The 57,671-nt window shown below is 45.5% G+C and carries 36 protein-coding genes (1 of these 36 running past the window's edge); 25 read left to right on the top strand and 11 right to left on the bottom strand.

The window, feature by feature from the left end; translation table 11 throughout:
* The 10 genes from AB4Z29_RS16825 to AB4Z29_RS16780 all read left to right on the top strand — a co-directional run.
* On the top strand, positions 1–2,873 hold the 3' portion of the coding sequence (locus tag AB4Z29_RS16825) for an S-layer homology domain-containing protein (protein ID WP_441944197.1). Its footprint begins 886 nt before the window's first position; the window shows 2,873 of its 3,759 coding nt (coding positions 887–3,759); the start codon falls outside the window, past its left edge; it ends in the stop codon at positions 2,871–2,873.
* Positions 2,874–3,421: 548 nt separating this feature from the next.
* Complete coding sequence (locus tag AB4Z29_RS16820) at positions 3,422–4,402, top strand: hypothetical protein (protein WP_441944196.1); 981 nt, start codon at positions 3,422–3,424, stop codon at positions 4,400–4,402.
* A 589-nt stretch (positions 4,403–4,991) separates the two neighbouring features.
* Complete coding sequence (locus AB4Z29_RS16815) at positions 4,992–6,596, top strand: response regulator transcription factor (RefSeq protein ID WP_441944195.1); 1,605 nt, start codon at positions 4,992–4,994, stop codon at positions 6,594–6,596.
* Positions 6,593–8,380, top strand: a complete 1,788-nt coding sequence (locus AB4Z29_RS16810; protein WP_441944194.1) for a cache domain-containing sensor histidine kinase — start codon at positions 6,593–6,595, stop codon at positions 8,378–8,380. The genes AB4Z29_RS16815 and AB4Z29_RS16810 overlap by 4 nt, the downstream gene beginning before the upstream one ends.
* Positions 8,381–8,586: 206 nt before the next feature.
* Positions 8,587–9,453, top strand: coding sequence for an ABC transporter permease (locus tag AB4Z29_RS16805; RefSeq protein WP_441944347.1), 867 nt, complete (start codon positions 8,587–8,589; stop codon positions 9,451–9,453).
* A 33-nt stretch (positions 9,454–9,486) separates the two neighbouring features.
* A complete protein-coding gene (locus AB4Z29_RS16800) occupies positions 9,487–10,371 on the top strand; it encodes a carbohydrate ABC transporter permease (RefSeq protein WP_441944193.1) in 885 nt (294 codons plus the stop codon).
* Between the two features lie 88 nt (positions 10,372–10,459).
* Positions 10,460–12,055 carry an ABC transporter substrate-binding protein gene (locus AB4Z29_RS16795; RefSeq protein WP_441944192.1) on the top strand — a complete coding sequence of 532 codons (1,596 nt, stop codon included), beginning with the start codon at positions 10,460–10,462 and terminating at the stop codon, positions 12,053–12,055.
* Between the two features lie 293 nt (positions 12,056–12,348).
* On the top strand, positions 12,349–12,831 hold the full coding sequence (locus AB4Z29_RS16790; protein WP_441944191.1) for a DUF2975 domain-containing protein: 483 nt from the start codon (positions 12,349–12,351) through the stop codon (positions 12,829–12,831).
* Between the two features lie 10 nt (positions 12,832–12,841).
* A complete protein-coding gene (locus tag AB4Z29_RS16785) occupies positions 12,842–13,066 on the top strand; it encodes a helix-turn-helix domain-containing protein (RefSeq protein ID WP_441944190.1) in 225 nt (74 codons plus the stop codon).
* Positions 13,067–13,132: 66 nt separating this feature from the next.
* The gene (locus tag AB4Z29_RS16780) at positions 13,133–14,380 is read left to right on the top strand and encodes a DUF4153 domain-containing protein (RefSeq protein WP_441944189.1); all 1,248 of its coding nucleotides are present in this window, start codon (positions 13,133–13,135) and stop codon (positions 14,378–14,380) included.
* 166 nt (positions 14,381–14,546) lie between these two features.
* On the opposite strand, the gene AB4Z29_RS16775 is transcribed toward AB4Z29_RS16780, so the two are convergent.
* The gene (locus tag AB4Z29_RS16775) at positions 14,547–19,400 is read right to left on the bottom strand and encodes an S-layer homology domain-containing protein (RefSeq protein WP_441944188.1); all 4,854 of its coding nucleotides are present in this window, start codon (positions 19,398–19,400) and stop codon (positions 14,547–14,549) included.
* A 288-nt stretch (positions 19,401–19,688) separates the two neighbouring features.
* On the opposite strand from AB4Z29_RS16775, the gene AB4Z29_RS16770 reads away from it, so the two are divergent.
* Together AB4Z29_RS16770 and AB4Z29_RS16765 are read left to right on the top strand one after the other, a co-directional pair.
* Positions 19,689–20,219 (top strand): acyltransferase, encoded by a 531-nt coding sequence (locus AB4Z29_RS16770; protein ID WP_441944187.1) that lies wholly within the window; start codon positions 19,689–19,691, stop codon positions 20,217–20,219.
* Between the two features lie 207 nt (positions 20,220–20,426).
* Positions 20,427–27,716, top strand: coding sequence for an S-layer homology domain-containing protein (locus AB4Z29_RS16765; protein WP_441944186.1), 7,290 nt, complete (start codon positions 20,427–20,429; stop codon positions 27,714–27,716).
* Between the two features lie 463 nt (positions 27,717–28,179).
* Here the strand turns inward: AB4Z29_RS16765 and AB4Z29_RS16760 are convergent, their stop codons facing one another.
* Positions 28,180–29,100, bottom strand: a complete 921-nt coding sequence (locus AB4Z29_RS16760) for an AraC family transcriptional regulator (RefSeq protein ID WP_441944185.1) — start codon at positions 29,098–29,100, stop codon at positions 28,180–28,182.
* Positions 29,101–29,267: 167 nt separating this feature from the next.
* On the opposite strand from AB4Z29_RS16760, the gene AB4Z29_RS16755 reads away from it, so the two are divergent.
* The 4 genes from AB4Z29_RS16755 to AB4Z29_RS16740 all read left to right on the top strand — a co-directional run bounded on the left by AB4Z29_RS16755 (position 29,268) and on the right by AB4Z29_RS16740 (position 34,062).
* Positions 29,268–30,125 (top strand): sugar phosphate isomerase/epimerase family protein, encoded by an 858-nt coding sequence (locus AB4Z29_RS16755; RefSeq protein WP_441944184.1) that lies wholly within the window; start codon positions 29,268–29,270, stop codon positions 30,123–30,125.
* Positions 30,122–31,126 (top strand): hydroxyacid dehydrogenase, encoded by a 1,005-nt coding sequence (locus AB4Z29_RS16750; protein ID WP_441944183.1) that lies wholly within the window; start codon positions 30,122–30,124, stop codon positions 31,124–31,126. Before AB4Z29_RS16755 ends, AB4Z29_RS16750 begins: the two co-directional genes overlap by 4 nt.
* 33 nt (positions 31,127–31,159) lie before the next feature.
* The gene (locus AB4Z29_RS16745; RefSeq protein WP_441944182.1) at positions 31,160–32,830 is read left to right on the top strand and encodes a DUF4091 domain-containing protein; all 1,671 of its coding nucleotides are present in this window, start codon (positions 31,160–31,162) and stop codon (positions 32,828–32,830) included.
* A gap of 218 nt (positions 32,831–33,048) precedes the next feature.
* Positions 33,049–34,062, top strand: a complete 1,014-nt coding sequence (locus AB4Z29_RS16740) for a M14 family zinc carboxypeptidase (RefSeq protein WP_441944181.1) — start codon at positions 33,049–33,051, stop codon at positions 34,060–34,062.
* A gap of 115 nt (positions 34,063–34,177) precedes the next feature.
* On the opposite strand, the gene AB4Z29_RS16735 is transcribed toward AB4Z29_RS16740, so the two are convergent.
* The gene (locus tag AB4Z29_RS16735) at positions 34,178–36,832 is read right to left on the bottom strand and encodes a family 78 glycoside hydrolase catalytic domain (RefSeq protein ID WP_441944180.1); all 2,655 of its coding nucleotides are present in this window, start codon (positions 36,830–36,832) and stop codon (positions 34,178–34,180) included.
* A gap of 151 nt (positions 36,833–36,983) precedes the next feature.
* On the opposite strand from AB4Z29_RS16735, the gene AB4Z29_RS16730 reads away from it, so the two are divergent.
* The 4 genes from AB4Z29_RS16730 (at position 36,984) to AB4Z29_RS16715 (ending at position 43,282) form a co-directional block, all read left to right on the top strand.
* Positions 36,984–37,853 carry a helix-turn-helix domain-containing protein gene (locus AB4Z29_RS16730; protein ID WP_441944179.1) on the top strand — a complete coding sequence of 290 codons (870 nt, stop codon included), beginning with the start codon at positions 36,984–36,986 and terminating at the stop codon, positions 37,851–37,853.
* A 346-nt stretch (positions 37,854–38,199) separates the two neighbouring features.
* Positions 38,200–40,218 carry a family 20 glycosylhydrolase gene (locus AB4Z29_RS16725; RefSeq protein WP_441944178.1) on the top strand — a complete coding sequence of 673 codons (2,019 nt, stop codon included), beginning with the start codon at positions 38,200–38,202 and terminating at the stop codon, positions 40,216–40,218.
* 346 nt (positions 40,219–40,564) lie between these two features.
* Positions 40,565–42,778: a helix-turn-helix domain-containing protein gene (locus AB4Z29_RS16720; RefSeq protein ID WP_441944177.1), complete on the top strand. Its 2,214-nt coding sequence runs from the start codon at positions 40,565–40,567 to the stop codon at positions 42,776–42,778.
* A 258-nt stretch (positions 42,779–43,036) separates the two neighbouring features.
* Positions 43,037–43,282 carry a hypothetical protein gene (locus AB4Z29_RS16715; RefSeq protein WP_441944176.1) on the top strand — a complete coding sequence of 82 codons (246 nt, stop codon included), beginning with the start codon at positions 43,037–43,039 and terminating at the stop codon, positions 43,280–43,282.
* Positions 43,283–43,680: 398 nt separating this feature from the next.
* Here the strand turns inward: AB4Z29_RS16715 and AB4Z29_RS16710 are convergent, their stop codons facing one another.
* The 6 genes from AB4Z29_RS16710 to AB4Z29_RS16685 form a co-directional block, all read right to left on the bottom strand.
* A complete protein-coding gene (locus tag AB4Z29_RS16710; protein WP_441944175.1) occupies positions 43,681–44,895 on the bottom strand; it encodes a Ger(x)C family spore germination protein in 1,215 nt (404 codons plus the stop codon).
* Positions 44,895–46,526, bottom strand: coding sequence for a spore germination protein (locus AB4Z29_RS16705; RefSeq protein ID WP_441944174.1), 1,632 nt, complete (start codon positions 46,524–46,526; stop codon positions 44,895–44,897). The genes AB4Z29_RS16710 and AB4Z29_RS16705 overlap by 1 nt, the downstream gene beginning before the upstream one ends.
* A gap of 35 nt (positions 46,527–46,561) precedes the next feature.
* Positions 46,562–47,668 (bottom strand): GerAB/ArcD/ProY family transporter, encoded by a 1,107-nt coding sequence (locus AB4Z29_RS16700; RefSeq protein WP_441944173.1) that lies wholly within the window; start codon positions 47,666–47,668, stop codon positions 46,562–46,564.
* Between the two features lie 281 nt (positions 47,669–47,949).
* On the bottom strand, positions 47,950–49,629 hold the full coding sequence (locus tag AB4Z29_RS16695) for a ribonuclease J (protein WP_441944172.1): 1,680 nt from the start codon (positions 49,627–49,629) through the stop codon (positions 47,950–47,952).
* Positions 49,630–49,734: 105 nt separating this feature from the next.
* Positions 49,735–50,589, bottom strand: a complete 855-nt coding sequence (locus AB4Z29_RS16690) for a manganese catalase family protein (protein ID WP_441944171.1) — start codon at positions 50,587–50,589, stop codon at positions 49,735–49,737.
* A 23-nt stretch (positions 50,590–50,612) separates the two neighbouring features.
* Entirely contained in the window at positions 50,613–50,957 is a 345-nt protein-coding gene (locus AB4Z29_RS16685) for an AMP-dependent synthetase and ligase (protein ID WP_441944170.1), read from the bottom strand.
* Between the two features lie 300 nt (positions 50,958–51,257).
* Between AB4Z29_RS16685 and AB4Z29_RS16680 the strand changes: the two genes are divergently transcribed.
* Positions 51,258–51,881 carry a LysE family translocator gene (locus AB4Z29_RS16680; protein ID WP_441944169.1) on the top strand — a complete coding sequence of 208 codons (624 nt, stop codon included), beginning with the start codon at positions 51,258–51,260 and terminating at the stop codon, positions 51,879–51,881.
* Here the strand turns inward: AB4Z29_RS16680 and AB4Z29_RS16675 are convergent.
* Positions 51,878–53,215 (bottom strand): GerAB/ArcD/ProY family transporter, encoded by a 1,338-nt coding sequence (locus AB4Z29_RS16675; RefSeq protein WP_441944168.1) that lies wholly within the window; start codon positions 53,213–53,215, stop codon positions 51,878–51,880. The genes AB4Z29_RS16680 and AB4Z29_RS16675 overlap by 4 nt on opposite strands.
* A gap of 299 nt (positions 53,216–53,514) precedes the next feature.
* Between AB4Z29_RS16675 and AB4Z29_RS16670 the strand changes: the two genes are divergently transcribed.
* A complete protein-coding gene (locus AB4Z29_RS16670; RefSeq protein WP_441944167.1) occupies positions 53,515–53,676 on the top strand; it encodes a hypothetical protein in 162 nt (53 codons plus the stop codon).
* A gap of 119 nt (positions 53,677–53,795) precedes the next feature.
* Here the strand turns inward: AB4Z29_RS16670 and AB4Z29_RS16665 are convergent, their stop codons facing one another.
* The gene (locus AB4Z29_RS16665) at positions 53,796–54,038 is read right to left on the bottom strand and encodes a WGxxGxxG family protein (RefSeq protein ID WP_441944166.1); all 243 of its coding nucleotides are present in this window, start codon (positions 54,036–54,038) and stop codon (positions 53,796–53,798) included.
* A gap of 267 nt (positions 54,039–54,305) precedes the next feature.
* Here AB4Z29_RS16665 and AB4Z29_RS16660 point away from each other — a divergent pair, with 267 nt between their 5' ends.
* The 3 genes from AB4Z29_RS16660 (at position 54,306) to AB4Z29_RS16650 (ending at position 56,912) form a co-directional block, all read left to right on the top strand.
* Positions 54,306–55,445, top strand: a complete 1,140-nt coding sequence (locus AB4Z29_RS16660) for a zinc-dependent alcohol dehydrogenase (protein WP_441944165.1) — start codon at positions 54,306–54,308, stop codon at positions 55,443–55,445.
* 224 nt (positions 55,446–55,669) lie between these two features.
* Complete coding sequence (locus AB4Z29_RS16655; protein WP_441944164.1) at positions 55,670–56,281, top strand: TetR/AcrR family transcriptional regulator; 612 nt, start codon at positions 55,670–55,672, stop codon at positions 56,279–56,281.
* Positions 56,282–56,288: 7 nt separating this feature from the next.
* Complete coding sequence (locus AB4Z29_RS16650) at positions 56,289–56,912, top strand: GNAT family N-acetyltransferase (protein ID WP_441944163.1); 624 nt, start codon at positions 56,289–56,291, stop codon at positions 56,910–56,912.
* The last annotated feature ends 759 nt before the right edge of the window (positions 56,913–57,671 follow it).

Raw genomic sequence — 57,671 nt, 5'->3', positions numbered from 1 at the left:
ACCCTGCAGGGAAAACATTTACATTCACTGTGAATGCAGGAGAACGTTTGTTTATGACTGCTGACAAAGAGGCTGTTAGTAATGAAATTTACGCTGTTCAAGTAGGTATTAAGGATTACTTGAATGCAGAACAGGCTGAGTTTGCATTAAATTATGATGCGAGTACTCTTCAAGTTGAAAGCATTACTAAGGCGACTGGAGTTGTTCTAGCCTCAGATGTTGATAATGAGCACGGTATTGTTCAGGTATCCCTTCATAACATAGTAGCAGCAGCCCATGAAGTCGTTACAGTTAACTTCAGAGTGAGCCCTCATGCTGCATTAGTGCGCGGTGAAAATTACAAATCCATCACAATGAGCAATACAAAGCTTACAGCTGGCGATGTTCAGACGAGCTCACCTATAGCCGCTCCTATTCATTATACAATTGCATTTCCGTATCAGCTGGAAATGACCGGAGTTGGTTTAGGCACGCCCTCTACATTTACAGTATTAGACCGTGATGGCAAACAGTATGAAGGTGCGGATCTTGTTTTCATTGGTTTATTAAAGCAAAGCTCGGTAGTTACGGTTAACACCGTAACGTCTAATGTATACGAGGATGACGATACTTCTTCTGATGTATTAATCGTTGCAAATGCTGGTGAACGTTATTATGCTTCAGCAGAAGCAGAAGATGGTCTATTCGAGATTATTCTCGCAGATGGTCAAACTACAGGCTATATATCTGAATCTGATGTTAGCAGTCAGCTATTAAACGGTAGCCTTGGTAAAACAAATGCAAAAGGACAATTAACGACAGACCTAACAACATTGGCACTTGGAACCTATCAGGTACAAGCTGTCAACGGCGATCAGAACAGTAAGGTTGTCAATTATGAAGTCGTTGAGCAGTATGGTACAGACCGTCCTCAATATGTTCAAACCTATGTGGCAGAAGATATGTCAACGCAGTTGAGTGCTGCTTGGCAAACCAAGCCAGACCAAACCCTTACTTTCCTTCAATATATTGAAGCTAGTGAATGGGGTACAGGCGAAGACCCAGATATCGATCATGTAAAGCAGCATCAAGCTGAGAGTGAACTTCAAGTGCTTAGTATGAAGGAAAATGGAACGAAGGGTGAAATCCGGTTTCATAATGCTTTAATAGAAGGCTTGAAAGCAAATACCACATACAAATATCGTGTAGGCTATGAGAGCAATTGGTCGGAGTGGTATGAATATTCTACTATTGATCAGAATAAATCAACGCCTACCTCATTCTTGTACATTACAGATTCTCATACGAATGAATCACATGGAATACAAATTTATCAAGAACTAATGACTAACGCATTGAAACAATATCCATCGACAGAGTTCATTATGCATGGTGGAGATATGGTTGACGTAGGCGGCGCGTTTGAAGAATGGCAAAAGTTCTGGCAAGCCTCTTCAGTCTATGCCACACAAATTCCAACAGCTCTAACATTGGGCAATCATGATGTGAAGAGTGAAGGAAAAGAAGTATTCACCAAAGGCGCGAATTTCCCAACGAACGGGCCAGAATCCCAACTGCAATACGCTTACTCATATGAGGTTGATGATACTCATTTTGTCGTATTGAACTCTGAAGGCACAGAGGAACAAATGATTGAGCAAGCCGCATGGTTGGAAGATGATTTGGATCGGAATGATAAAAAATGGACGATCGCTATGTTCCACCGTCCTGCTTATCATACAGAAAACGGTCGTGAATCCCTTGTTGAATATACACAAACGTATTTTGCACCGATATTAGAAGAAAAGAAAGTTGATTTAGTTCTAGTTGGCCATGATCATGTGTATGCACGTACCTATCCGATGCAGGATGGAAAGCCAAATAAAGCTACAAATGAAGGTACAGTATATCTTGATGGCGGTGCTGCAGGCTGGAAATTTTATGATGGTACGCAATATAATTATTTGAATTATATTTTTGATGAAGACGTGCCTGTATATTCCGCTATTGAAATTACTGAAGATGGGATTCATGTGGAAGCACGCACGAGTGCGGGGAATAAAATCGATGAATTTACTGTCGTGAAAACAACAGGAAATGAGACAACACCAACGCCGACAACACCAACGCCGACACCAACGCCAACAACGCCGATAGCGACACCGGCGACAACACCAACGCCGACAACGCCGACAACAACGCCGACAACGCCGACAACAACGCCGACAACGCCGACAACAACGCCGACAACGCCGACAGCGACACCGGCGCCGGCAACAACACCGACGCTTTCGAAGCCTGTTTTCAACGACAAGGTAGATGTGGACGTAGTTAAGGCAATTGTGGAAAAAGAAAAATCTGCTCCTGCCATAAGCTTTAAGGATGTTCCAGCGTCTTCATGGAGTGCTTCAGTAGTGGAACGCGCTGCTAAGATGGGGATTGTAAAGGGTTATAGTGATGGCTCTTACCATCCCAATGAACAGGTAACTCGCGCTGAGTTCGCTACAATGCTTGCAAAAGCGTTTGGTCTAAAGGGTTCAAGCAGTTCCACTTTCTCTGATGCAAATGAGCATTGGGCCTCGGAATCGATTGCAGCATTACAGGCTAATGGGATAATCACAGGTTATAGTGATGGTACTTTCCATCCTAATCAAGATATTTCCCGTGCTGAGATCGTTGCTATGCTTGCTCGGCTGACGAACTATGTTCCTAGCACATCCAACCTCTTCTCGGATGTAGTTACGAGCTGGGCTTCTGAACAAATCAACGCTTTCGCAAATGCAGGTATCGTAAGTGGCAAAGGCAACGGATCGTTCAAACCAAATGAATCTGCTTCCCGTGCTGAGTCAGTTGCGATGATTATTCGCTTGATGGATAAATTGCTTGAGCAATAATTGGGTTTAAAAAAGAAGTATAATAGGCGAGCAGTCAACTATAGCCCGAAAGTTAGACATTGAAAAGAAGAAGTTTATAGCTGATTTCGTAAATATTAAAAGAGGGTATCCCTGAAGCATATGGCTTTAAGGATACCCTTTTAATTAACTATTCCATCAGAACCCCGTTAACGAACGACATTGTTATCTTTAAATTCAATAATAAAGGTATTTGGCGCTCCGCTTCATCATTCAAGTGAGTGACTATGATAACCTCATTTCCTACAGGAAAACTAACATAGCGTTAAACCAATACGCCTCCTACAACAAAAACCGGATCCTAGGAACCGATTTTTGTTGTAGGACAATATGGAGCATTCTCGAATAACAAAATGACAAGACGGCGAGGCGCATTCTCGAACGTTTTTTTGTGCAACAGCATAATGGTGGAACAGTGAAATCCCTACTTGTTTCTCACACTTGCATTATTGTATGACCGGTTCCAATCCTTTCGTTTTCAGGTATAATTTGAAATATACGTATCATGCTTTGGAACAGGAGAAATATAGATGAGCCATTCAGCTAGCCAACAGGTGGAGCGTCAAGTGAATACGCAAGCGATTAACGCGAAAGCGACGGAAGCCGTAAAACCCTCCGAACTACAAGGATACGAAACAAGCGTCTCACCTTCGATGCAGCAGATGATGATGCTTCAGCGAAAAGTTGGAAACCAGGCCGTTATGCAAATGGTCCGGCAACAAAATTCCAAACATCCGGCTCAAAGTCTAGTCATTCAACGAGCTTTAAAAGATGCAGACAAAGTCGTATGGAATAATGATAAGCTTTCCAAGCTGTGGGTGAAAATGAAGGATCGAAGTGAAGGAAAGGACGGCATCCCGGGCTACGCAGATGTAAAAGCAGGCTTAGCTGGTTATATCGGTCAATCCCATACGGAAAGGGAGCTTGCGGAGATTATTATCAATACCGCTCCATTCAAGGCGATGTTTCAGGCGCCGCGGCAGCACCAAGAGGATGATGTATTTGTAAATCCCGGAGGCTCTATCGATGATTCAATTAAAGCCATTCTAAGAGCAACGATCTTCTATCATGTTACTTATACCAAGCATGTTGATGCGATTTATACAGGCGGTATTAAAGCGAGCAAAGGCGGAAAAGGCGAAGGCATCAGTACGCATGGCAGAGAGGATGCCGACGCTAATGCAACCTACAATAAGTGGAGCAGGGGCCATACTTTTATTTCGAAGAGTAAATCTGAGGCAGATGGATATTATGCAAAAATGAATACGGCGGAGAATCCGGCTAAAATCATACACGTCTTCTCAATGCCCCATTTTATAAAGAGTGAAATGAAAGTAGATATCGACAGTAAAGCGGGATTGAAATACGAAGGCGATTTGAACATGATCGGGGATGGCTCCAAGCTGAACGCCCATGCTATGCGCGTCATCCGGCAAGGATTAACACTAATGAAAGTGGAAGCGTCAGATGCAGAAATCTTGGGGGTTTATACGGCTGTTTATGGCGGTTAATTGATCAAGGATGCTCTCGGCTAAAGGTCTGATGAGCAGCATTGCATGCAGAACGATTTTTTGTGCTTCGAGAGCTTTGTTTATTTAAAACCCGATATACTTGCCGAAAAAAACAGTAGCCCAAGGTCAAAATAACCTTGGGCTGCTGTTTTTTTTTGAACATGTTCTGATCCAGATCGTTGAACGAGTTATTGGCATAAACCCTTGCCAGATATCATCTGCACTATTCCGAAACTCTTTTGGAAGTCCATTATAGGCGGTATTGCCCTTTATAGCAAAGAAATCAGCCTAAGATATTGAAGACAATCGTAATTTGCTTCCTTTTCATGGCATCTTGAGCTCACTATAGGGACTGGAAAATCATATGAAGTTAGAGAGCGCATGAGTTCGCCTCTTTGAAACACTATCGGATCGCTGTATTCGACCTTTCCATACATGTCAATAAGAGTATAGTCCATGTCGAGCAGGGGATTGTCCATTGTTCCTAGATGCATGCCCCTGTAATCTTGAGATATAAAGCGTATGTCAGCCTATTTAACCGAGTAGTGGAAAGCTTATGAATCATCTAGTGAAAAGGGGGGAACCGCGAATGGGCTTAAAACTTCTCATCATTGATGATGAGGCTCGGACGAGAGAATTTTTACATCAACGGATAGCATGGGACTCATTAGGAATTACGGAGGTCGAATCGGTCAAAAACGGGATTTTGGCATTGGATTTGGCGACTGGTTGGTTACCGGATATCATTCTATGCGACATCCGTATGCCTAAGATGGATGGCATCGAATTCGCCAAACGTCTCCGTATGTTGGATTCAGATGCCAAGCTGATCTTTCTTAGCGGATTCTCGGACAAAGAATATTTATTGTCAGCCATTCAATTGCAGGCTTTTCAATTCATTGAGAAACCGATTAACCCGGAGCGCATCAAGGAGGTAGTTGGAGAGGCAGTCCGTGCTCGCCAAGCAGATGTAGACAAGAAAAAGGAAGGTCTGCGGCTTCAAGCAAGCTTTGACGAACATTTGCCCATCTTGCGGCGGGAAATGGTTCGGAAGCTTGTATCGGAGCCGAATTCCCCGCATGTGCTTCCCGCATTGCTTGATCGCGATACGTTCCTTATCCCTTCGGAAGGCAGCTTTACGATAGTGGTAGCTCCCTTGTTCTGGCGATACTCGGATATTCCGAAGGAAGTGCGGATCGTGCAAGAAGAAATTTTAAGCGCCTTATCTAAAAGTGATGAAATGCTTGAATGGAGCTCCATCGCCGGGTTTGATACGCAAAACTGGCTCGTGATCATTATGCCGGGAACGTTTGGATCCGCTTACATGACGGGCAGATCGAGGTTGGAGCAGCTAAAAGGTGTGCTTAGGCGCATTTTAGGAGCCGAAATCCAGTTTCATATGGGTGTCGGCCAAACGGCCATGCAATTGTTGGACATTCCAACCGCTTACCATTCTGCCGTCAATGCGGGTAATTTGCAATTTTATAAGGAATATGGCGAAATTGCTTTTCCTTCTGAAAAGCGGATGAATGAGCCATTGGAGACGGATTGGGAGGAACTGAGTCGGTTTCGTGAGACGATTCGCAGGGGAGACATCGAGCAGGCTGATCGGATTATACAAGGGCTGACCCGCAGGGCTGGTCAGCGCAAGGATTTGGACATTATGCGAGTAAAGGACGTTTATTTTCAATACCTCCTTATTTTACTTGAAATTTCGCTTCAGCAAGGCTTGACCGATACGGATGAAGGCGGAGAGAATCGTTATATTTGGAAAGAAATAGACGTTATTCCGGATTTGCAGCGGCTGCATCGATACGTTCAATCCTTCTTTGCGTTGTTTGACAGGGAAGAAGGCAAGGTTGGTGGCGGTAAAATGCGGGAGATTATCCGATTTATCCATTCCCACTTTCATGAGAAAGGCTTTGGCATCCAGATTATTGCCGAGCATGTCAGCTTGAGTGAAACGTACCTTTGCTCCTTTTTCAAAAAGCAAAGCGGGCAGACGATTAAAGAATATATGACGGGCGTTCGCTTGGAGAAGGCGAAGGATTTGCTTGCGAATGGAAATCTCAAGCTTTATGCGATTGCACAGGAGGTAGGGATTGCCGATTCTAATTATTTTACGACCTTCTTTAAGAAATACGTAGGCTGCACGCCAACTGAATATCGGGAAAGGCAGGGGAACATGCGATGAAACGCTTGATTCTTTTATGGTCAAACCTTGGCATTCATTACAAGTTGTTTGCGGCCGTTTTGTTCGCTGTTGCCTTGCCTTTTGCCGTGCTGCTGTACATTCACCTCAATATGAGTGCAAGCGATAGCAAGCAGCAAGCGAATCAGTCTGCACACAAGGTGATGGAGGAAACGAAATCCTATCTCGAATACAAGGCTGATTCCATTCATGAGGTGCTGAACTTTATCTCCTTTAATGACATCGTACAGCAAGAGGCATCTCGCACTAACGGATACGAAGACGTAAATGAATGGTTACTCCATGCGAATAGAATTGACAAAGCGTTACGCCAGTTTCCATATAATGAGGAAATCAAAATGATTAGGCTGTATTTGAAGGCTGGTCTCGCCGGCGAAGCCGGGAACAGAGACTATTTGTTGATCGATCATATAGCGGATAGAGGCTGGCTCAAACATTTCAAGGAATCAAGAGAATATTTTTATTGGCTCCCTTCTACCGAATTGGACCAAAACGCACCTAAAGGCGAGATATCCATTCTCCGTAAAATCCCCGAAGAGCATAGTATTATCCAGTTTTCAGGGCTGTCAGGCGCGGCAATTTCGGCTTCCTCTCTCCAGAGCGTCTTGGACCATGCGAAGCTCACGACCAACTCCTCGGCATTCCTCTTCAATAAACGCGGCGACTTGCTGAGCACCAGTACATCAGTCTCTTTGCCTGAGGCTGATGTATTGCATTTGGCTGACAGCATTCCAGAGAGCAATGGGCTTGAATCCCGCTGGCAGGAGCATGTTACCTACAAAGGAAGGGATTACTTGGTAGGCCAATCCTTTGTGCAGAATATGACGATGAAGCTGGTCATCATTATTCCCGAATCCGATATTATGGCTGCTGTCTATCAAACGCGCAACCAATTAATTTCTATTTTTTTGATCATTGTACCCTTTGTTTTGCCGCTGTCTTATTTTGTTGCGGGTTCGTCAACAAAGCGATTGCGTCAGCTAAGTAGGCATATGCGCAGGGTGAAGGATGGTGATTTCAGTCTCACCCAGCTAGTTGCGAATAAGGATGAGATTGGACAACTTATCTATACCTATAACGCAATGGTCGTCAATATTGGGAAACTGCTGGATGAGACCTATCAACTAGGACGTGAGGTGAAGAATAAAGAGCTTAAGGCGCTGCAAGCACAGATTAACCCTCATTTTCTTTATAATACACTCGATTTAATCAACATCATGGCGATCGAGACGGATGAGAAGGACACCTCGACCGTTGTCGAGGAGTTGGCGGTATTCTACAAGCTAAGTCTCTCCAATGGCCAAGAGAAAATATCGCTCTGCAACGAGCTGAAGCATGTAGAGGCTTACGTACGAATTCAAAATATGCGTTTTGGTGGAAGCATTGATCTCAGGCTTGAGATCGCCGAGGAAGCCATGGATATCGAAGTCCCGAAAATTATATTGCAGCCGCTCGTAGAGAACTCCATACTTCATGGCATCCGTGAGAAGGATAACGAGGAAGGCACGATTCATATCTCAGCGGTAGTCAGCGATGAAGGGCTTTTATTGCGTATTCAAGACGATGGGGTGGGCATGGACGCGAAGCAATTGGCCGGGGCGGTTACGGGGAGGAGCAGTAAGCGGACGGGCGGTTTTGGCGTGCGAAATATTCAGGAAAGAATTGTGCTGCTGTTCGGAGCGGAGTACGGGCTGGACTACGAGAGCACTCCTGGCGTCGGTACGCGGGTCACTATTAAATTGCCCTCGAAAGTGAAGAAAGACTGAGAACATAGGTTTTCAAAGAACATCGTAACTTTGTCTGGTAGGTTACCAATTCCGTTGCCGTTACAATAAAGTCATATCAGAATACGGATGGTGATGAAATGAAGCAAGAAACGGCCCTGAAGGCAGCGAACAAGCCAGGTAGGAATGTTAGGATCGGGAAGACATCGGTGTTCGGGGAGCTGCGCAGGCACTGGCCGCTATATACCATGTTTATTCCCATCGCGATTTATTTTTTGATTTTTGCTTACGCGCCTATGGTGGGCATCGTGATGGCATTCAAAGAATTTAATTATCGGGACGGCATTTTTGGCAGCCCATGGAATGGTTTTGAGAACTTTGAATATTTTTTCGTTTCGGGCAAGGCATGGATCGTAACTAGAAATACGATTTTGTACAATATCGCTTTTCTTGGAATGTATACCATTTTCTCAATAGTCACCGCTATTTTGCTCTCGGAAATTATAAAAAAGTGGTTCAAAAGAATTACGCAAACATTTCTATTCCTGCCCTATTTCATCTCGTGGGTTACGGTCTCGGCATTTGTGTACAATTTCCTTAATTACGAATTTGGCATTGTCAATGTGATTTTTAGACAGTTAGGCATGGACGCGATTGATATTTATTCAACAACCTGGTATTGGTTCATCCTGCTGCCTTTGTTGTACGTGTGGAAATGGGTGGGCTACGGAAGCATCCTTTATTTGGCAGCCATCGTCGGTATCGACCAGGAGGTTTATGAAGCTGCAACGATCGATGGTGCGAATCGATGGCAGAAAATCACGAAAATTACGCTGCCGCTACTGCAGCCAACGATGATTATTCTTGTCTTGCTTGGTTTGGGGCGAATCATGCGCGGCGAATTCGATATGTTCTATCAATTGATTGGGAATAACGGTTCCCTGATGGATGCGACTGACATTATCGATACGCTCGTATTCCGCTCTCTTGTGAATACGCAAGACTTCGGAATGGCTTCCTCCGTTGGCTTCTATCAATCGATTCTGACACTCATTATTATTCTGACGGCGAACTGGCTCGTCAGACGTTACGACAGAGATCAGGCACTGTTCTAATCATGCGATTCTAAGACAAGCAGGTGATACAGGTTGAATACTAACAAATTGAATTCATCGCCGGTGTTTTCCATTCTATCCTACAGCCTCATCGGCATCATTTCATTCATTACCTTTATTCCATTTATCGTGCTAATCTCAGGCTCTTTCTCCTCGGAGAGCTCCGTACTACAGTCAGGGTACTGGTTCTGGCCTCGCGAGATCTCGTTCGATGCGTATGCGTTTATATTCCGCTATCCGGCAGAGGTGCTGTCGGCTTACCGCGTATCGATCTTGATTACAGTTATCGGCACGCTCATAGGTTTGCTATTCTCGACGATGGCTGCCTACGTGCTATACCGCAAGGAAATAAAGTATCGCAACGCACTTTCGTTCTTCTTGTTTTTCACGACGCTGTTTAATGGTGGTCTTGCACCGTTCTATATTCTGGTCACCCGCTATTTGGAGTTGAAAAATACGCTCGGCGTCCTTATTCTTCTTCCGATGTTCAACGTTATGTTTATTCTCATTCTGCGTAGCTTTATCCGCGGCTCGATACCTGAACCACTCATTGAGTCTGCCAAAATTGACGGAGCTGGGGAGTATCGGATTTTCTTCCAGATGGTGCTGCCGCTATCCAAGCCAGCACTTGCTTCTATTGGCTTATTTACAGCCCTTGCTTACTGGAATGATTGGTGGACAGCCATGATGTTCGTCGATAAGGATCATCTGGTACCGCTGCAGTATATGCTCTACAAAATGCTGTCATCGGTCAACATGTCTTCCGCTATGGCTCAATATGCAGGAGCTCTGGACCAGCCGAAAGAAACATTCAAATTGGCAATGACGGTAATTGCTACGGGGCCGGTTCTGCTGGTGTTCCCATTTGTCCAGAAGTATTTCGTAAAGGGCGTTACGATCGGTGCTGTCAAAGGCTAACCGTACTACTCATGCGCAAAGTATCTTCAACGATATGAATCTGCTTGCCGGATTTATATAGCATTATCATTTATAAGGGGGATATAAAGTGAAAAAGAAAGTAAATGTGGCGATTATGACTTTGATGATGTCGATGCTCGTCCTGTCTGCCTGCTCCGGAGGCAGCAATGGCAACAAGCCTTCCGAAACTGGGAATGCCTCCGGTACGCCTTCGAATGCTGTAGACAACAGCGTCATTGACAACTCGAAGGAAGTTAAACTTAAAATGTATCTTCTCGGCGATGCGCCAAAAGGCATGCCGGATGTTATCGCAGAGATTAACAAAAAAATGAAGGAAGACATCAATGCAACGCTTGACCTGAACTATATCGGTTGGGGCGAAGTACAGTCCAAGTATCCGCTGGTATTGGCTTCGGGCGAAGACGTAGACATTATTTTCACGGCCGACTGGAATTTCTACGTGCAAGAAGCGATGAAAGGCGCGTTCCATGAATTAGACGCGGATATGTTAAACAAATATATGCCAAAGCATATGGCTAAGCTGGACCCGGCCGGTTTGAAGTCGGCCGAAATTAACGGCATTCCATACATGGTCCCAACATCCACACCTGACCGTAAAGCAAGCGTGGCTTTGATACGTCGCGATTTGCGCGAAAAATATAATATACCAGCAGTTGAAAAGTTTTCGGAACTGGGCCCATACCTTGAAGCGATCAAAAAGAACGAGAAGGATATGATACCGCTTAATCTGGACAGTCAGTTCGATTTGCCGAGTCCGTTTCTTTACTTAACGAATGAAAAAATTGCGTATACTCAGCCGCTTGATTCGGGCAATCCGATGGCGCAAGGCATCGGATACGATTTCGAGGATACTTCAGGCAAATTATTTACAACTGTGGAGGAACCTTTCCTGACAGCAGGCAAGTTTGCAGCCAACACGATGAAGGAATGGTATGACAAAGGTTACGTAAACAAAAACCCTTATGCCAACAAAACGCGTTCCAAGGACAACTTCTGTGAAGGTAAATCAGGTGTTGCATTCGGTAATACCCTAGACGTAGCTGCCGTAACCGAGAATTGCGCAGCAAAAGGTATCGAAGTAGATATTCTGACTACCGTATCTCCGCAAGGACATGTGCCTCAGAATACTTGGTTAAACAATGGTCTTGCTGTAGCCGCAAGCTCGGAAAATCCAGAGCGGGCATTGCAGGCAATGGATCTGCTTATGCAAGACCCTGCGTATGTGTACTTAACTTCGTTCGGAATCGAAGGCAAGAACTATGTGATTACAGCAGATGACAAAATCGGTTTGCCAGAAGGTGTAACATCTGAAAATAATACGTTCCCGGCTGATGCTAGTGGCTTCTGGTTCGTGAACAAGGACCTGCTGAAGCCGATGGCGAATTGGCCGCAATCTTATATCGATCATCGCAACTCCGTTGGCGACAAGATGATACCGCAGCTCTACGGGGGCTTTACTTTCAATAGCGAAAATGTGAAAGCGCAAATTGCCAACATTGCCAACGTATCGACGCAATATGGCAGCCCGATCTTTGTAGGCGCGGTGAAAAACGTAGACGATGCATACGTAGAACTCGCTAATAAGCTTAAAGCGGCTGGTATAGACAAGGTGAAAGCGGAGCTGGAAAAACAAACGCAGGAATACCTGAAGTCTGTACAATAATAAGCGTGAGACGAAGTAACGGAATACTGTGCAATGCCATAATGGTCCGCGGTATATCATGAGCGAGAATCGGTGCCGACTGCATTCGTTACGGACAGACAGCTTTGTTTGAGAAGGTACAAATAGAATATCTAGAGCGAAGAGCATTTCCTTGTAACGAGGAGTGCTTTTTTTTTGCAAACTCATTTTCAATGTAACAACAACAATATGTTCTTAAACGTCATTTTTTTATTGCAAAACGATAAATGATGTGTTAAAGTCAACTTAAATTTACGAATAAGTGAGGGCTTTATATGAAACGAGGAACAACATTTTTTTTAAAGGCTGCCGTTATTCTTATTGGAATTCCGGTTCTTGCTTTGTGCGTATTTTTGGTGCCTGAGATCGCGAATTTTGCGGTAGAGCTGTATCCCGATCATCCTTATTTGAAATATCTCGTTTATATGGATATGTATGCGGCTGCGATACCTTTTTACATTGCTCTGTATCAAGCATTTAAGCTTCTAAGCTATATCGATAAGAACATCGCTTTCTCGGAATTATCTGTACGGGCTTTAAAAAGCATAAAATACTGTGCCATTATTATCAGCAGCTTGTATGTGTTAGGACTGCCGCTCTTCTATCTGATAGCGGAGAGAGACGATGCTCCAGGGATCATCGTCATCGGTTTGGTCATGATTTTCACTTCCTTGGTGATTGCTGTTTTTGCTGCTGTTCTCCAAAGGCTTCTACAAGAGGCTATTGCTATAAAATCTGAAAACGATTTGACGGTCTGAGGTGAATAATATGGCGATAATCATTAATATTGATGTAATGTTGGCGAAAAGAAAAATGAGCGTAACGGAGCTTTCGGAGCGGGTCGGAATCACTATGGCTAACCTTTCTATATTGAAAAATGGGAAGGCAAAAGCGATTAGGCTTTCAACCTTAGAGGCAATTTGCAAGGCATTAGACTGCCAGCCTGGAGACATTTTAGAATATAAGCCTGACCAAGACAGCCAGGGACAGTAACCGCTCGTTAAGAAACATTGTAGAGGGAATAGGGCTTACTACGACATTAATTAGAGGAGGCATAGCGTGGGCAATAACAATCTGATTATTGAAAATATGGCTGATCCGCAAACGCTGGAGAGATTGTATAGAAAAGAACCTGAAACCTTTAAAAAGGCATTCTCATATGCCTGGGAGCATAATCCGGATTCGCAGCTTCTTGCTGCATGGCATGAAAGATTGTATTACAAGGAGACTGAACTTACAGAAAAAGCTTCCTTGCCTCTAAAAAATTTCTTATTCATGGGCCTATTAGCCATTCTTGCCGGGATAAGCACCAGAGTCATTTTCCAATTTACCGAACAGGAGGCCATTGCTCCTATTAACCTTATTTTTGGTGTGCTTCCCTTTATCGCAGCTTATTTTGTATATAATAGTAAACCCCAAAAAAACATTATTTACACCATTGCTTTGTTATTTCTAATCTCAGCGTTCTATCTCAATATACTGCCGCTAGAGCTTAAAGACAGTATTATCCTGTCTTATCTTCACCTTCCTATATTCTTATGGGTATTGCTGGGGCTTGCATTTACGGGAAATGAATATGGAAGAGGCCATACAAGATTAGCTTATCTTAAAGGGAATGGAGAGTTCTTCATACTCTATGCTAGCATGGCAATCAGCGGTATGCTGCTAACCGCATTAACCATGCAGTTATTTCGTTTTGTCGGAATGGACATCTCTCAATTTTATTTCAAGAATGTCGTAGTATTTGGTGCTGCCGCTCTCGCTATCGTGGCTGCATACCTGGTATCGGGCAATCTTAAGCTTTCCAAAAATATTGCGCCATATATAGCTAGAATTTTTAGTCCACTTGTACTTGTCACATTGGTTGTCTATTTGATCACGGTTATTTGGGTCGGAAAAAATCCATTTTTGGACCGTAATTTCCTTCTATCCTTTAACGGTATACTCCTTAGTGTGTTGGCGGTCACCATATTTTCCATTACCGAAAGCGGCAAAGACGATAAAAAGAACATTTCTGATTTTATAAATGTTGCCCTTATCGTTGTTGCTCTTATCATTGACAGTGTGGCATTATCGGCCATCGTGTTCAGGCTTTCTTCTTATGGAATAACGCCAAACAGGCTTGCAGTTTTAGGGGTGAACATATTAATCTGGGCCAATTTAGTATGGATTATGATCGCTTATATGCATTTTCTAAAAAACAAAACCAGGTCTTTAACCATCCAAAATGCCGTTACGAAGTATTTGCCGGTCTATGGGCTTTGGGCAGCATTCGTTACATTTACTTTTCCTTTAATTTTCAATTAGAAGGTTCTATCAAGCTTCCCCTTACGGTACACCACAAACAACTTTCCCTGTTTGTTTAGCAAGGAAAAAGCCAAGAAAATACCGGGTTACCAACCGGCATATTTCTTGGCTTTTTTCATGTAAGAATGGTTGAGCTTTGATTCACTTCAATTGCACCAAGATGGTGCTATTGCTTAAATAACAGCTCTTTGCCATCTGGAAGATATGTGTAATAGTGATCCTGTGAAGCTTCTTCAATATGCTCGAATGCCCAGTGAGCAGAAGGCGCATCCGGCCATGTCGGTGTTGGCACGCCTGTAAGCGGTCCTCTTCCGAGCAGGCGGTTCATAATGGTAACAGCCTGCGCACGTGTTACATATTCCTTCAGGCCGAATGAGCCGTCTTCAAAACCAATCATGACTCCCGCTTTGTTTACAGCGGTGATGGCGGATGCAGCCCAATGCTGATCGGATACGTCGTCAAATGTACTAGTAAATGGTCCGTCAAGATCGGCATTTAACCATTTGGCCGCAATCATTGCCATTTCGGCTCTCGTAATGCGATCGTTTGGCCGGAAATTGCCCTGCTTATCACCGATCATTAATCCGATATTTTGTAGCTGCTCGATGTTAGCTGCTGCCCAGAAGCCTTTCGCAACATCCGGGTACAATTTTTGGTATTCGTAATTAGTAGATAGATTTCTGTTGCGGGCTAGTATAGCCGACATTTCCGCTCTCGTGATGGTGTTATTCGGACGGAAATTGCCATCAGGGAAGCCTTTGATATAAGCGATATGATGGCCCGGGTTTGCAATTGTCAGATCGGCGAATGGCTGCAGTGTACCTGACGAACCGCTGCCCGGCGTATAAGATACGGTTGCTTCATAGCCTGCCGGGATAGGGTTTTTCAGCTGAATAATAACTTGATTGCCATCCATTCTAACGTCTTGTATATCCGCTGCCTTCCCGCTGATTTTTACAATAAAACCTGATTTGTCCACCTTGCCGCTGCCGTCAGCTAGATCAAGGTAAATGGTTCCCTCTTTTGAGTCGACGATTGCCTTCTTAATCTGCTCTGTTGGCTTAACTGGCGAAACAACGGCTCCGCCTGTCGCTCGTTCTTTTAATTGGATAACCGAGAAAACGCTAAACTTGTCAATTTCAATCTCTAGCCCGATTGGAGTGGCACCGTTATATACAATGGTGGGGTTCATCACAATCTTTTCTCCATCGCTATGCTCTACAAACACCCGAAGCGAATTCAGGAAGCTGTCTGCATTGCTTGCAGGCAGCGTGATTCCGTTCTTTGCGAACGGTAAGAACAGGGTTGTTGTGTAATCACGATAGTTCGTTTCAACTTCCAGCGAGGAGCCTAATACTTCAACGTCTTTGTTTCCAGCCGCTGTTCTGACTGCTGTTTCCTTTACAATGCCGGTATTTAATTCAGCTTGCTGGCCAGCATCTTTTACTGGAATTAAGCGGAAAAACAAGTCAAGATAACGATCTGCCATTTGGTCAATTACATTTGCCCCAATGGATAAGGTCGCATATTCTGTGCGTATATCCAACGTGTTTTGATTGTTGTTTAACAGTCTTACAGATTGTCCAGGAATTTCAACCGCAATTTCACCGGGCTCATCTCCTATAACCTCATTCACATATATCGTTGAAACCCCGTTTTTTGTTCTAAGATCATTGACAAACCTAGTTGCTGCTGCCGAATCGAAAATAGCTTTGTCTATTTTGATTCCGTTCGATAACGTAACACGATTAATGCCAACCTGCTCATTCACCTCGTCGTCTGAGCCGCCGACTATTTGTACTTGTCGATAATTCTCGATCGTTGTCTTCGTTACGTTCTCAGCCTTGACAATTAACAGGAATGTGCGGGTTTTCGTTACGCCGTTTTTAGAGACAGAAGCGGTGAGTATAACACTCTCATCCTTTGCATGACGATGAACAAGTGTCTCGACCGTTCCATTTGCAGGCAATGAGATTTCAATCGCCTTCGGCTTGTTTGAGGCCCACTCAACCGTTGTGTCATTTGCTCCTGTAGTTATAACGAGTACAGGCAGTGTAACGCTCTCCCATGTATCGTTCGCTTGGTAGCCAATTTGCAAGGCACGCAGCGCATCATCAATTGCTTCGTCTGTCGAGAACTCGACATGTATAAGCAAGGGCTTGCTTTCATATCTGTCTTTTTCCGTTATTGTCACTTGAATTTTGGTTCCAGGCTCGAGCTCAAGCCCTTCGATAACAACGGTTCCCGTCTCCGTTCCGCTATTTACTTCACGTTTCAGTTCCGTACCATTCTCGTCGTAGACGATAATGGTCGCGCCAGCAGGCACCTCTACTACCTTGACGGTGTCATTTGACACACTTGCTTCAACATTTGAACGATCGAGTGATTCACTTTCCGATTTCGCTAGGCTTGAAATCGGTGAGCTTTCCAGCTTCCCAGGTTCTGTAATGGAAACCTTAACCAAGTCACCTTCACCAAGCACATGCGGGGCTCCAATGGTAACTACAACGGTTGCAGTGGAAGTATCTGTGTTGGTGACTGTACCAATTACCTCGCCGTTCTTGTCATAAACGTTTATGGTTGCGCCTGGTGGTACGTCTTTAACAGTTACTGTGTTTTTTGTCGCGTTTGTTTTTACGTTGTCGGTCTCAAGCAGCGAGCTTTCCGATTTCGCTTCGCTCACTACCGGTTTACTTTCCAGATGACCGTTTTCTGTGACCGTGACTTTTACAACGTCGCCTTCAGTAAGGGCGGGTGTCGTTTCAATAGTGACTAGAACGGTTGTTTTCGTTAAGCCTGTATGGGTAGCCGTACCGATGACATCGCCGTTCTGGCCGTATACTAGAATGGTTGCACCCGGCGGTACATCTTTGACTGTTACGGTCTGGTTTGTTGCGTTCGTCTTAACGTTATTTATGTCAAGCACACTATCCAGCTTCGCTTCGTTAGGTACTGGATCACTTTCCAGCTTGCCTGTCTCTGTAATGGTAACTTTTATGATGTCGCCTGCCTCAAGCGTATGAGGTGTTTTAATTTCAACTACGATTTCTGCTTCTGAGCCAGTGTTAGTAGCTGTTCCAATAACGTCGCCGTTCTTGTCATATACGTTGATGGTCGCTCCTGGAGGTACGTCTTTAATCGTTACCGTATTATCGGTGGCGTTTGTTTGAATACTTTCCCCATCCAGCGGGTCGCTCTCCAGCGTTGCTTTGCTTGTAACTCGCTCACTTTCTGTCTTGCCGCCTTCTTCGGTTATCGTAACCTCAATAACATCACCTTCTTGAAGCTTGGTTGGCGAGTCAATAGTGACTACAAGGACTGCTTCGGCATCGCCGTCATTAGTAGCCGTACCGATGAGCTCGTCATCTTCACCATACACATTAACCGTCGAGCCTGGTGGGACGTCTTTAACGGTTACTGTGTTTTTTGGTACATTCGTGACAATTGTCTCTTTTTCAGGCGCGCTGCTGCGCACAATTGGGGTTATTGCTGTTTTATTGCTGATCACTTCCCCATTCTTGGCATATGAAATATCAATTTGGCTAGCTTCAGTTAGGATATCTTTGCCGGCGTCTGTCAATTGCAAGCGAACCGTTCCGTTCGTTACGATTGGAGAAGTCACAATGACTTCATGATTGTCGTCGTATAGTGTTACGGCAACTCCATTCGGAACCCCATCGATGGTCAATATGCCTTTTGTCGTATAGGCTAATACGATATCGTTCGCCACAGGCGTCGTGGTCTTAACCGCCGAAGTTTGCGCGGAGGTGCCTCCGTTACGGGTGACTACGGTAATGGTGTTGCTGCCGTCCTGCAAATGACTTGATTCATTGAAGGTATATACGAGTTCGCCTTCACTGTTTGTACGGTATTCGCCATCTATTAATTGGTTATTAACGTAGATATCAACCTGTTCATTAGGCAGATTATCACTGCTGCTAATTCCTTTTACCTTGATATCAATACCGGTCTGCGTTCCACTATCCGAGGAGAATACTTTATTGATTGTAACTGCACTTGGTCCTTGCTTATAATCTCCGTTCGGGTCTAGCCCTCCCTCGACGTAAGAATTTTTGAAGTACCACGCCAAAATATCATGATGGGAGTTGGCTCCTCCCGTACTTGCACCAAAGCCTACATATACCTCTTTGTTCATAAGGGACATGCCGACGTTACGTTCCAGTGATCTGTTATTTGCATTAGCTCGATTATCACTTAGACCATAAGTTGTGGTAAGAAGGCCATCTTCATTGTAATCAACCCAAACATGAACGTAAGCATTGCTTACACCGTAATCGTACAAACGAAATTTGGCGCCTTGCAAATTATCAATTACGTCACCGCTGCCCTGTTGGTGATGGTTGTCGCCATTCATAACAATAGCGACATGATCAGCAGTAGGAGCGTTTGGATTGGTTATCGGATGATATTGATTCAAGCGATTAAAAGGGGTGTTGGGGTCATTGTATTGAATCCCCTTATGAGGTCCGAGGTTTTTCCACGTATCGAACTCTACACCTACGGAATTTGGAATACCGGCATAGCCTACTCCTTCGCCTACCCCGCCTAGAACAGGTGTAGGGTTATCCTGAATAATAAAGGTTAGTCCATCAGCGGGTCCGGGAAAACCAGTATTATTCAGAGAAGTGCTTCCATTCAAATGCATGACAAAATAAGTACTAAAGCCGCCGTCAAGCTTAATCTTATTTGTTCGAACGACGATGCCGCTTGAATCATTTGTTACCGGCACTACTCTTAATCGTCCGCCCGCTGTTGTAGCGGCGTTATTTCGACCAGGGATAGCCGGGAAGTTCAGTACTCTTGTCGAATCATTAGATACAACGGCAGCAGCACCGGTGTGCGCAAATTGTTGCCAGCCCACATAGATTGGCAGCGAGTCCGACTCTGAATCCGCCAGTGCAGGCGTAATCGGTGCAGCCGTGAGCACTAAAATAAAGGAAATGACAACCAATAAAAACTTTTTGACGAATGAATCTTTGCCTGAATGTGCAACGTGCATGATTTTTCCTCCTGATTGTTATCAACAATTTGTAAAAACAAATACTATTTTAGACAATCATAATTCTAACAAATGGTATTAAACAATTTCTAAACAAAAAAGCATCCTGTAAATTTCAGTTATTTCCAGCAAGAATGATTGCAGCAGCAAGGGCTTCTCTTCAACACATAGCGAGTTAAGATACTTTATTATAAATTATTCATTTCGAATAACTATAACGATATATATTCGTTATTTCTGATATAATATTCGAAAAGCGAACTTTTTTTGTGGAATGGGAGGATTTATATGAGGTTTAATACTGTACTGTACCAGCTCAAAGGATTCTACAAATTCGGGAATACCGTTCCAAAGCTGCGCGGCAAAGTGTTTGTTAATCGAACAGGTGCGATCGAGGTCGGTAGAGGCCTTTCCATCGTAGGACACCCATGGGCCGTTCAAATAACGAGCACCAAAGGCGCGAAGCTAACGATTGGGGATCATGTCTATATTAATGCAGGCGTTGGCATCGCAGCTAATAAGGAAATTACTATTGGCGATCATGTTAAAATAGGTCCAAGAACGAGCATTTTCGACAGCAATTACCATCGCATGGATAGCGCCGATAAAGGCGAGCTTAGCAAAAAAATAACGATAGGCAACAATGTCTGGATTGGAGCCGACTGCACCATTCTTCCTGGCGTCACAATCGGCGATAACTCGGTTATTGCAGCTAAAAGCACCGTTAACAAAAACGTACCCAGCAACGTGCTCGCAGGGGGAAGCCCCGCTAAGGTGATTCGCGAGCTGGAGATCGAAGAGGGCTGGGTTCGGGAATAACGGTTTTTTATACATACAACCCAATGACCACAGTGACGCGACGTACGAGGCATGACCAATAAAAATAGACAAAAACCGCGAAGCCTTCTGCTACGCGGTTTTTGTCTATTTATGACCGGATTTTTCATTATTCTTTTATTAGGCTGTAGTAGACTTGACTTAGATTGTGGCAAGGGACGTACAGAGTTAAGAGGAGTGAAGGTAGATATGTTCAAGAGGGCGTTATTAAAAAGATATACGGTTCGTTTATTACTGGGTTTGATGATCGTTTCATCGACGCCATTTTCATCTTTATTCACGTTACCTGTGCTAGCCAACGGACCAGACGGTACCGATGGTTGGACGGAATGTGCAGCAGAGCGAACAGCCTGTACATTTTCAGGGACCAAAGAAGTACGATTCTGGGGAATCGGCACGCCGGCAATACCCGCTAATTATGGCTTTACTTCTCAATTGTTGACTGGCGGGACCCTCTGTACATCCGCTGCTTTCGGCAATATTGATCCTACTCCTGGAACGAGTAAAAAGTGCTACTACCGTGATGTGCAGCTTGATAGCAAAGTGACGTCCATGGCTAGTGGAGGCGATAGAAAAGTGACCTTTTCATTCCATGTTTATGCCATACAGGCTGGCACTTTAGAAGATTTGAAGAGTAAGATTACAGTGAAAAGAACGGGTGAAGCAGCCTATTCAGCTCTCGGCACCCAAGATACTGTTGCGAACCCAACATCTACCGCGACGTCGAGTACGCTTGAAATCAACTTTGAAGACGCATTAGTCGGTTCGGACAACGAGATACGGATAGCTCCTGGAGCGTTCAAAAATAGCAACGGCGATCCGATAGAAGTATCGGTGACGTCTTCCGTAACAGGCGAAGCGCCAGACGGCAGCCTTGGCTGGACGAATTGTACTCCGTTATACGGCTTCTGTAACTTTAACGAGACGAAGGAAGTACGATTATGGGGAACCGGTGCTCCGGCTGTACCCGCTGATTATGATTATGTATCTAAAATTAGTACGTACAGTACGTATTGTGCCGTTTCTGAATTCGGCGGCATCGATCCTGCTTTTGGAACGGATAAACGGTGTTACTACCGTGACGTTCAGCTGGATAGTGCAGTGACGACGACCATGAGCGGCCCTAATAATAAAGCGATATTGACCTTTCATACGTATGCCAAACAAACGGGCACGCTGGATGATTTAAAGGATAAGATTTCTGTGAAAAAAACAGGCGAGGCTGGCTTCACGGCTCTAGGCGCTAAAGATACGGTTGCAAATCCAACCTCTACGGCTGCGTCGAGTACGCTTGTCATCAAATTTAAGGATACGTTAGTCGGTCCGGGGAATACCATCCAAATAGCGCCTGGGGCTTTCAAGGACAGCAATGGCCAACCGATTCATTTGCCGGTCACTGTTTCAATAACGACTTTACCAACTGGACCAGACGGTAGCCCGGGTTGGACGGATTGTGGTGATGAAGGCGGGAATTGTTCTTTTCGAGGGACGAAAGAAGTGCGATTGTGGGGGATAGGTCCTAATTATGGCTACCTCACTCATATATTTAGAGATGTTACGGATAGTCCGAGATGCCAGACGTACTTTATTGGCAATTATGATCCTGCACCAGGCTCTCCGAAAAGATGTTACTTCCGTGATGTCCAGCTGGATAGTGAAATGAAAACAGTCGTTAGCGGACTCAATAACAAGGTAAAATTCACATTTAATTTATACGCCATACAGGCCGGCACAAACGAAGACTTGAAGCGTAAAATTATGATTAAACGAACAGGTGACTCTGCCTATACAGCGCTAGATAGCGAGGATACCGTTGCCAATCTGACCTCGACGACTGCTTCTAGTACCCTCGAAATTAACTTTAAGGATCCGCTAGTTGGATCTGGGAACGCCATTCAGATCGCTCCTGAAGCATTCAAGGATAACAAGGGCGAGCTCATAGATATATCGATTACTTCTGCACTCAAGGAGACTCTTGCCCTAGGCGCTGCACCAGATGGCAGCCCGGGTTGGACATTCTGTGCCGTAGAGAATGGCATTTGCAGCTTCACAGGAAGGAAAGAAGTACGCTTCTGGGCAACCGACCAACCTGATAAGTTTCAATCAATCGTAAGCACAAGTGATACGGCATGTACGCCAGCTTCTTTCGCTAATCGTGATCCGGCATCGGATTCCGCCAAAAGGTGTTATTATCGTGACGTTCAGCTTGATAATAATGTGATGACGGCCGTCAGCGGAAGCAATACGAAAGTGAAGGTCACGTTCAACACCTACGCCGTTCAAGCTGGAGCCTTAGAAGATTTGAAAAGGAAAATAACGATTAAAAAAACAGGTGATTCGGCCTACACAGCGCTGGATACCGAAGATACACTTGCAAATGTAACCTCTTCGGCTACTTTGAGTACATTCGAAATAAATATGAAGAACCCGTTAGTTGGGACGGAGAACACGATACGGATAGCTTCCAACGCATTCAAAGATAGTAATGGCGATTTCATCGACATAGCGGTGAATGCCATTATAGTAGGCGTTATTCCAGACGGCAGTCCTGGTTGGACGTATTGTGCTGCGGATGGCGGGAATTGCAGCTTTGAAGGGCCGAAAGAAGTGAGATACTGGGGAATTGGCACGCCAGAGCCTAATTATGGCTTTCGTTCCAAAGTCGTATCGGGAGGTACGGCGTGTACAATGGCTGCCTTCGGCAATAGTGATCCTGCCTATGGAACAGCAAAAGCGTGTTATTACCGGGATGTCCAGCTGGATTATAACGTGTCAACCGCCGTTGGCGGGCGGAATAATAAAGTGACATTCACCTTTAATACGTATGCGATACAAGCTGGCACCTTAGAAGATTTGAAAAATCATATTGCTGTTAAAAAAACAGGTGAAGCTGTCTATGCAGCGCTGAGTCCAGAGGATGTAGTAGCCAATAGAATATCTTCGCCTACGTCGAGTACGATTGAAATCACCTTCAAGGACACGCTAGTCGGTTCAGACAACGCTATACGGATTCTTCCTGGAGCATTCAAGGATCTAAATGGCGACTCTATCGACATAGCGATTACGTCTACTATAACGTTGTTAGGTCTCGGACCGGACGGTAGCGGAGGGTGGACGAATTGTGCTGTGGATGGCGGGAGATGCAGTTTTGTAGGGATGAAAGAAGTGAGATTCTGGGGAATAGGTATGCCTGCTGTTCCCGCTAATTATGGCTTTAGCTCACAAATCAATACAAGCTTTGCGACGTGCTCCATGGCAGCTTTCGGCGGTATCGATCCTGCACCTGGAACGTCTAAAAATTGTTACTACCGTGATGTCCAGCTAGATAGTGCGGTAAAAACAGCCGTAAGCGGGCCCAATAATAAAGTGAAAATGACATTTTATACGTATGCGATTCAGGCTGGCACTTTAGAAGAATTGAAGAATAAGATTACGGTTAAACGAGCAGGAGAGACCGTTTTTAAAGCGTTAGGTGCAGCAGATACAGTTGTAAACCTAACATCTTCGGCTGTAAGTACGCTGGAAATTTATTTTAAGGAACCGTTAACGGGTTCAGACAATGCGATACAAATCGCTTCGGGAGCCTTCAAGGATAGCAATGGCAAGACCATTGACATTTCGGTGACATCTCCTTTAACGCTATTACCCGCAGCGCCAGACGGCAGCTTGGGTTGGACGTATTGTGCGGAAGAAAACCAATTTTGCGGCTTTGCCGGCAAGAAAGAAGTGAGATATTGGGGAATCGGTACGCCTGCTGTACCTGCTAACTACGGCTTTAGATCCCAAATTGCTACCGATGTTAAAGCTTGCTCAAAGGCTGCATTCGGTAATGTTGATCCTGCATATGGCACGACGAAAAGATGTTACTATCGTGATATACAGCTTGATAATAACGTAAAGACAGTGATTAGCGGGCTCAACACGAAAGTTACTTTTACATTCAATACGTATGCCATTCAGGCTGGATCTTTAGCGGATTTGAAGAGTAAGATTACCGTTAAAAGAAATGGTTCTTCAACCTACACAGCGCTAGATGCAGAAGACATGGTTGCGAATCCAACATCGTCAGCTGACTTGAGCACGCTTGAGATCAACTTCAAAGACATGTTAGTTGGTTCCGGAAATTCGATACAAGTAGCTCCTGGAGCATTCGAGGATAGCAATGGCTTGACGATCAACATAACCATTACATCCTCTTTAACATTGCTGCCAACTGCACCAGATGGCACCTTTGATTGGACAGATTGTGCCGCGGAGAATGGAAATTGTAGTTTTTCAGGGACGAAAGAGGTGAGATACTGGGGAATAGGCGCACCTACTGTACCGGCTAATTATGGCTATTTATCTAAAGTCGTTACGAATGGTATCAGATGTAACCGGGATGCGTTCGGAGGCATGGATCCTGCGCCAGATACCTATAAAAAGTGCTACTACCGCGCAGTTCAGCTGGATAGCTCAGTGAATTCACTCGTAAGTGAACGCCATAATAAAGTGACGGTTACCTTTCATACGTTTGCCGTCGAGGCTGGCACTTTAGATGCGTTGAAGAGTAAGATTACGGTTAAAAGAGCAGGCCAGACAACCTATTCAGCGCTAGGCTCAGAGGATACAGTTGAGATCCTATCATCTACAGCTGACGCGAGCATGCTTGAAATCAACTTTAAGGATGCATTGATTGGATCGGGTAACCATTTACTGATCGCTGCAGGAGCATTCAAGGACAGCAATGGCCAGCCCATCGGCATATCGGTATCATCCCCTTTAACAATGCCATTGGAGATAAATGCGGTGACTGCTGCCGATACTGCCATTACAGGTACAGCGGAAGCTGGCTCAACGGTAACGGTAAGCGCGGATGCACACCTATTGGGAACAGCAGTCGTAACGGATGGTATGTTCGCCATACCAATTGCCGCTCAAACCGCAGGTAAGACGCTTGTGATAATCGCCAAGCATGCAGCAAACAATGTAAGCTTAACATCGACTGTAACGGTAACAGCCGATATCACATCACCAACAGCACCTTTAGTGAACGAAGTAAATATTGAAGATGCATTCGTAACAGGCTCAGCGGAGGCGGGTTCCACGGTAAAGGTGAAAGCAGGGGCAAGCTTACTTGGAACTGCCTTAGCAGCACTAGATGGAGCCTACTCTGTACCGGTTGCAGCTCAAGCAGCAGGCACGCAGCTTACGGTTACGGCAACGGATGCAGGGCTAAACGAAAGTTTACCTACCCATGTAATCGTAGAGCAGACGGATACACAAGCGGTATCCGCTGCGATCAAGGCGCTGGCAATTACTTATGGCGGCAGTGATGTAGCAGCGAATGTAACGCATGATGTAGGCTTGCCAGCAACAGGAATAAATGAAACGACAGTAATGTGGGCATCTAACCATACCGCAATTAACGCCACGACTGGTGTGGTAACACGTCCTTCACATACAACGGGCAATACGACGGTAACGTTAACTGCGAAGGTCAGCAAAGGCGAAGCAAGCGAGACTAGAGCATTCACGCTGATTGTGGCTGCGGAAGCAGCAGGCAATAACGCAGATTTGAGAGGCTTGCATGTAAGCAGCGGAGCATGGATCGAAAGGTTAGACGCGGCAGTAACGAGCTATACGCTGAGCGTTCCGAACAGCATCGCGAGTCTAACGGTTACGCCAACGGTGGCAGATGAGACGGCGAATGTGAAAGTAAACGGAGCGATTGTTGCAAGCGGAGAGCTGAGCGCAGCGATTCCTTTGGATGTAGGGACGAATACCATTATCGTAGGCGTAACCGCCCAGGATGGCATGACTACGAAAACCTACAGGATCCAAGTCACAAGGGTCAGCGACGAAGCCTTGCTGTCGGGTCTGACTATTGATCAAGGCACATTAACGTTTGAGCCGTCTAAACTTGTTTATCGAGTAGATGTTGCGAGCACGGTTACGAGTCTTCTTTGGACCGTTACCAAAGCCAATCCCAACCAAACTCTGACGGTTACAGGGTTGACTTCCCATTCTACTTCTATAAGTGGCAATGTATACGCTTATACCGTACCTAGCTTAAATGAGGGAGCTAATTTGATCAACATTCAGGTAACAGCGGAAGATGGTATAGCGATGAATACGTATCAATTGATCGTGAACCGAGCTCCGGTTGTACCGGTAGCCAGCGGCAATGCTGACCTTAGCGCTATCTTGTTATCGAGCGGAGTGCTTAGTCCAATCTTCGCTTCTGGTATAACAACCTACACATCTAGTGTGGGGAATGACATATCGCGTATAACGGTAACGGGAAGCGTATATGAAAGCAATGCGACGATGGACGTAAACGGTATTTCCACAGCAAGTGGACTAGCGAGCGGAGCGATTAGCTTGCGTGTTGGTCCCAATCCCATCTTTCTTGTTGTTACTGCGCAAGATGGGACCGTCAAGACGTATACCGTGATAGTGACACGAGGTGACAGCACACCAGTCGTTGTCCCTGATGACAGCCATACATCGCCGCCAATTCATACGACTGTTACCTCTACAAATGGGAATTTGACGTTGTCGATTGGTCAAACGGGCGAAGTTAGTTTGAACCAAGAGGTTATAATCTCGATTCCGCCGGATGCTTCAGCCAAAGAACTCAAGATTACGATAGAAAAAGTATTACATACACAACAGCTAGTCACGGATAAAGAAATTCTAGCGAGCCCAGTCTTCGAAATTCTGAAAAACTACACGGAGAATTTCAGTAAGCCGATAACGCTGACCTTCGCTTTCAACAAAGCTAGTTTGCAAAGCGGTCAAACAGCAGCAGTGTTTTATTATGACGAAGTCCACAAGATGTGGGTGGAGGTTCCAGGCGGTACGATCAATGGGAATCAAATCAGCGTAACGGTGAACCATTTTACAAAATACGCCGTATTTGCAGTGGGGAAAGCAGTTGTTGCAGCAGCGAATTTTAGTGATATAGCTGGACACTGGGGAGAGGCAATGATTAAGCAAGCGGTGGAGAATGGCATCGTTTCGGGTTATCCGAATGACACATTCAAGCCGAATCGTAATGTGACGCGTGCGGAATTTGCAGTCATGCTGATGAATACCCTGAAGCCGCAAGGGGAAGGCGCGAAGCTGAATTTCACAGATGGCGCGGATATCGGGGCTTGGGCACAGGCAGCGATTTCGCTCGCAGTGCGAGAAGGCTGGATGAACGGCTATGACGATGGCAGTTTCCGTCCGAGCGCTGAGATTATGCGTGCAGAGATGGCCGTGGTGATCGCAGGCGCTCTAGATATGACAGTCGATGCGAATGCAGCAACTCATTTTGCAGATGAGACAGACATTCCATTATGGGCAAAAAGCAGCGTTACTGCCGTACGGCAAGCGGGTATCATGCAAGGCAAGGACGCTGGGCAATTCGCGCCGCAAGATCGGGCAACAAGAGCCGAGGCCGTGACGGTTTTGCTAAAGCTTAAGTCACAGAGGAGCAACGGAAGTCAATAAATGTTGGATAAGAGGCTGTTATCGTAGAGAATTTTAGTCTTTCAAAAAAAGATTTTTTGTACTTTGATCGTACTGAGAAAAAAATCTGTATTAAAAGGGAGACGAGAGCCCTCGCCTCCCTGGCAAAAATCGTTTCTCCATGATCTCATCGATGAACTGAATAAACGCATCAAACGGACTCCGAACACATAGCAACTCCGATTCTGAAAGTACGTCCGTTATTTGGACCATAGAACAAACAACCGAAGAACACGTTATTAGTCTATAACAACAAATACAATCAGCCGGCGAGATACACTCTCGACCGGTTATTTTTTATTCCAAGAACTCTAAGCACCTTGGCGAACGAAGCCCTTGCTTCGTTTATGATTTTAGCTTCTGTTTGTGGTTAGAAGTAAAGCTTTAGGTAGAAATATAGCAGCTCCTCGAGATGTAACCTGGAGCGCCAAGCCATTCATGAAATTCAAGGCGACAGCTCACCTGAGCCTGATCTGCGGTAATCGCCAGGAGTGACGCCTGTATGCTTCTTGAAGGTGCGGTTGAAGTGACTGATATGGTTATAGCCCACTCGCGTAGCAATCTCAGATATGCTTAGACCGGTTTCGGTCAGCAGCCCCATGGAAGCCTGCATGCGGATATAAGAAAGCAGCTCGATATAGGATTTGCCCTGAATCAACTTCAACATATAGCTGAAATAGGAGGGGGCCATTAGCGCTTTCGCCGCTACCGCCTCAAGGTGAAGATCCTCATCGTAATGAGTCTGCATATAAGTTATTGCCTCGTAAAAGGCTTCCCGGTGCTGAGCTACTTTCTGGCGCTCCTGCTGGCCTTGGGTTTGAACATATCGTTTGTACTGCCGGCCTATAATGACAAGGAGTCGTAACAGCTCAGCTTTAATCGCCAGGCGGTAGCCTTCCTCGCGTTCCTCCCATTCGTTCAAGAGCACGCCAAGCAGGCTTTCCACGACCGATTGGGTTGCAGGTGGCAAGGTGATTTTGGGCATAAGATCCGACTCCGAGATTAGAGGTCGAATATAGGCGAAGTCAACAAATGTTTGCATTTGCGTCATATCGCGCAGATTCTCATTGACGGCATGCGGCATGAAGTCGACCTGAATTAGGACAAAATCCATATCGTCTCTGGGATCCACCCGATGCTCCTGGTAAGGTGGAATCGAGAAAAGATCGCCTTTGGTCAGCACATAATGCCGGCCTGCCGCGAAGTGCAGACAGCTGCCTGACAGCATATAACATAACTGCAGATGCTCATGTGCATGCAGAATCGTATTCATTGTTGAGCGGCTGCGGCTTTCAATTTTGAAAGGAAATTGTTCATCCAGCATTTCTTTGTAGGCATATATCGGGTAATCAGAGTTCTCCGGCATCGTATCCTCCGCGATTGGAATCCATCCAGTATTTCTCTCTCATCCTTAAGATACACGGAATCACGTAATTGTTCAAAGAATACGTGGAAAAAGGAAAGCGCTCTCTAAAACCGACTGTCATAATGAATGTAAGCATTCGAACATAAGAGCACTGGAGGGGGAGCAGTATGCAGCGTCTGGCATTCAGTACGATTCCTTGTGAGGGCTGGACCCTCGAGGAAATCGTGGCTGCGGCAAAGGAAGCCGGATTTCAAGGTCTGGAGCTTAGGGAAGGCGAGGCTTGGTCCATCCATACCGGTCTGACCCCAGTAGAGCGGATGAAGGCTCTTGAAACCGTGAAGGAAGCGGGTTTGACCATCACCGATATCGGCTCCGGCGTATGCTTTACAGGGAGCGAAGGGGATGCGGAGCAATTTCGTCACTTTCAGAAGGTCGCAGCCTTGGCTCATGATTTGGAGGCTCGGGGAGTACGAGTATTCCTTGGGTATTTCACTTATCGAAGAGACCAGCAGGTCCCGGATATTCCCTATGAAAACCTGGTGAAGCAGCTTCAGCAGGCATGCGATTATTCGGCTGCTCACGGTGTGCAGTTATGGATTGAAACGCATAATGAATTCTCTACCGGCCGCGTCTTGCGAAAGCTGCTGGATGACGTGAACAGGGACAATTGTTTGGTCATCTATGATGTCATACATCCTCTGGAGGAGGGGGAATCGCCAGCGGATACGATTGCGCTTCTGGGATCGCAGTGTGTTCATGTTCATGTCAAAGACGGTATTCCCGTTGAAGATCCAATGGTGACGAATTGGAAATATACGAAAATAGGAGAGGGACAAATTCCTATTGCTTCTATAATAGAGCTTCTGGAGGAATCAGGGTACACCGGCTATTATTCGCTTGAATGGGAGACCAAATGGAGGAGTGAGCTGCAAGTGCCCGGCATGGAGCCCGATATCATTTTTCCGCATTACACAGCCTATATGTTTAATCTTCTCCAAAACGATGAGAAACGAGGTACTGCATGATGAGAACATTAGTGACAATCGCCGACGCCGGTCTGCGTGAGATGTTTTGGCAAGATCAGGTGCTGAGCAAGCTGGAAATGGTTTCTGTGGTTGATTTTGTTACGTTGGATGTGCGGTTCACAAGTGAGCAGTTGGCCGAAAAAATTGGTGAATATGATGCGTGCATCACGTCTTGGGGCTCGCCATTCTTCACGCCGGAGGTGCTTGCACGGGCAGGCAAGCTTAAATTCATTGGGCATGGAGCTGGAAGCGTCGCCTCCATTGTTAGCGATGATGTGTTCGCGACACCTATAGCGGTAACGTCTGCGAATAAGGTGTTGGCGCATTCCACCGCGGAGTGTGCGGTTTCGCTGATGTTCGCTGGAGCGTGGAACCACGCAGGATATAGCGCAGGAGTGAAGCGTGGTCAGTGGAGCGTCAATAATAGAGAAACCGTGCTAGGCGTTACCAGGCGGGTCATAGGTTTAGTCGGTTATGGCGAAATTTCCAAACAAGTCATTCGGATGCTGCAGCCCTTCGCCACGACAATTCTACTTTACTCCAGCTATTGCCAGCCCTCGGAGGCGGAAGCGCTGGGTGTAGAGCTCTGCGGGTTGAACGAGCTGTTCGAACGCAGCGACATCGTTTCGCTGCATAATACGTGGACGCCGCGGACACAGGGTATGATTGGCGCGGAGCAGCTGAGGCGGCTGCGGGACGGCGGACTCTTCGTCAATACGTCACGCGGCCCGATCGTGAACGAGGAAGCTCTTGTCGCTGAGCTGCGGACAGGCCGAATTTCGGCTGCAATCGACGTGTACGACCAGGAACCGCTCCCAGCGAGCCACGAGTTACTGTCTATGCCTAATGTGCTATGTTTGCCGCATATCGGCGGATATCATGGGCTGCTCAAACGAGAACTTTGCGATTTCATTGTCGATGAGCTGGGGAGGTTCGCAGCAGGCGAGCCGCTGCAGGGTAAGGTCTCGCTTGAGCATTTCCTCAGGTTGACACCAAGATGAAGTCCAACATGATGAGAAAGGAGTTGAGCTGTAATGAAGCTGATGGCTAAGAAGCTGTCCTCTCTAGACAAAGTTTTCCTAGATCGGGAACCTGTCCCCACATGCGAACCAATCGGTACGGCGCTGCGCAATGAACCGTTCTCCTTCCAGATCGCTTGGTATGCGGAGTCAGAGGAAGATGGCTTTAGCGCACTGACGATAGGCGTAGCGGCTGCCGATGACTATGGCGGCACCGTCCGTCTCTATGAGATCGGACATGTGCCATCCGAGCTGCCCGCTTATCCCCAGTCGGATGATGATTTCATCACCAAGCAGCCGGGTTTGTTCCCCGACCCGCTATATGAAGTGAGCCACGGTACGCTCCGGCTGGTTGCTTGCCAATGGCGCAGCTTATGGGTGGAATTCGACCCTCGCGGCGGTCTTCCTGCCGGTAAGTATGCGATTCGGGTCGAGTTCCGTGACCCCGATGGCAGGGAGCTTGCGTCCGTGGAGCATACTGTGGAGCTGTTGAATGCAGAACTGCCGAAGCAGGAGCTGATCCACACCGAATGGTTTCATTACGACGGCATAGCGGCTTGGTACCGGATCGAGGCGTTCGGAGAACGGTATTGGGAGCTGTTGGAGCATTATATCGAGACAGCCGTGGAGCACGGCATGAATATGCTGCTTACGCCGCTCTTCACGCCGCCGCTCGATACGAAGGTGGGAGGCGAGCGGTTAACGACACAGCTCATCAAGGTCACGGAGGCAAGTGATGGCTATATATTCGATTTCTCTTCTTTGAAGCGGTTTATTGATATGTCCCGTCAAGCAGGCATCGAATATTTCGAGATGTCCCACCTCTTCACGCAATGGGGCGCTAAAGCAGCAACTAAGATTATGGCGGAGACGAAAGCCGGACAGCGTCAAATCTTCGGTTGGGATACGGAAGCTACAGGTCCGGCATATATATCATTCCTGGAAAACTTCCTCCCACAGCTCGTACGGAATCTGAGGGAATGGGGAATTGCGGAGAAATGCTGGTTCCATATCTCGGATGAGCCGAATATGAGTCAGTTGGATACTTACGGGGCAGCGCTGAAAATTGTGCAGCCGCATCTACTAGGCTTTCGCATGCTTGACGCATTGTCGGAGTATGCCTTCTACGAGGAAGGGTTGGTCCAGACGCCTGTGCCGGCTTCCAATCACATCGATCCGTTTCTGGAAGGCCAGGTTTCCCGCCTTTGGACCTATTACTGCTGCGCTCAAGATAAGGGCGTCAGCAACCGATTTATGGCGATGCCCAGCAGGCGGAACCGTATCATTGCAGGACAATTGTACAAATACCGAATGGAAGGATTTCTGCATTGGGGCTATAACTTTTGGAACGCCCAGTTCTCGCTCAAGCCGATTAACCCTTACGCAGTTACCGATGCAGGCTGCGCCTTCCCTTCAGGCGATGCGTTCCTCGTATACCCGGGAGAGGACGGCAGACCCGTGACGTCCATCCGATTGAAGGTGATGCGGGAAGCGCTGAATGATTTGAGGGCCATGCAGCTGCTGGAGAGGATCGCGTCCCGTGAGCTTGTCCTTGATATTCTGGAGGATGGCGGACGATGCCCGCTGACCTTCAGCGATTATCCGCGCGAAGAAAGTGCGCTTATTCATATACGCAGCCGGATAAACGCGGAGATTGCTGCGCGGATTGACTTGATCGCCACTTGAAGGGAAGCAGCTCAGTTTTATAGGATGACTGCTTCTCCTATTTCGAATTGATGACTGCTTCATTCACATAGGCATTTTTATGGATGTTGGTCTTTTTTTCGAGATTCGCAAAAATAGTTGTGGGAGTTTGGATTGCGATCATATCCGTTTATCGTGGATGCGGGTATTATAGCTGTGAAAACTGAAACTTGGCAGGTTTGAAGGAGGAGGAGCTGCAGATGGTAACACCATTCTGGAAAAGCAAGCTGCAGGATATTGGGGAAGGCATGGCAAATGTCTCGAAAGGTACCGTCCGCACACTGGCAACTTCGGCAGGCGGAAGAGAAATCCCGATCGTCGAATACGGGCTGAAGGAAGATTTTAAACGCCAAGCAAATTACAGCTCCGCATGCGGTGCCGGAAATCCGGCGTTCTACGCGCAGAAGGATGCGAACGCAAAGCCCGTGCTGCTTATTGTCGGCGGCATACATGGCGGCGAGCTGGAGGGGATTGCTGCGGTTATGAACCTCATACAGGTGCTCGAAACAGGGGCAGACTATCGGGGCAAACGATATGATTATATTACGGAAAATGCCCATCAATTCCGCCTTCTTCTCGTTCCATGCATGAATCCCGACGGACGGGCGAGACTGCCGATTGATACGTTAATCGATGTGTCGTACGAGAAGTTTGTCTATTACATGCAGGGGTCATGGAAGGACGGTACATTATGCAAGTGGCCGGAATGCAAGGCGGTTCATCCCATTAAAGAGGCTTCGGCATTTTTAGGCTCCTATTTCAACGACGATGGCGTAAATATCATGCATGACAATTTTTTTGCTCCGATGGCGAAGGAGACAAGCGCTTTGCTTGCCCTCGCGGATGAGGAGGCGGTCGATTTTTCCGTTCTGCTGCATGGCGGTGCGAACAGCGAGGTTCATTTTACGACCATTCCTTATCTGCCGCTGTATATTGCGAACAAACATCAGGATTTTAACGGGATGATGGCAAAGGCTTATGCGAAGAATGGAATTCCGTTCGCGGAACGAAATTTGGTTTATACGGATGAAGGGGGATATTCATTTCCTTCGTTTAATATGACAACCGCAATTCATCATGTCTGCGGGGGAATGAGCTTGACCTTCGAGTCGAATATGGGGCTCGATGGTCCTGGAGTGAAGCTTGCGCCAGATGAAATCCTGGACAGCCATTTTGTCCTTTTTGAGGAAATGTTTCGGTTTAGCTTGAAATAACGGTGAAGACGGCAGAGCCGGGGTTAAGCCACTTTAACGCAACGGAGAAGGTAAGCGAGCTTGGACAACTATCTAGCCAAATGGAGCCATGCGATGTGCGCATGGCTCCATTTGGCTAGAAGGTAAACCGGTATTTCCCTGACCCCGCAATGAGACAAACGCCTTGCTCCGACTGCCGAATGTCCCGTATCCCTGTAGATTGCGCCAACGGTACTCCATTCTCACGCACCTTCGCATATTCCGCTCCCGGCAGCAGTAACGAAGCAGTCGTATTCGGGGGAATAACGACCGTCATATGCATGCCGTTTTCATCCGACCTCTGCCACTTGGCATGGATGGCTCCATACATGGATTCAAGCGATGCTTCTGCCCATGCTAAGGCTTCATGAGGCTGCGGACGGATATGGAAATGCTTATATCCCGGTGCATCCTCATCAACATCAATTCCGGCTACATAACGATACAGCCATTCACCTATCGCTCCGTAAGCATAGTGATTGAATGAATTCATGTGTATGCTCCAAAAGCTTCCGTCCTGCTTGATTCCGTCCCAATGCTCCCATATGGTGGTAGCGCCTTTGGTCACCTGATACAGCCACGAAGGATAGTCGGTCTGGAGCAGCAGCTTGTACGCCGCATTGGAGTGGCCGTTCTCGCTGAGGACGAGATTCAAATAAGGAGTGCCGACGAAGCCGGTCGTGAGATGGAAACCTGTTTCTTGCAGCAGCTCCACCAACTTGCCTGCCGTCCGTTCCTTGGCGGCATCCTCCACCAGATGAAACATAAGCGCGAGGACGTGAGCCGTCTGTGTCGGTACGGCCAGTCTGCCATTTGGCGTGACGTATTCGTGCTGGAATGCGTCGCGGATGCGATTGCGCAGCGCCTCATAACGTTCCGAATCTTCGGTTTTACCAAGGATGTGCGCGGTTTTGGCAAGCAGCGAAGTCGAATGTGCATAGAAGGCAGTAGCGATCAACTCGCGATCGGTAGCACCGACATACGAATCAGGCTTGGAATCGAGACCGAGCCAGTCTCCAAAGTGGAAGCCGGTATTCCAGAGGTATTCGTTTTCCCCTTGCCGACGAATATACTCCACCCACGCCTTCATGCTTTCATATTGCTGCTCGAGAATACGCTTATCCCCATAACATTGATAGAGTACCCAAGGACAGATGACCGCGGCGTCTCCCCAAGCGGCGGAGGAGTGGCTCGTTTCCTTCAACACATGCGGAATAACGAATGGGACCCCGCCGTCTTCACGCTGCTCGGCAGCCAAGTCACGCAGCCACTTTGTGAAGAATGGGGCTACATTCATCAGATGAGCGGCAGTACGAATAAACATCTGGGCATCTCCCGTCCATCCGAGCCGCTCATCCCGCTGCGGACAATCGGTAGGTACATCGAGAAAGTTTCCCTTTTGTCCCCAAAGGATATTGTGCTGCAGCTGGTTGATCAGAGGATCCGAGCAGCGAAATTCGCCCGTTCTCTCCATATCGGAATGGAGCACGACCCCGGTGAAGTCCTCCAGCCGAATTGGCTCGCCGAATCCGATCAGCTTCACGTACCGGAAGCCCTGAAAGGTAAAGTGGGGCTCAAATGTTTCGGCTTTCCCGCCCCTCAGCGTATACTGGATGGTTTGTTTCGCATTCCGCAGATTATCCGTATAGAAGTTTCCCTCATGGTCCAACACTTCGGCATGCTGCAGCATCACTTCCTGGCCAGGTTGTCCCTTTATGGTAAATCGGATCCAACCGACCATATTTTGCCCCATATCCAGTACCGTTTCCCCGCTCGGAGTGGAGAGGAGCTTGATCGGTAATAATTCATCGGTGATCCGAACCGGCTCGTTAAGTTGTGCGGTAAGGATATTTTTGGAATGAGTTGGCGTTTCTACCGCGAACCAGCTTTCATCATCGTATCGGCCATCGCACCAATCTGCGATCTCAAGCCGTGCGTCATACGTCTCCCCATCATATATGCTGGACATTCGTATAGCGCTTTCGCGAGCTTTCCAGGACGTGTCCGTTGCAATAATGACTTCTTCATCGTCCGCTTCATAACGAATATGCAATTGCATAAGAAAAGCGGCTCGGTCCCCATAGACATTCCTTTTGTGGGCGCCGGTCAAGCTTCCCTTATACCAGCCGTTTCCCAGAATGGCGCCAATCGCGTTGGGACCGATCGTCATTAGATCCGTCACATCGTACGTCTGGTATTGGAGTTGATGGTTATAGCTGGTCCAGCCGGGAGTCAAATAACAATCGCCTGCTCTGCGTCCATTCACATAAAGCTCATAGAGTCCAAGTCCAGTTGCATAGATGCGGGCGCTTTTCACCTTTCTATCCACCTGAAAAGCACGCCGGATCAGAGGACAAACCTCGGATTCGAGAGGAAACGTTCCGAGTGGCGGACTAATCCAATCCGCAAGCCATTCGCCTGTTTCCAGTAGTCCCATTTCCCAGTAGGCCGTTTCGGACCATTCCGTTTCCTCGTCTTGCTCGCTCCAAACACGGACGCGGTAATCGTAACGCAGACGGCTTGCGAGCTCGATGCCGCCGATTTCAACGTGGACGGATTGGCTGGAGTTTACTCTGCCGGAATCCATGAGCGGATTCTCCCAATCCGAATCTATTGAAATCTGCAGCTGATAAGCCGCTTGCAGCCACGCCCGCGACTCGGAGTGAATGTGCCAGCTTATTCTCGGCTTTTGAATATCAATTCCGATTGGATTTTTTTTGTATTCGCATCGGAGCTTCGTCACGCTGGACATGCGGATCACATCCGTTTCTCGTAAAGGATTGATTTACCCATTCGACAGGTATTCGACTATAATTATAAGAGAGTTTCTGATGGGAACATCATATCAAAACGGACATTTCATATAGGTAAACACGACATGAATAGGAGCAGGTGACCTTGCTGTGAACAAATCGAAGCGTACGCTTTCGGCGGACCGATTTTTGCCGGATGATACGATGCTGTCTATCAATCGGATGACCGAAGCCTTTCAACTGTCCCAGCATGCACATGAATTTATCGAGCTGGCGTATGTAGGGGAGGGTAGAGGCTTTCATTATATAGAAAATGAGGTTCGCCCGGTGTCTAAAGGCCAGCTTTTCGTCATCCCGGTCGGGGTGTCGCATGTGTTCCGGCCAGCCTCATCGGATGTGGCCAAGGAGCCTTTAGTCGTGTATAACTGTATATTCCGACCTCGATTAATCGATAGTCTGCTATCCTTTGTGACTGACGATCCCATCGCAAACTATATGAAGGAGCTGCAGCGAGAGGAGCTTCCCTGCGAGCTCATCACAGATGTTGAAGCCGGCATTGAAAGCTTGTTTCTATTGATGTACCGGGAATACGAGCTGCCGCAGAGCGGTTCCTCCACGTACTTGCGCAGCCTCTTGCTTCAAGTAATCCTTACCATATACAGGATGAAACATCGCGAAAGATCAGGCATGCCGAGCAAACCGGATCGTTTCGTGCAGGTTCTGGGGTACGTCGAGCGGCATTATGCAGAGGAGCTTACCCTATCTCATTTAACTGAATCGTTTCAATGGAGTCCGCGTCAGCTTCAGCGGTTGTTCAAACAGCATACTTCACAAACGTTTCAGCACTATCTGCAAGGCGTTCGCATCCGAATGAGCTGCGAGCAGTTAAGAAGCACTGACCGAACGGTTGCCGCGATCGCGGACTCGGTCGGGTACCGAGATGTCAATTCCTTTATTGCCCTATTCAAAAGGGTAGTGGGTCAAACCCCCGGAAGTTATCGCAAGCAAATATCTACGTAAAGAATAATCCAAAAATAACGGTGTCTGGGATATCCTCCCAGACACCGTTATTTCATTTCTATGCGGCTTGATGCTTCTAAACCAATAGGCTGGTTCATATATAGTCGTTTTTGCGAAAGCTAGTACTTTTATCAGAAAACCTTAAAGTAGTTGAAGTTTAATCAGTATTGTAGATTTACTCTTGATCGATTGGTGCTCTACGATTGCGATAACGAAGGACTCTCATATATGTATGCGGATTAATAGTCCTGTGCGTAAGCAAGTCTAATCATCGTATAGGTGCTTGGAGATGAGGTGCCCGTTTATGATCTTCATAAAGGCTTATGAAGAAAGGAAGGATTGCGAAATGTTGAATGCATCAAACGATTATTTGACCATGTACGCCTCCCTCGAAGAGCAGGGCGCTTACGTGACGGCTGCCACGAACGTAACGACCCCGCATGCTGCCATCCGCTCGCTTCTGAGTGAAGTAATGGGCGCTGGGCTTGGACTGCCGTCTTTCCCGTATGTCCGGTTTCGGGAAGGGCAGTGGCCCTCAGAGCTGCAAGCCAGGATTCGCAATGAGTTCGGAGGCGTGGAACCGCGCGAAGATGAAGAAGAAGCCTATGCGATCGAAATCACGGCGGCGGGCATCGAGGTGCACGCGAGAACGGCACGCGGATCGCTCTACGGGGCGGCGACGCTCGTTCGTCTGGCGGAGGAAGGGCTGATTCGGCATGGTTTGGTTTACAACCGGCCGACTTGCCCGGTAAGAGGGCTGAAGCTGTATATGCCGACGCGGGAAGGGATGGATTATTTTAAACAATTCGTTGAGATGTTGTGCCGCTTCCAGTTTAATACCGTCGTGCTCGAAGTCGGTGGCGCCATGGAATATAAAAAGCATCCGGAAATTAACGAGGGCTGGATCCGTTACTGTGAAGAGATGAGCGAGTACAGCGGCAAGGCCATTGAGGTGCAGGACAGGACGTTTCCTTGGTACAAAAACTCTATGCATGTGGAAAACGGCGGTGGAAATTATTTGTCCCAAGACGAGGTGCGCGATCTGATCCGATATTGCAAGGATCGGTTCCTAGAGGTCATCCCTGAGGTGCCTTCGCTCAGCCATTGCGACTATCTGCTGATTAACCATCCGGAGCTGGCCGAACGGAAGGAAGACCCGTACCCGGATACCTATTGCCCTTCGGACGAGAGGTCCTATGAGCTGCTCTTCGACGTGCTGGATGAGGTACTCACGGTATTCGAGCCCCGGATCGTACATGTCGGGCATGACGAATATTACAGTATCGGCTTGTGCGAACGCTGCAAAGGAAAGACCGCTGAGAGCCTATATGCGAATGATCTACGGCGGATTCACTCCTATTTGGCGGAACGCGAAGTACAAACGATGATCTGGTGCGAGAAGCTGATCGATGCCGAGGACAAGTACGGCGAGAAATGGGGCGGTGCCGAAAGACCGATGAAAAGCCATGTAACAGGAGAGCCGTTCGGCGAGACGATCCCAGCGACATACCGGGCAATTGACTTGGTGCCGCCGGATATCCTAATGCTTAACTGGTATTGGGGGATGGAGCAGCAGTATGACCGTTTATTTCTGGATCGCGGGATGCCGTTGATCTACGGGAATGTGGAGGGTCCGGCTTTCCGGGGCTGGAAGGAGCGTCTTCGGGCAGGGGCAAGAGGAGGAATCATCTCGAACTGGAGCGAGACGGCGGAAGGTAATTTGCAGCGAAACGGCGTTTTGTTCTCCATGTCTTATTCGGCATTCCTGTTCTGGCGAGAAGACTACGAGGAGTCTGCGTACGGTCAAGTCTTAGAGTCGGCTTTCGAGGCACTGTATAGAGACAAGAATCGCTACCTGCTAGGGAGAGTACCCATAGCCACTCAAACAGACGGTGAACAAGTTACGGATGGGCCGTCCTCTGGCACTTCTTACATCGAGGTGGTACACACGACGGATGAATACAGGGAGTACCGGCTGTTTTTCGATGGCGTATTTCTAGATCAAGAAGAGTACCGTATCGGAGCTTATATGCTCATCTACGAGGACGGCACCGAGGAGGAGATGCCAATCTGCTACGGGTATAACATCTCCAACAAAGATCGTTCGTGGGATCGAATAGCCTTCACGGATTCTGCCCCGCTCAAGAAAGAGGCGTACAAGGTCGACGATTCCTTGTTCGAGACGGCTTATACGACAAGGCCGCTGCCGACAGGGGAAGGAACCTACTACCGGTGGATCATCGAGAATCCGCATCCGGACAAGACGATTAGCGGCGTGCGGCTGACCGTGGACGATCCGACCGCTTATTCCATAACCGTGAAAGAAATGAGCGTCTACCCGAAATCGCCAGTCTGGTTGGTTTGAAGATCCAACCGGTGGCTTGCGGTAACTAGTCTCTCAGCTTTTTTCCAACCATTTCAAGCCCAGTGCCTCAAATGCACTGGGTTTTTGGTCGTGCCGACTGGTCTCTTTTGCGAAAAGTAATACTTTTTTGAACAGATATCGAAAAATTTGAGCTTCGAGTCGTTTTATGCATATACAGTGCGCACCCTTACGGCTATCATGGGTAGTAAGATATATAACAGTGTTGAAAGCGGATACATAAATGCGGAAGGATAAAGTCGACTAGTCTTTCATAAGCATCTCGTGAATTGTTAAGATCAGAGAGAAAAATATTAGGCGGAAATTCCATCTAAAATGTGGGGGTCGCATGAAACCATTACAATCGCTTCTGTTCTTTAGACGGAAATCCAATTCCCTGTTCCTTCGGCTCATCGCGGGATTTCTCTGCATCATACTGCTGCTGGGCTCTTTCACCCTGTATACGCTCGCGGAGTCCAAGAAGAACGTGAGACAAGGCATCGTCCAATACAACACACTAATGATCGAGAACACGATGAACAGCTACGAAAAGCATTTGGATTTGGTGAGAAAGCAGATGTCTCAATTTTTCTTGAGCGAGGATGTCCAGCGGCTGCAAAGCAATCCGAAATTCACCAGTATCCCGCAGATTATCCGTGAAATCTCCACCTTTTCAAGCAATCCGTATCTCTTTATCGATAACATCGTGCTCTATTTGAAGAAGGATGATCTGGTGATCGAAAAGGGGACCAGCACGGACGCCTCTACGATGTTCAACGTGTTCTATTCCAGCAAAGAGTATCCTCTCGAGTTCTGGAGGAAACAATTTGACAACACATATTCGACTCGGTTATTGCCGTCCGCTCATATGGTCAACAATATGTACCATGATTCACCGCGTCAAATTGGCAACCGCATTCCCCATTTGTTCAAGAACGAATGGCACAATAACTTGTTTATGATCGTTTTTCTGGACGCCGACCGGATGTATAACGCATTCCAGCAAAGCATCCACGATGATTTTATCGTTTACGGCGACGGAGGAGAAACATTATACCAGACCGAGGGGAAGGAGTCCTTTCTTTCCTATGCCGATCTCAAGGCCGACGGACGCACCGAATTCGTGAAGGACGGCAAATATTATTTCAGCAAGACGGGGAAAACAACGGGTTATCAGTATGTATACCGCGTGCCCGCCGAACAGATCGCCTACCAAACTCGGCTCAATGTAACGCTGGTAGCGATGATGGTAACGGTCATTGTTCTCAGCCTATTGATTGCTATCGTATTCGCCGTGAGGATCAATAATCCGCTGCGTAAGGTCATTGAATCCATCCGAACCTTGAACGAGAAACAGCCTTTCCGGTCAAGTATTAGCGAATTCAATATTATTAGTGATGAAATTCTCGGTATACAGCTTGTGAGGAAGCAACTCGGCTTCATCAATCGACTCAAAGCGATCCGCAGCCACGAGGTAGACGGAACAAGTCTCGAATTCGTGAACAGGCCGTTTGTATTCCTGTTGTTTCAAGTGCAATACCACCACGGGAAGCTGAACAATCAAATATCGGTCGAAAAGTGGCTCTACTATATAAGAACTTATATCGATAGTCAATTAACGCCGGCACAGCCGGACTCCCTCACCTTCCAGATTGAACGGAATCAAATTCTGAGTCTGGTTTTTGCCGAACGCACACCAGAACTTTTCCGACTGCTCGGCAAAATGAAGGCGGTATTCGATCACGATAAGGAATACGGGATCATAACCATCGCGGTCACATCCATTTATTCGGAGTCGGAACAACTCACAGTCGCGTACGAAGAAGCGCAAGGTCTCATCGGGGAGCGCCGACTGGTGAAGGAAACGCAAATTATAACGGAACGTGTCTCTGTTCCGGCTTCGATCGGGTTCTCTTCCGATCAGGACAAAGAATTTGAAGTGAATTTGAGAGAAGGCAATTTGCCGCAGCTTACCGCTCTACTGGAGCGACAGTTCGCAAAGTGGCAGGGGAAGGATATGACGGCTTCCGCCATCTACCGGTTCGCGGAGACTATGGAGGTCAAAATTCGAAGCACGCTTGTCTCTGCCGGACTGGAAACCAACAAGCTGGAAGCCATTCTCAACAAGTCGGAGGAAAAGATCGAGAACTGTGTAACCGTAAGCGAACTGGAGCAGCTGCTTCAGGGCTGGGTCACGAAGGCCGCGGAAACGGTCAAGGAGAAAAAGGAGGAAAAGCACCAGGTTACCTCCTTCGTGATCGATTATATCAACGAACATTTGTCGGAGGAGATCTATCTTGATGTGCTGGCCGAGAAGCTGAAGATGAGCAGCGGTTATCTGTCTTCCTATTTTAAAGGGAAAACTGGTAAAAACATCGTGGACTATCTAAACGAAACCCGAATTGCGAAGGCAACCAGCCTGCTTGCCGACAACAACATCAAAATTCACAATGCCGCCAAAGAAGTAGGCTATCAGAACATTACGTCGTTCAACCGCATGTTTAAGAAATACACGGGAATGACGCCAAGCGAATACCGGAAGCAGTTAAATTCTACCTCTTGATAAAGTTCCGATAAGGAACTTTTTTTTCTATATAAGTTGAAAGAATGAATGAGCTGCGCGGGCGGAGAGAATAAAGTCTTTCTGGAGAAATGGAATGTTAGCGGATTCATAGGGCATGCGAGGAGCAAGAAAATGATTTGAAAAGGACGGTGCATTCAAAGTGAATAAAAACAAAAAGATTAGAGCGGTCGGAGCCATTCTCATCGCTTCCATGATTGCAGGCTGCACTGGCAAGAGCAATATTCGTTTACGGAGTCGTTGAAATATCAATTCCCGACGATGAATGTGACGCCGCTGCTGACGGACGAAGAGAAAGATGCGATTACGGCAAACGATGAACAGCTCAACAAATATTTCGAGTCATCCGTAGCGAAATTCATAATCGGTGAAACGCCGATGTCGCAATGGGATGCGTTCCTTGAAGAGCTGGGCAAAATCGGTTCGCAGAAGGTAATCGATACGTACCAAGTCGCTTTAGATCGTTTGAAGAATAACATCAAATAACCTGAGTGCGGGCAAGGGCAGGGGGAGTTGGACGAGGATCAGGTCCAGCCCTGTCTTTTTCTTACCGAAAGGGGGGCCGTATTGCATTCGCCATTGTAGGACAAAATATTTATGATAGAATGTGCCAATGGAGATGGTCTTATATGAAAATATTAATTGTATTTATTTTTCTTTACCTATGCAGCCTCAGTTTTTTAACAATCATGGACCTCATTTCGGGGATAACCTTTTCCGAATCTGTTCTAATATTATTTAAATCGTTCTCTGTGATTACGACCGCAGAAAAAGTTATCGTATTTGTGGCGGTGTTTATTCCGTTCTTATTTCCCGCGTTTAACAGCTTAAATAAGTCAAAAAAGACAAGAACAAAATAAATGCCTTCTTGAGGCTGTGTTTGTTTACTTTTCCTCTGATTTCAGATAGGAATTAATTCTTAATCCACTCCGTCTAATATAGGCTTCCACGCTTACTTTCACTTCGCTTTCCGAGTAAATACTTGGCCAATTGTTTTTCAATTTTTTCCATTCCCTCGGATGTGTGCGTTCCATTTCTGTCGAGAAACCAAAAATATCGCTCTTCTTATTTTGGGTTGCACGGATAGCTAAATGGATCTCTTTCTTCGTTTCTGCTGTTAACTTTTTTTGCAGCTCTATAAAACTATCGCGATTGTTGGGATCGATGGAACATTTTGTTTCACTAAAATTACCTTCTTGCTTAACATGCAGTGACAAAGAAGGTTTGCCATTTAACAAGTCTACCCTTAATTTGCTTGATGAGCGGACTATCTCAATTGAAATGGCTTCTTTCATATCTTCGCAGTCAATATTGATGATGGTGCTCTTCATTTTATTGAGTATCCAAACAACTCCACGAGCTGCTTTGCCATCAAGCCATGTTGAAAGTTTCCCATTTGAAAAGATGGCGATCCCACTTGTTTCGATAGTCGTGTAAGGAGATGATTTCTCTAGGTTCACCTTCAACTTACCTAATGAGGGGTTTCCGATGACACGCATACCACTAATTATAGGTTCTCCTGATCCGCTCAGCCGTTTAATGATTTCCATTAGATTAACGTCCACGGATTCCGCCCAAAATTCAGATGACACCTTAAGTTTATCTTTAATAGAAGTAGCTGTTATTGACTGCAAAGGTGTTAAAATAGTTAACAAGTTTTCAGCTTGTAATCCTCTAGCAATTACTACCGATGATGTGAGCCGAAGCTCATGCGATCTTTCAAAGAAGTCGAATAGATTATAAATGCCATCCCTGGCAACCGGTTCTCCAATAACAAGAAGCTGGGAATGGGCAAAAAAGAGTCGTCGCGATACTTTTTTCGATGTTTTTCGAAATGCGCTTAAGAGCGTATGGTCGACGGAAGAGTATACGATATAAGGCACAACACTGTTTCCTCCGCTTCCGCTGCTGCTGCTGCCAGCAACAGTACTTGGGTTGACTACTAGCAAGGATACTTTGTACTGGTCCGAATTCGGAACGTTGTCAATCCCAATACCAATGACGATAGCTAAATCACGCAGCTCTTTGCTATTCCAACAGCCATTCAGAAACAAAAGGCTAACAGGCAACAACAAAATGACGATAAAATATCGCTTCATTATGAACCCCTCTTGTTGAGATGATGTATTTGTGATGTGCTTGACGAATGTTCGTCTACACTATTCGATGGATGGTTGACTACCTCGGATGTGGAATCATTATCATTTGTTATTGCGTCTTTCATTAAAGGTATGCCAAACAACGACACCTTCCGGTCTTCAGGTACAAATTGCGAAAAAAAGGACATATTCATATAGGGGATACCTAACGAAGTTAGGCTGCACATATGACCGAGTAGAATAATGCTAAATATGGCTATTCCATAGAATCCAAGCAAAGCTGCCGCACACATGAGGGAAAAACGAATTAATCGAATCGAAAGCGCCATATTGTAAGAGGGAGTCGCAAAGCTGGAGATACCGGTAAGAGCAACCACAATTACCATTGCAGAAGATATAATACCTGCTTCCACAGCCGCTTGCCCGAGAACAAGCGCCCCTACGATGGATACGGCTTGACCAATTGCGCGAGGCATGCGTATTCCTGCTTCACGTAGGATTTCAAAAGTAAATTCCATTATTAAAGCTTCAATAAAAGCCGGTATAGGAACACTTTCACGTTGCGCGGCCAAGCTAAGTAGAAGTGATGTCGGAATCATCTCCTGATGAAACGTAATCGCAGCGATATATATGGAAGGTCCGAACAAAGATATAATCAGCGCTGCGTAACGTAGAAACAGGATGGCTGCCGCGGCCTCCGGACGTTGGTAATAATCCTCTACCGATTCGAAATTCATGTAGAAGGTTACTGGGGCTATTAAATTAAACGGTGTACCGTCAATGAAGATTGCAATTCTTCCCTCTAACATGTGGCCAGCAACCGTGTCAGGGCGCTCCGTATTCAGAATGGTCGAAAAAGGCGTCATCCTCTGATCTTGTATGAGTTCTTCAAGATGTTCAGAGCCCGCTAATGCTTCAATTTGGATATTTTGAATCCGATTCCGTATTTCCTGAACAAGTTTGTCATCCACTGTGCCTTGTATGTACATAATGGCTACGCTTGTCTGCGTATGAATGCCAAGCTTAAAAGGTTCTAATCTCAGATTAGCGCTTTTGATTCTGCGACGGACAAGGGAGACATTCGTTCCTATGGATTCTGTAAAACCTTCTTTTGGACCACGAATGACGACTTGTGTTGAAGGTTCTGTAATAGATCGCTGCTCCCCGCCTTTCGTGTTGCCACTTACAGCTTCAATTGAATTTTCAACAAATATGACCGTATTGCCGGATAGAACAGATAGGATGATGCTGTCCCAATCGTTTAGAACACACACTTCACCAACTGTAAGAACATGGTCATGTATGAACGAAAGTTCGCTTTGCTCATGATTTAGTCTGACTCCAGTATTGGCATCAATCATAAGAGAATGCAAAATGAACTGATTGACTATGTTCTTGTCCGTAATGCCGTCCAAGTAAACCGCACCTGCCTGCGCTCGATTCTCTCCCATCTCAAATTGCCGAATGATAATATCCGGACTGTTTCCTAATTCGTTTTTGAGGAACATTAAATTATCAGATAAACGAGGGGAAAGGGGCAGATTAACTCCTGAATGTATATTAACCTCGGTTTCAGCCTTGGTCGTTTGGGGGGTCTTATTAACATGTCGGATTGAATTTTTAAAAAACATGATGCACCCCGTTAATATCAATTTAGGTCGAAAGGTCAAACGCGATGAGAATGGCTTAAACGCTTCTTAATCACATGTATGAATAGGAGAAGCAACGGGATTATAACGACTAAAATAGGTAAAATAATGTTCACGACGAATATTCCTTCATGCTTATGCTCGGGGAAGCTCCAAGCAGATTGTACCGATAGAAGGAAAATGATGATGCCTATCGGATAGGCAAGCTTTCGTTTCTCCGATATACGGAATATATCAGCTGTCATGGCGGAAGCCGCATATGCATAGACGCTCATTTTGAAAAACACTCCAATGATGAGAGCGAGAATGACCAATGCATCTAGTCGCTGGAGAAATTCCACTAATTCCACCGTAGTGATGGTTGTGAATAACGGAAAGGCTGATCGTGAATAGAAGTCCGAGCCAATGACTGAAACCTCCATTGCATGAGTCAGGCTGAGAAGAATTGTACTGACAACGATGGCCATTATACCTGTTCTAGTTGCGATTTTCTTTTGCTTTAAATGTGGTAAAATGGTTGTGAAACAAATTAGTTCACCGAATGGGAACATGAAAATGTTAGGGTAGGCTTTTTTAATTGTTGAAGCCCATCCTTGGCCTAATGCTGGAAGCAGGTTCCTTAGTTCGATCGCACCTGATAAAATAACGGCAAGGTTGCTAAAAACACCTAACAAAAGCATGATAATGATAAAAATTTCAGCTAAACGAAGCAGCACGTTAATTCCTTTATAGAGCATGTATATAACCGCAATGATCATGGTTGCATGGACAACGGTTATTGGAGTTTGATCATATGAAGCTGAAATCAGAAGATCGCCTGCCTCCCGCAAATTGCGAGAGCCATTATAAATGAAAAAAACGACATAAAACAAACTAATCGGCCAGCCGAGATATACCCCTAAAATTTTTCGTATATAACCGCTTAAAATTAATGACGGGTACTGCTTATAAAAATAAACAATGAGTACATACAGGATGATCCCCCCAGGCATAGCTAGCAAAATCGATAACCACGCATTCCACCCATTCCCTAAGCCGATCGGAATGACCAAGGCGGTTCCGAATTCAAATAAGATGATGACAGCAAATAACTGAGTGGGAGTAATCGCAGATAGTTTAGACATGGCATTCTCCCCTTTACTTGGACTTTTCATTACAATGTTAGTACTTTCCAAAAAGCCGTTTTTTTATCAAAAATGCGCTTGGCGAAAACGATTGGCAGGAGTAGAACATGACTATGAAAACGGAGATATGAAGAAAGCTACACTATTTTGCAATAAAAATATCCCCACCAAGGATCACCCTACCTTCATGTAATAACATGAAGTTTTTTTGAGTGTCTACTTAAAGGGGATAATACCATTCCTCAGAATGAAGCAATGGAATTTGAAATTTAGAGAATTCATTACACTTCAATGATAATTGGTAAAACCATGGGCCGTCTTTTTGTTTTTGCATAAAGCAGCTTGCTTGTAGATTCCTTAATACGATGTTTTAATATAGACCATTTGCCGTCGTTTCCATTTTCCTGTAAGTCAGCAATGGTTTTCAGTACGAGTCGACCAACTTCGCCTAATAATGCTTCGGATTCTCTAACGTATACGAAACCTCGGCTAATAATATCAGGCCCGGATAGAATGGAGCCTTCTATACGACTAAGTGTGACAACAACAACAAGGATGCCATCCTCGGCAAGATGTTTTCGATCGCGCAATACAATATTTCCGATGTCGCCAATGCCCAAACCATCAACTAGCGTATTGCCTGCGGTAACTTTTCGAGTTTGCTGTACATGATTTCCAGATAGGTCAAGGACATCTCCGTTATTCATAATATATATATTATCCTTCTCTACCCCAACAGACTCCGCAAGTAAGCGATGCTGGTATAACATGCGATATTCTCCGTGGATAGGGATGAAATAGGTTGGTTTCATTAGCGTAAGCATAAGCTTAAGCTCTTCTTGGCTGCCGTGACCGGACACATGCATGCCTGTCGCTGCACCTGACCCATGAATGACATGAGCCCCAAGCATATAGAGATGATCTAGCATGCCGGCAACGTTCTTTTCATTACCTGGAATGGGTGATGACGCGAGAATGACGGTATCACCAGGAGAAATTTCTGTATGTGGATAGGTGGAGCTAGCGAGCCGCGAGAGAGCAGCCATCGGTTCACCCTGACTTCCCGTACACAATACCGCAACTTTTTCTCTCGGGAGCAGATTGGCCTCTTTTGATTCAACGAGCATGCCTTCGGGAATGTGGATATAACCAAGCTCCTGAGCAATAGAGACCACGTTGATCATACTGCGACCAAGCAGCAGGAGCTTGCGGTTTGTTAGAATGGCAGCATCTACAACCTGCTGCAAGCGATTGATGTTGGAAGCGAAGGTGGACAGAAATATTTTATTTGTTGCTTTCTGGAAAGCATCTGTAATTTTTTCGCCTACCAATCGTTCAGAAGGAGTGAATCCTGGCCGCTCGGCGTTCGTGCTCTCGGATAACAAAACAAGTACTCCTGCTTCACCTATTTTCGCCATCTTATGAATGTCTGGGAATTGTTTATTGGAAGGGGATAGATCGAATTTGAAGTCTCCCGTATGAACGACCGTACCTTCTGGCGTCTGTAATGCGATACCAACACAGTCTGGAATGCTATGATTTGTACGGAAAAAAGAAAGCTGAAAGCTTCTTCCTAGCTCAATAAATGAGTCTGTTTTAATTTCATGAAATACGGTTCCTTTGAGATGATGTTCTTTTAGCTTTCCCTTGACTAAACCGAGTGTAAGACGAGTTCCATATACGGGAATATTCAGCTGTTTCAATATATAAGGAATTCCTCCGATATGGTCTTCATGTCCGTGCGTGATCACCAAAGCGCGTACTTTTTCTTGATTTTCAATCAAATAAGTAATGTCAGGGACGATTAAATCTATGCCGGGCAGACTCTCGTCCGGAAATTTAGAGCCGCAGTCAATGACAATGATGTCGTCAGCGTATTGGATGACATACATATTCTTTCCGATTTCAAATACGCCGCCAAGCGCAAAAATGGATAGTTTATTCAGCTCTTTATTATTCATATAAGACAAACCTCCGCATCATTGGTGAATGGCTATAAGAAATAGGAAAAAACCCTGCTTTTCAACAGGGTTTTTCCTATCTGGAAGCAGCTTTCATTCTAAAATCTAAGCATTTAAATCGTAAAGACCTGGACTATGTTCACTCGGAAGATCAGGCAGATAAGGTAGTGGGAAACCTTCTGGTGGGGGAATCACCATTAACTCTCCTTCATTCCTGCTTGGTGTTTGACCACTGAATATTTCGCCTATCCTTGTCGAATCCATACGGAAGTTGAATTGTGCGTTATGATAGCCCAACTCTACATATTTCCGACATTCCGGATATTTATTAATATCATAATTTGGGATTGGAAACAGGTTGCCCCAATCGACGCCAAGTGTCTCTAATGCTTTAGCAAATGCATTTTGATGTGAGTTATCTCGCACCATGAGAAACGCTAATGTCTCACGGAACGTTTTATTGGAGCTCATTTCATAAATACGAGATTTTTGAAGAACTCCGGTAGACTCCAGTACGACGTTGTCTAGTAAATCACTGATTAGATTGCCGTGGTTATACACGTAATTGCCAAGCCAAGGATTACCAGCAGCATCTACTGGTAGCGAGCTTTGTGCACCTACTATGTAATGATGTGGATTGGCATGCTTTACTGCTTCATCGAGTGGGGCAGCGTCCACTCCCGCATTACCAGGCTGCTCCTCGCCTGAGCCGTTCAGTAATTGGTTAATCGTATGCTGAACGAGCTCAACGTGACTAATTTCTTCGAGAAAAACACCGCGGATTAAATCCCGATACTGTGTTGCTTTTCCGCGGAAATTGCTGCTCTGGAAAAAATATTGCATCATGGTGCGCATTTCGCCAAACTGACCGCCGAGCGTTTCCTGAAGTACTTTTGCAGCGGCCGGATCAGGTTTGTCTACAACGATTTGATTAATTAAATCCTCTTTATAGAAATACAAGCTATTCCCTCATTTCTACTTCATTAATGCGAATAGTTGTTAAATCCTTGGGGTTGTTGATTGTTCATAGTTGAATACGACGGGATTTGTGAATGGGAGGACTGGGACACTTGGTTGCAGATGTTTGAAATTTGTTGTAATTGCTGTAGAGCGGTTTGATGGCCTTGCAGTGCGGTTTGTATGATTTGAGCGGCTTGCTGTTCACGCTGCGCAATTTGTTCAAGCGCTTTGGCATTATTAAGTTCTTGGGTTAGCAATTGTTGGTATTGACCTGATGCTTGCTGAGTTTGATTCATCAATTGCTGGATAAGCTGTTCAGCGTGAGCAAGTTGCTGCGAAATCTGATTGTTTGACTGAAACTGGTTCATTTGAATTCCTCCTGTTGAATATCTTGGATTTTTTTGACCTGATTAGATTGTCTCAAAGGAAGATAGAATATTCATTTATATTGAGCAAAATTGTTTAAGCCCACCTCGATCACATTACCTCACTTGCAACCTTTGCAGAGGCTTGGCTGCCTAATTTTGGAAGTAATTTCGATTCTTCTTTCATAATAATCACTCCCAAATAGAATAAGTTCACTTTAGGTTCAGAATGTTCTAGTGCAGACAAGTTCCCCATAGGATGTACAAGTAGTCTATATCTACTTTAAGGGGTGTCCGCCGTTTATGAACATTTTTATAAGTTATATTTTACTCGGAATATCGTTGGCAGCTCCTATTGGTCCGGTCAATGCGGCTCAGCTTGAAAAAGGGATTAAACATGGTTTTTTTCATGCGTGGCTGATCGGTTTAGGAGCAATGGCTGCTGACGCTATATTTATGCTGCTCATTTATTTCGGTCTCGCTCATTTCTTAGATACGCCGTTCGCTAAAACTTYTCTATGGCTGTTTGGCGGCTTTATACTCATTTATACAGGAGTGGAGAGTTTTAAAAAAAAGCAGCTTTCCCTTTCGGAAAAACGCTCCTTGGAGTCGCACGCCAAGTCCTTTTACTCTGGCTTTTTCATGACTTTCTCAAATCCAATCAGCATCTTATTCTGGCTTGGAATATACGGGTCTATTCTTGCCAAAACCGCTGAGCAATATGGTACGTTGGAGCTTCTGCTGTATAGTTCTGGAATATTCATCGGACTTATGCTATGGGATATTGCCATGGCTTCGCTCTCCAGCATCTTTCAAAAGTTTTTGCATGAAGGCATTCTCATGCTGATTTCTCGTTTAGCAGGCACATGCCTAATATGCTTTGGCCTTTATTTTGAATGGCAGGCGATTAACGAGTTGTTTTTTTAATTCCATCGCTTCCGCAAGAAAAAGGTTACAGTACCAATGATTGTCACGAACCCAAGACTTATGAAGAAACCCGGTCTTGTTATTTGATCGAACAACGTGCCTACAACTGCAGCAAGCAGAAGCACTATTGCGATATACGTTTGTCCCCGTCCCCACGCACTTAGCTTCAACAGCTTATGCGATGCGCATAAAATATACAGCCATGTATATAGGAGCATGAGTCCGCCTGCAGTCGTGATATACTCATACACCTTATTGGGCAGTAACAATGCAATGGTGATCGAAATGATCATTCCCGTTATCGTTAATCCAAGGGAACCAGAAGGGAAATGGCGTTTCTTTGTTTTTCTGGCAAACAGTTTCGGTGCATCTCCCTCATCCGCGATCATCGACATGACGAGTGTAACAGAATAAAGGGACGCAACCAGTCCTGAGAAACCCGCTATTATCAGTACGCCATTAAATATATGGACCAAAATGTGATAGTTTAAATCCTTTAAGGCAGATACGAACGGACTCTCCTGAGTCGTAATTTGCTCAATTGGGGTAACTAGCATGACCAAGCCTATAGAGACAATAAAAAGCAATGTTATCGTAATCAGCATAAATCGACCGGATTTGGGGGCATCTTGGGGATTTTTTAGTTCCGCTGCCATTATTCCCATGACTTCAATACCGGAAAAACAAAAAAAGACATAGATTAAGCTTGTCCATAGCCCCATCGGACCGCCCTTGAAAACATCTTGAAAGTTTTTGGGTGTGTGCATATGCGCATTATCTGTACCGAGTACGCCTGGTATAACGAGGCAGGCTAAAATGATAAACATAACAATAGCTGCCAGCTTGACGATGGCCAGCATATTAACGGTTTTCTCAAACCAAGCGGAACCAAGTAAGACGACCCCAACGCCAAGAGCAGCGTATCCACTTGTTAAAATCCACAATGGTATATCAGGAAACCAAAACTTCGTGAATAAACCGATTGCCGTCAATTGGCTACCGAGGATGAGCATTTCGGAGGACCAATATACCCAACCATGGCTGAAACCTGCCCAATGGCCAAATGCTTGTTTGGAATAAGTTCGAAATGAACCCTTCTCCGAGTGTTCTGCGAACATTTTAGCCAACGCTTGAAAAACTAAAAAAGTTCCCACAGCAGCAAGGATAAAATTGATAATAACCGAAAATCCGCTTTTTTCGATAGCTAAACTAGATCCCAGCAGAAATCCAGTTCCCGTTGTTGTTCCTAACCCGAATAAGGTCAGCTGCCACCAAGACATGTTGCCTTTCTTCTTTTCTGTTTCTTTAGGCTGATCTGAAGCGGAATCGTTCATTCTTTGTGACCCCTTGTTTATTCGTATTGGGATATCGTCATTCAATCGAATGACATTTCCATTGTGATAAGCATCTGCAATGCATCTACTTTAACTAATAATGGATTCAATCATACATTTGTAAGATGAGTAAATAGTGGAAGAATATTAAACTAATCGCATAAACATAAATTTGTTCTTATTATATGGATAGCAAATAGGATGTAAACTCAAAATGAAACAAATCCATGAATTGTATAATTCTTTTCGAAATACACAATCTAGATGTAACGTTTTACGGAAAGGAGGTTATTAAAAAAATGGAAAATGATAATAACAAGCATGATCGTACCGATAATAATGGACAGCGCCAGAATAAAGTGAATGGCGGCGAGTTTCGCAATGGGCGTTTAAGCCAGATTAAGAATAATAATCCTAATGGTGAAGCTGTGCAAAATGAGTTTCTAAGTGAAAAAGAATAATAGGCAGCAGGTCATTTTGTTTTGTTCCTGTCGCTCGACAAAAACAGCAGCCGATAGATAATCGGCTGCTGTTTTTTCTTTGAACCATTCGTTAATACACCACTCTGATAGACCAAGCGTTATGCACGTTCGCGGTCACGGTCATGAGCGCGGTTTCTGGCACCAGCTAAGCCCAGAAGACCTAAAAGACCGAGCCAACCCCAATCAAAGCCATCATCATCTGTTGCTGCATTCGTTCTGTAATTGTTTGCGTTCATCGTTGTTCCGTTGTTGGAACGATCCATGTTGTCAGCTGATGCTGGTACAGCAGAGCACATCATCAAACAGCCGATGAAGCCAATGACTACTATTAATTTCTTCATGTGCATGCTCCAATCATATTTAGAGTGTTAAACAACTTTATTTTTTGTTGCTATACGTATATTTATACGCAAATGTTAGTACCATTTTTTTAAATCTGGGTTGTTTATTATTTCATCATTAAACTCACTCACACAAAGAGCGGTATATAAAGTTTGCAACGCCGCAGAGCGATATTTGAATCATTGCTTCAAATGATGAAAACAAGAGTAACTTTTTTACTAATGGGTAAAAGTATGTCCATTACGTTCTAAGTAGGAGGTTGATTTATGAAGGCAGTTACATTTCAGGGAGTAAAAGATATTCAGGTGAAGCAGGTTGAGGATCCCTCAATCAAGAAGAAAGATGATATTATAGTCCGGATCACTTCCACTGCTATATGTGGGTCTGATCTTCATATTTATCAAGGTGCATTGCCCACTCACAAAGATTATGTCATCGGTCATGAGCCTATGGGTATCGTAGAAGAAGTTGGTCCGGAAGTGACCAAAGTTAAAAAGGGTGACCGCGTCGTCTTGCCATTTAATATTTCATGTGGTTCTTGCCACTATTGCAAGCATGATCAAGAAAGCCAGTGTGATAACTCTAATCTAAATCCTGCCATAGATACAGGCGGCTATTTTGGTTTTACGGAACGATACGGGAATTATCCGGGTGGACAAGCAGAATTTCTACATGTACCTTATGGGAATTTCATGCCCTTTGTAATTCCTGACTCCTGTGAGCTTGAAGACGAAGCTTTGCTCTTCTTGTCAGATGTTCTGCCAACTGCATATTGGAGTGTAGAAAATTCCGGTGTAAAGAGTGGGGATACCGTTGTTGTTCTTGGCTGCGGACCGATCGGTTTAATGACGCAGAAATTTGCATGGATGAAGGGTGCTAAAAGAGTTATTGCGATAGATAACCTTACTTATCGTTTGAATCGCGCCAAACAGATGAACCATGTTGAAACGTATAACTTTGAAGAGCATGATGATATGGGTGAATATATCAAAGAAATTACTCAAGGTGGAGCGGACGTAGTCATTGACGCTGTTGGCATGGATGGCAAAAAGTCCGTTATTGAAGCCATTGAACAGAAGTTGAAGCTACAAGGCGRCACCCTCAGCCCGATTCAAATTGCTCTCAAGGCAGTTAGGAAATTCGGAACAATCCAACTTACCGGGGTCTATGGTTCTTTGTATAACATGTTTCCGCTCGGTAACATTTTTGAAAGGAACATTACTTTGAAGATGGGGCAAGCACCGGTCATCCATTTTATGCCGTTGCTTTTTGAAAAGATAACAGCAGGAGAATTTGATCCCACGGAAATCATTACACATCGTATTCCGTTAGAAAAGGCAAGCGATGCCTATCAAATATTCAATGACCATGAGGACGAATGTATTAAGGTAGTCCTAAAACCATGATTGCATAACTTTATGTGGATTTATGATTTCGAAAGTTAAACACATTAGCGATCGAGATGATATGAGAAACCCGGCCTCGTGAGGTCGGGTTTTAATTTTTTATTCATATTAAGAATTGAAATAAACGATAGGCGCAGATTTCACTAACTGGATTTGAATATTGTAATTCCATCCTTCATATTATATAATGAGTAAATACTCATTCATTAAAAGGAGCGGATCGTTTGCCTCGCAGCAAGGAACAGTTTGAAGAAATGCGCAATGCCACTAGGGAAAAAATCCATTCAGCTGCAATGCAGTTATTTGTTCATCAAGGTTTCGGTTCGACGAATGTTCAAGATATCGCGGATACGGCTGGCATTAGTATTGGGCTGCTTTATCGTCATTACAAAACGAAGGATCAGTTATTTAACGAATTGGTTGCCTTCGCGGTCGAAGGATTGAAACGCAATATTACTTTCTTTGAATCCAATCAATCCCCTAAAATGTTAGTGGAACAATTTGTCGACGAAGTCTACACGGACATGATCAACGGGGAGGAACTAGCCCATTTACTGATCCTTATTAATCAATCGCTGTTAGCTGGAGCTGCCACAGCCTCAGAACATAATGAAGAGATCCGTCAGGTAAATGCCAGGCTGCTTGATTCTACGGCAGAGCTCATTTCCAAGGGGCAGCAGCTTGGGGAATTTTACTCGGGTGATGCGAAGGAATTGGCTTGCCTTTTTTATGCATCGATTCAGGGTTTAGCTCAGATGAAAGTATTACTAAAGAGCAATTTCACCATGCCCTCTCCAGCTATCCTTACCGCATTTCTATTGAAGGAAAGGAAGTGATCATGTCATGATTGACGTGGTTAGAGCCGATCAAGCTGAATTTGATGTAAGGCAAGGAATATCTGAAATATTCGCCGAGGGATTCACACAGTGGCTTGGTTTTTTCTCTAAGGACCCCAAAAGGATTGCTGCAGCCTTCGCCCATATATTCGTTTTGGATCAATTTTATGTGGCGTTATACAAGGGGCAAGTGGTTGGAATGTCTGCTTGTACGGATGGAGCTTCACTGTCGGTTAAACTGGATAAAAAGGAACTTCGTAAACATTTAGGCTTATATAGAGGCACTATGGCCGGTATTTTTTTGAAAAAAGAATTTGAAACGATCGTTGTTCATCCTGCACCTAGTATAGGCTCCATTGAATTTGTAGGGACAGCCGCCGAATTCAGGGGGCAAGGCGTCGCTTCGCAAATGATTCGTCATATCCTTGAGCATACATCATATGAGGTTTATTTGATTGAAGAAGTCGCCGATACCAATATTCCAGCCATAAAACTCTATAATAAATTAGGTTTTGTAGAATACAAACGCAGGCAAATACCAATTAAACGGGCAAAGAAAATCGGGATCAATTACCTTGTAGCATTGAAATATTCGAAACATGCGGATGAGATAAGCTATTTCGTTGACTAGATTTTAGACTTCTAAAATGAAGCATTCTCATGGAGTTAACGGACAGATTACTGCAAGAAATCATTTGAAAAAAAGCAGGCTTTGTGCTATTGTTTTATCCATCATAATATGCGATGAAGAGAAAAAAATATGAAGGCTCTTATGTCCAGAGAGCAAAGGAAACGCTGAAACCTTTGCCATAATCCCTTTGTATGATGTCGTCTCGGAGCTTTTGATCGAAAGTTGAATCGAGATTTGGTTCAATGAGTAGTCTCAAACGGAATGGCACACGTTATCGTGCTGTAGGTAAGGAAAGCCTTACCTCATGAGGCCGGAATCGCAAGGTTCTTGGCAAAACAGGGTGGTACCACGAAAATCTTCCCCTTTCGTCCCTTCAGTTATGACAGCTGCTTTCTGTCTACTGAGGACGAGAGGGGTTATTTGTTTTTATAATGTAAAAGCGATGAAGAGAAAAAAATATGAAGGCTCTTATGTCCAGAGAGCAAAGGAAACGCTGAAACCTTTGCCATAATCCTTTTGTATGATGTCGTCTCGGAGCTTTTGATCGAAAGTTGAATCGAGATTTGGTTCAATGAGTAGTCTCAAACGGAATGGCACACGTTATCGTGCTGCAGGTAAGGGAAACCTTACCTCATGAGGCCGGAATCGCAAGGTTCTTGGCAAAACAGGGTGGTACCACGAAAATCTTCCCCTTTCGTCCCTTCAGTTATGACAGCTGCTTTCTGTCTACTGAGGACGAGAGGGGTTATTTGTTTTTAA

It is taken from the genome of Paenibacillus sp. 2TAB23 (assembly GCF_052115165.1).
GTDB lineage: Bacteria > Bacillota > Bacilli > Paenibacillales > Paenibacillaceae > Pristimantibacillus.
This window is presented reverse-complemented; position numbering and strand designations above follow the sequence as displayed.

Bases quoted from the DNA above. Each gene is read 5' to 3' on its own strand.
- AB4Z29_RS16820 (WP_441944196.1), top strand. From the start codon at position 3,422: ATGAGCCATTCAGCTAGCCAACAGGTGGAGCGTCAAGTGAATACGCAA.
- AB4Z29_RS16815 (WP_441944195.1), top strand. From the start codon at position 4,992: ATGGGCTTAAAACTTCTCATCATTGATGATGAGGCTCGGACGAGAGAA.
- AB4Z29_RS16810 (WP_441944194.1), top strand. From the start codon at position 6,593: ATGAAACGCTTGATTCTTTTATGGTCAAACCTTGGCATTCATTACAAG.
- AB4Z29_RS16805 (WP_441944347.1), top strand. From the start codon at position 8,587: ATGTTTATTCCCATCGCGATTTATTTTTTGATTTTTGCTTACGCGCCT.
- AB4Z29_RS16790 (WP_441944191.1), top strand. From the start codon at position 12,349: ATGAAACGAGGAACAACATTTTTTTTAAAGGCTGCCGTTATTCTTATT.
- AB4Z29_RS16785 (WP_441944190.1), top strand. From the start codon at position 12,842: ATGGCGATAATCATTAATATTGATGTAATGTTGGCGAAAAGAAAAATG.
- AB4Z29_RS16775 (WP_441944188.1), bottom strand. From the start codon at position 19,400: ATGCACGTTGCACATTCAGGCAAAGATTCATTCGTCAAAAAGTTTTTA.
- AB4Z29_RS16770 (WP_441944187.1), top strand. From the start codon at position 19,689: ATGAGGTTTAATACTGTACTGTACCAGCTCAAAGGATTCTACAAATTC.
- AB4Z29_RS16765 (WP_441944186.1), top strand. From the start codon at position 20,427: ATGTTCAAGAGGGCGTTATTAAAAAGATATACGGTTCGTTTATTACTG.
- AB4Z29_RS16760 (WP_441944185.1), bottom strand. From the start codon at position 29,100: ATGCCGGAGAACTCTGATTACCCGATATATGCCTACAAAGAAATGCTG.
- AB4Z29_RS16755 (WP_441944184.1), top strand. From the start codon at position 29,268: ATGCAGCGTCTGGCATTCAGTACGATTCCTTGTGAGGGCTGGACCCTC.
- AB4Z29_RS16750 (WP_441944183.1), top strand. From the start codon at position 30,122: ATGATGAGAACATTAGTGACAATCGCCGACGCCGGTCTGCGTGAGATG.
- AB4Z29_RS16745 (WP_441944182.1), top strand. From the start codon at position 31,160: ATGAAGCTGATGGCTAAGAAGCTGTCCTCTCTAGACAAAGTTTTCCTA.
- AB4Z29_RS16740 (WP_441944181.1), top strand. From the start codon at position 33,049: ATGGTAACACCATTCTGGAAAAGCAAGCTGCAGGATATTGGGGAAGGC.
- AB4Z29_RS16735 (WP_441944180.1), bottom strand. From the start codon at position 36,832: ATGTCCAGCGTGACGAAGCTCCGATGCGAATACAAAAAAAATCCAATC.
- AB4Z29_RS16725 (WP_441944178.1), top strand. From the start codon at position 38,200: ATGTTGAATGCATCAAACGATTATTTGACCATGTACGCCTCCCTCGAA.
- AB4Z29_RS16720 (WP_441944177.1), top strand. From the start codon at position 40,565: ATGAAACCATTACAATCGCTTCTGTTCTTTAGACGGAAATCCAATTCC.
- AB4Z29_RS16710 (WP_441944175.1), bottom strand. From the start codon at position 44,895: ATGAAGCGATATTTTATCGTCATTTTGTTGTTGCCTGTTAGCCTTTTG.
- AB4Z29_RS16705 (WP_441944174.1), bottom strand. From the start codon at position 46,526: ATGTTTTTTAAAAATTCAATCCGACATGTTAATAAGACCCCCCAAACG.
- AB4Z29_RS16700 (WP_441944173.1), bottom strand. From the start codon at position 47,668: ATGTCTAAACTATCTGCGATTACTCCCACTCAGTTATTTGCTGTCATC.
- AB4Z29_RS16695 (WP_441944172.1), bottom strand. From the start codon at position 49,629: ATGAATAATAAAGAGCTGAATAAACTATCCATTTTTGCGCTTGGCGGC.
- AB4Z29_RS16685 (WP_441944170.1), bottom strand. From the start codon at position 50,957: ATGAACCAGTTTCAGTCAAACAATCAGATTTCGCAGCAACTTGCTCAC.
- AB4Z29_RS16675 (WP_441944168.1), bottom strand. From the start codon at position 53,215: ATGAACGATTCCGCTTCAGATCAGCCTAAAGAAACAGAAAAGAAGAAA.
- AB4Z29_RS16670 (WP_441944167.1), top strand. From the start codon at position 53,515: ATGGAAAATGATAATAACAAGCATGATCGTACCGATAATAATGGACAG.
- AB4Z29_RS16665 (WP_441944166.1), bottom strand. From the start codon at position 54,038: ATGAAGAAATTAATAGTAGTCATTGGCTTCATCGGCTGTTTGATGATG.
- AB4Z29_RS16650 (WP_441944163.1), top strand. From the start codon at position 56,289: ATGATTGACGTGGTTAGAGCCGATCAAGCTGAATTTGATGTAAGGCAA.